At 58.7% G+C, this 54,673-nt stretch carries 64 protein-coding genes (2 of these 64 only partly in view); 24 read left to right on the top strand and 40 right to left on the bottom strand.

The window, feature by feature from the left end; all coding sequences use genetic code 11:
* Together erpA and argC are read right to left on the bottom strand one after the other, a co-directional pair.
* On the bottom strand, positions 1–112 hold the 5' portion of the coding sequence (gene erpA, locus CKW23_RS21715; protein ID WP_025262070.1) for an iron-sulfur cluster insertion protein ErpA. 239 nt of this gene lie to the left of the window's left edge; only the first 112 of its 351 coding nucleotides appear in the window; the start codon lies at positions 110–112; its stop codon lies beyond the left edge, outside the window.
* A gap of 151 nt (positions 113–263) precedes the next feature.
* Positions 264–1,298, bottom strand: coding sequence for an N-acetyl-gamma-glutamyl-phosphate reductase (gene argC / locus CKW23_RS21710; RefSeq protein ID WP_025262071.1), 1,035 nt, complete (start codon positions 1,296–1,298; stop codon positions 264–266).
* Between the two features lie 133 nt (positions 1,299–1,431).
* On the opposite strand from argC, the gene hemJ reads away from it, so the two are divergent.
* The 5 genes from hemJ to coq7 all read left to right on the top strand — a co-directional run bounded on the left by hemJ (position 1,432) and on the right by coq7 (position 4,900).
* On the top strand, positions 1,432–1,860 hold the full coding sequence (gene hemJ, locus CKW23_RS21705; RefSeq protein ID WP_025262072.1) for a protoporphyrinogen oxidase HemJ: 429 nt from the start codon (positions 1,432–1,434) through the stop codon (positions 1,858–1,860).
* A 76-nt stretch (positions 1,861–1,936) separates the two neighbouring features.
* Complete coding sequence (locus tag CKW23_RS21700) at positions 1,937–2,845, top strand: DUF805 domain-containing protein (protein WP_025262073.1); 909 nt, start codon at positions 1,937–1,939, stop codon at positions 2,843–2,845.
* A 65-nt stretch (positions 2,846–2,910) separates the two neighbouring features.
* A complete protein-coding gene (locus CKW23_RS21695; protein ID WP_025262074.1) occupies positions 2,911–3,687 on the top strand; it encodes an SDR family oxidoreductase in 777 nt (258 codons plus the stop codon).
* Positions 3,688–3,777: 90 nt separating this feature from the next.
* Positions 3,778–4,116: a histidine triad nucleotide-binding protein gene (locus CKW23_RS21690; protein WP_025262075.1), complete on the top strand. Its 339-nt coding sequence runs from the start codon at positions 3,778–3,780 to the stop codon at positions 4,114–4,116.
* A gap of 136 nt (positions 4,117–4,252) precedes the next feature.
* Complete coding sequence (coq7, locus tag CKW23_RS21685) at positions 4,253–4,900, top strand: 2-polyprenyl-3-methyl-6-methoxy-1,4-benzoquinone monooxygenase (RefSeq protein ID WP_025262076.1); 648 nt, start codon at positions 4,253–4,255, stop codon at positions 4,898–4,900.
* A 58-nt stretch (positions 4,901–4,958) separates the two neighbouring features.
* Here coq7 and speD read toward each other — a convergent pair whose 3' ends face one another.
* Both speD and CKW23_RS21675 read right to left on the bottom strand, forming a co-directional pair.
* Entirely contained in the window at positions 4,959–5,753 is a 795-nt protein-coding gene (gene speD / locus CKW23_RS21680; protein ID WP_025262077.1) for an adenosylmethionine decarboxylase, read from the bottom strand.
* A gap of 240 nt (positions 5,754–5,993) precedes the next feature.
* Positions 5,994–6,416: an OsmC family protein gene (locus tag CKW23_RS21675; RefSeq protein ID WP_025262078.1), complete on the bottom strand. Its 423-nt coding sequence runs from the start codon at positions 6,414–6,416 to the stop codon at positions 5,994–5,996.
* Between the two features lie 210 nt (positions 6,417–6,626).
* Here CKW23_RS21675 and crp point away from each other — a divergent pair, with 210 nt between their 5' ends.
* On the top strand, positions 6,627–7,271 hold the full coding sequence (gene crp / locus CKW23_RS21670) for a cAMP-activated global transcriptional regulator CRP (protein ID WP_025262079.1): 645 nt from the start codon (positions 6,627–6,629) through the stop codon (positions 7,269–7,271).
* Between the two features lie 12 nt (positions 7,272–7,283).
* Here crp and CKW23_RS21665 read toward each other — a convergent pair whose 3' ends face one another.
* The 23 genes from CKW23_RS21665 to CKW23_RS21550 form a co-directional block, all read right to left on the bottom strand.
* Positions 7,284–7,979, bottom strand: coding sequence for a lipoate--protein ligase family protein (locus tag CKW23_RS21665; RefSeq protein ID WP_025262080.1), 696 nt, complete (start codon positions 7,977–7,979; stop codon positions 7,284–7,286).
* A 10-nt stretch (positions 7,980–7,989) separates the two neighbouring features.
* Positions 7,990–8,826, bottom strand: coding sequence for an indole-3-glycerol phosphate synthase TrpC (trpC, locus tag CKW23_RS21660; protein WP_025262081.1), 837 nt, complete (start codon positions 8,824–8,826; stop codon positions 7,990–7,992).
* Positions 8,823–9,872, bottom strand: coding sequence for an anthranilate phosphoribosyltransferase (gene trpD, locus CKW23_RS21655; RefSeq protein ID WP_025262082.1), 1,050 nt, complete (start codon positions 9,870–9,872; stop codon positions 8,823–8,825). The genes trpC and trpD overlap by 4 nt, the downstream gene beginning before the upstream one ends.
* An 8-nt stretch (positions 9,873–9,880) precedes the next feature.
* Entirely contained in the window at positions 9,881–10,489 is a 609-nt protein-coding gene (locus CKW23_RS21650; RefSeq protein WP_095068316.1) for an aminodeoxychorismate/anthranilate synthase component II, read from the bottom strand.
* A 430-nt stretch (positions 10,490–10,919) separates the two neighbouring features.
* The gene (locus CKW23_RS21645) at positions 10,920–11,429 is read right to left on the bottom strand and encodes a lysis system i-spanin subunit Rz (protein ID WP_095068315.1); all 510 of its coding nucleotides are present in this window, start codon (positions 11,427–11,429) and stop codon (positions 10,920–10,922) included.
* The gene (locus CKW23_RS21640) at positions 11,426–11,971 is read right to left on the bottom strand and encodes a glycoside hydrolase family 19 protein (RefSeq protein WP_095068314.1); all 546 of its coding nucleotides are present in this window, start codon (positions 11,969–11,971) and stop codon (positions 11,426–11,428) included. Before CKW23_RS21640 ends, CKW23_RS21645 begins: the two co-directional genes overlap by 4 nt.
* A gap of 141 nt (positions 11,972–12,112) precedes the next feature.
* Positions 12,113–12,535: a tail fiber assembly protein gene (locus CKW23_RS21635; RefSeq protein WP_095068313.1), complete on the bottom strand. Its 423-nt coding sequence runs from the start codon at positions 12,533–12,535 to the stop codon at positions 12,113–12,115.
* Positions 12,536–12,537: 2 nt separating this feature from the next.
* The gene (locus tag CKW23_RS21630; RefSeq protein WP_095068312.1) at positions 12,538–13,794 is read right to left on the bottom strand and encodes a phage tail protein; all 1,257 of its coding nucleotides are present in this window, start codon (positions 13,792–13,794) and stop codon (positions 12,538–12,540) included.
* A gap of 11 nt (positions 13,795–13,805) precedes the next feature.
* Positions 13,806–14,405, bottom strand: a complete 600-nt coding sequence (locus CKW23_RS21625; RefSeq protein WP_095068311.1) for a YmfQ family protein — start codon at positions 14,403–14,405, stop codon at positions 13,806–13,808.
* Positions 14,393–15,433, bottom strand: coding sequence for a baseplate J/gp47 family protein (locus CKW23_RS21620; protein WP_095068310.1), 1,041 nt, complete (start codon positions 15,431–15,433; stop codon positions 14,393–14,395). The genes CKW23_RS21625 and CKW23_RS21620 overlap by 13 nt, the downstream gene beginning before the upstream one ends.
* Positions 15,423–15,821: a phage GP46 family protein gene (locus CKW23_RS21615; RefSeq protein WP_095068309.1), complete on the bottom strand. Its 399-nt coding sequence runs from the start codon at positions 15,819–15,821 to the stop codon at positions 15,423–15,425. The genes CKW23_RS21620 and CKW23_RS21615 overlap by 11 nt, the downstream gene beginning before the upstream one ends.
* The gene (locus CKW23_RS21610; RefSeq protein WP_095068308.1) at positions 15,821–16,330 is read right to left on the bottom strand and encodes a phage baseplate assembly protein V; all 510 of its coding nucleotides are present in this window, start codon (positions 16,328–16,330) and stop codon (positions 15,821–15,823) included. Before CKW23_RS21610 ends, CKW23_RS21615 begins: the two co-directional genes overlap by 1 nt.
* 46 nt (positions 16,331–16,376) lie before the next feature.
* Positions 16,377–17,426: a phage baseplate assembly protein gene (locus CKW23_RS21605; protein WP_025262092.1), complete on the bottom strand. Its 1,050-nt coding sequence runs from the start codon at positions 17,424–17,426 to the stop codon at positions 16,377–16,379.
* A gap of 4 nt (positions 17,427–17,430) precedes the next feature.
* Complete coding sequence (locus CKW23_RS21600; RefSeq protein ID WP_025262093.1) at positions 17,431–18,789, bottom strand: DNA circularization protein; 1,359 nt, start codon at positions 18,787–18,789, stop codon at positions 17,431–17,433.
* Entirely contained in the window at positions 18,773–20,938 is a 2,166-nt protein-coding gene (locus tag CKW23_RS21595) for a phage tail tape measure protein (protein ID WP_025262094.1), read from the bottom strand. Before CKW23_RS21595 ends, CKW23_RS21600 begins: the two co-directional genes overlap by 17 nt.
* Positions 20,939–21,068: 130 nt before the next feature.
* Positions 21,069–21,365: a phage tail assembly protein gene (locus CKW23_RS21590; RefSeq protein ID WP_025262095.1), complete on the bottom strand. Its 297-nt coding sequence runs from the start codon at positions 21,363–21,365 to the stop codon at positions 21,069–21,071.
* Positions 21,362–21,709: a phage tail tube protein gene (locus CKW23_RS21585; protein WP_025262096.1), complete on the bottom strand. Its 348-nt coding sequence runs from the start codon at positions 21,707–21,709 to the stop codon at positions 21,362–21,364. The genes CKW23_RS21590 and CKW23_RS21585 overlap by 4 nt, the downstream gene beginning before the upstream one ends.
* Before the next feature lie 60 nt (positions 21,710–21,769).
* The gene (locus CKW23_RS21580) at positions 21,770–23,266 is read right to left on the bottom strand and encodes a phage tail sheath subtilisin-like domain-containing protein (RefSeq protein ID WP_025262097.1); all 1,497 of its coding nucleotides are present in this window, start codon (positions 23,264–23,266) and stop codon (positions 21,770–21,772) included.
* An 18-nt stretch (positions 23,267–23,284) separates the two neighbouring features.
* Entirely contained in the window at positions 23,285–23,470 is a 186-nt protein-coding gene (locus tag CKW23_RS21575; protein ID WP_095068307.1) for a DUF2635 domain-containing protein, read from the bottom strand.
* Complete coding sequence (locus CKW23_RS21570; protein ID WP_095068306.1) at positions 23,467–24,057, bottom strand: hypothetical protein; 591 nt, start codon at positions 24,055–24,057, stop codon at positions 23,467–23,469. Before CKW23_RS21570 ends, CKW23_RS21575 begins: the two co-directional genes overlap by 4 nt.
* Positions 24,058–24,090: 33 nt before the next feature.
* On the bottom strand, positions 24,091–24,429 hold the full coding sequence (locus CKW23_RS21565; RefSeq protein WP_025262100.1) for a hypothetical protein: 339 nt from the start codon (positions 24,427–24,429) through the stop codon (positions 24,091–24,093).
* The gene (locus CKW23_RS21560) at positions 24,410–24,799 is read right to left on the bottom strand and encodes a hypothetical protein (protein ID WP_025262101.1); all 390 of its coding nucleotides are present in this window, start codon (positions 24,797–24,799) and stop codon (positions 24,410–24,412) included. The genes CKW23_RS21565 and CKW23_RS21560 overlap by 20 nt, the downstream gene beginning before the upstream one ends.
* Before the next feature lie 426 nt (positions 24,800–25,225).
* Positions 25,226–25,684, bottom strand: coding sequence for a hypothetical protein (locus CKW23_RS21550; protein ID WP_025262102.1), 459 nt, complete (start codon positions 25,682–25,684; stop codon positions 25,226–25,228).
* Between the two features lie 169 nt (positions 25,685–25,853).
* Between CKW23_RS21550 and CKW23_RS21545 the strand changes: the two genes are divergently transcribed.
* The 4 genes from CKW23_RS21545 (at position 25,854) to estP (ending at position 29,709) form a co-directional block, all read left to right on the top strand.
* Positions 25,854–26,465 (top strand): LexA family transcriptional regulator, encoded by a 612-nt coding sequence (locus tag CKW23_RS21545; RefSeq protein WP_025262103.1) that lies wholly within the window; start codon positions 25,854–25,856, stop codon positions 26,463–26,465.
* Between the two features lie 155 nt (positions 26,466–26,620).
* On the top strand, positions 26,621–26,890 hold the full coding sequence (locus CKW23_RS21540; protein WP_025262104.1) for a DUF1654 domain-containing protein: 270 nt from the start codon (positions 26,621–26,623) through the stop codon (positions 26,888–26,890).
* 166 nt (positions 26,891–27,056) lie between these two features.
* Entirely contained in the window at positions 27,057–27,299 is a 243-nt protein-coding gene (locus tag CKW23_RS21535; RefSeq protein WP_025262105.1) for a pyocin activator PrtN family protein, read from the top strand.
* 481 nt (positions 27,300–27,780) lie between these two features.
* Complete coding sequence (estP, locus tag CKW23_RS21530) at positions 27,781–29,709, top strand: esterase EstP (RefSeq protein ID WP_025262106.1); 1,929 nt, start codon at positions 27,781–27,783, stop codon at positions 29,707–29,709.
* Between the two features lie 43 nt (positions 29,710–29,752).
* Here estP and CKW23_RS21525 read toward each other — a convergent pair whose 3' ends face one another.
* Positions 29,753–31,030 (bottom strand): acetyl-CoA C-acetyltransferase, encoded by a 1,278-nt coding sequence (locus tag CKW23_RS21525; protein WP_025262107.1) that lies wholly within the window; start codon positions 31,028–31,030, stop codon positions 29,753–29,755.
* A gap of 120 nt (positions 31,031–31,150) precedes the next feature.
* Between CKW23_RS21525 and CKW23_RS21520 the strand changes: the two genes are divergently transcribed.
* The 7 genes from CKW23_RS21520 (at position 31,151) to CKW23_RS21490 (ending at position 37,892) form a co-directional block, all read left to right on the top strand.
* On the top strand, positions 31,151–32,506 hold the full coding sequence (locus tag CKW23_RS21520) for a 3-oxoacyl-ACP reductase (RefSeq protein WP_025262108.1): 1,356 nt from the start codon (positions 31,151–31,153) through the stop codon (positions 32,504–32,506).
* 28 nt (positions 32,507–32,534) lie between these two features.
* The gene (locus CKW23_RS21515; protein WP_025262109.1) at positions 32,535–33,386 is read left to right on the top strand and encodes a MaoC family dehydratase; all 852 of its coding nucleotides are present in this window, start codon (positions 32,535–32,537) and stop codon (positions 33,384–33,386) included.
* 71 nt (positions 33,387–33,457) lie between these two features.
* On the top strand, positions 33,458–33,763 hold the full coding sequence (locus tag CKW23_RS21510) for a MazG-like family protein (protein ID WP_025262110.1): 306 nt from the start codon (positions 33,458–33,460) through the stop codon (positions 33,761–33,763).
* Positions 33,760–34,509: a methyltransferase domain-containing protein gene (locus CKW23_RS21505; RefSeq protein WP_095068305.1), complete on the top strand. Its 750-nt coding sequence runs from the start codon at positions 33,760–33,762 to the stop codon at positions 34,507–34,509. The genes CKW23_RS21510 and CKW23_RS21505 overlap by 4 nt, the downstream gene beginning before the upstream one ends.
* An 18-nt stretch (positions 34,510–34,527) precedes the next feature.
* Positions 34,528–35,154: a DUF4136 domain-containing protein gene (locus CKW23_RS21500; RefSeq protein ID WP_025262112.1), complete on the top strand. Its 627-nt coding sequence runs from the start codon at positions 34,528–34,530 to the stop codon at positions 35,152–35,154.
* An 18-nt stretch (positions 35,155–35,172) separates the two neighbouring features.
* A complete protein-coding gene (locus tag CKW23_RS21495) occupies positions 35,173–35,736 on the top strand; it encodes a DUF4136 domain-containing protein (RefSeq protein WP_025262113.1) in 564 nt (187 codons plus the stop codon).
* Between the two features lie 110 nt (positions 35,737–35,846).
* Positions 35,847–37,892: a TadG family pilus assembly protein gene (locus CKW23_RS21490; protein ID WP_025262114.1), complete on the top strand. Its 2,046-nt coding sequence runs from the start codon at positions 35,847–35,849 to the stop codon at positions 37,890–37,892.
* On the opposite strand, the gene CKW23_RS21485 is transcribed toward CKW23_RS21490, so the two are convergent.
* Together CKW23_RS21485 and CKW23_RS21480 are read right to left on the bottom strand one after the other, a co-directional pair.
* On the bottom strand, positions 37,889–40,657 hold the full coding sequence (locus tag CKW23_RS21485) for an ATP-binding protein (protein ID WP_025262115.1): 2,769 nt from the start codon (positions 40,655–40,657) through the stop codon (positions 37,889–37,891). The genes CKW23_RS21490 and CKW23_RS21485 overlap by 4 nt on opposite strands.
* A complete protein-coding gene (locus tag CKW23_RS21480; RefSeq protein ID WP_025262116.1) occupies positions 40,647–41,102 on the bottom strand; it encodes a TadE/TadG family type IV pilus assembly protein in 456 nt (151 codons plus the stop codon). The genes CKW23_RS21485 and CKW23_RS21480 overlap by 11 nt, the downstream gene beginning before the upstream one ends.
* A 75-nt stretch (positions 41,103–41,177) precedes the next feature.
* On the opposite strand from CKW23_RS21480, the gene CKW23_RS21475 reads away from it, so the two are divergent.
* Positions 41,178–41,648 carry a prepilin peptidase gene (locus CKW23_RS21475; RefSeq protein WP_025262117.1) on the top strand — a complete coding sequence of 157 codons (471 nt, stop codon included), beginning with the start codon at positions 41,178–41,180 and terminating at the stop codon, positions 41,646–41,648.
* 126 nt (positions 41,649–41,774) lie between these two features.
* The gene (locus CKW23_RS21470; RefSeq protein ID WP_025262118.1) at positions 41,775–42,515 is read left to right on the top strand and encodes a response regulator transcription factor; all 741 of its coding nucleotides are present in this window, start codon (positions 41,775–41,777) and stop codon (positions 42,513–42,515) included.
* A gap of 58 nt (positions 42,516–42,573) precedes the next feature.
* Here the strand turns inward: CKW23_RS21470 and CKW23_RS21465 are convergent, their stop codons facing one another.
* From CKW23_RS21465 to cpaB, 8 genes are read right to left on the bottom strand one after another with little or no spacing between them, the layout of a single operon-like run.
* The gene (locus tag CKW23_RS21465; protein WP_025262119.1) at positions 42,574–42,846 is read right to left on the bottom strand and encodes a DUF3613 domain-containing protein; all 273 of its coding nucleotides are present in this window, start codon (positions 42,844–42,846) and stop codon (positions 42,574–42,576) included.
* Complete coding sequence (locus tag CKW23_RS21460) at positions 42,843–43,556, bottom strand: tetratricopeptide repeat protein (protein ID WP_025262120.1); 714 nt, start codon at positions 43,554–43,556, stop codon at positions 42,843–42,845. Before CKW23_RS21460 ends, CKW23_RS21465 begins: the two co-directional genes overlap by 4 nt.
* Positions 43,557–43,584: 28 nt before the next feature.
* On the bottom strand, positions 43,585–44,472 hold the full coding sequence (locus CKW23_RS21455; RefSeq protein ID WP_025262121.1) for a type II secretion system F family protein: 888 nt from the start codon (positions 44,470–44,472) through the stop codon (positions 43,585–43,587).
* 1 nt (position 44,473) lies between these two features.
* Positions 44,474–45,358, bottom strand: a complete 885-nt coding sequence (locus tag CKW23_RS21450; protein WP_095068304.1) for a type II secretion system F family protein — start codon at positions 45,356–45,358, stop codon at positions 44,474–44,476.
* 21 nt (positions 45,359–45,379) lie between these two features.
* Positions 45,380–46,636: a CpaF family protein gene (locus CKW23_RS21445; protein WP_025262123.1), complete on the bottom strand. Its 1,257-nt coding sequence runs from the start codon at positions 46,634–46,636 to the stop codon at positions 45,380–45,382.
* A complete protein-coding gene (locus CKW23_RS21440) occupies positions 46,636–47,826 on the bottom strand; it encodes a pilus assembly protein (protein ID WP_025262124.1) in 1,191 nt (396 codons plus the stop codon). Before CKW23_RS21440 ends, CKW23_RS21445 begins: the two co-directional genes overlap by 1 nt.
* Positions 47,823–49,094 carry a type II and III secretion system protein family protein gene (locus tag CKW23_RS21435; RefSeq protein WP_025262125.1) on the bottom strand — a complete coding sequence of 424 codons (1,272 nt, stop codon included), beginning with the start codon at positions 49,092–49,094 and terminating at the stop codon, positions 47,823–47,825. The genes CKW23_RS21440 and CKW23_RS21435 overlap by 4 nt, the downstream gene beginning before the upstream one ends.
* Positions 49,095–49,113: 19 nt before the next feature.
* On the bottom strand, positions 49,114–50,070 hold the full coding sequence (gene cpaB, locus CKW23_RS21430; protein WP_025262126.1) for a Flp pilus assembly protein CpaB: 957 nt from the start codon (positions 50,068–50,070) through the stop codon (positions 49,114–49,116).
* Between cpaB and CKW23_RS26350 the strand changes: the two genes are divergently transcribed.
* The 5 genes from CKW23_RS26350 to CKW23_RS21410 all read left to right on the top strand — a co-directional run bounded on the left by CKW23_RS26350 (position 50,069) and on the right by CKW23_RS21410 (position 52,831).
* On the top strand, positions 50,069–50,299 hold the full coding sequence (locus CKW23_RS26350; RefSeq protein ID WP_143008733.1) for a hypothetical protein: 231 nt from the start codon (positions 50,069–50,071) through the stop codon (positions 50,297–50,299). The genes cpaB and CKW23_RS26350 overlap by 2 nt on opposite strands.
* Before the next feature lie 63 nt (positions 50,300–50,362).
* A complete protein-coding gene (locus tag CKW23_RS21425) occupies positions 50,363–50,566 on the top strand; it encodes a Flp family type IVb pilin (RefSeq protein WP_025262127.1) in 204 nt (67 codons plus the stop codon).
* A gap of 69 nt (positions 50,567–50,635) precedes the next feature.
* Positions 50,636–51,043 (top strand): response regulator, encoded by a 408-nt coding sequence (locus CKW23_RS21420; RefSeq protein WP_025262128.1) that lies wholly within the window; start codon positions 50,636–50,638, stop codon positions 51,041–51,043.
* An 83-nt stretch (positions 51,044–51,126) separates the two neighbouring features.
* The gene (locus CKW23_RS21415) at positions 51,127–51,420 is read left to right on the top strand and encodes a hypothetical protein (RefSeq protein WP_025262129.1); all 294 of its coding nucleotides are present in this window, start codon (positions 51,127–51,129) and stop codon (positions 51,418–51,420) included.
* 70 nt (positions 51,421–51,490) lie between these two features.
* On the top strand, positions 51,491–52,831 hold the full coding sequence (locus tag CKW23_RS21410; RefSeq protein WP_095068303.1) for an MATE family efflux transporter: 1,341 nt from the start codon (positions 51,491–51,493) through the stop codon (positions 52,829–52,831).
* Here the strand turns inward: CKW23_RS21410 and CKW23_RS21405 are convergent.
* Together CKW23_RS21405 and speA are read right to left on the bottom strand one after the other, a co-directional pair.
* Positions 52,825–54,225: a contractile injection system protein, VgrG/Pvc8 family gene (locus CKW23_RS21405; protein ID WP_025262131.1), complete on the bottom strand. Its 1,401-nt coding sequence runs from the start codon at positions 54,223–54,225 to the stop codon at positions 52,825–52,827. The two genes, CKW23_RS21410 and CKW23_RS21405, sit on opposite strands and share 7 nt — an antisense overlap.
* Before the next feature lie 177 nt (positions 54,226–54,402).
* Positions 54,403–54,673, bottom strand: the 3' end of a protein-coding gene (gene speA / locus CKW23_RS21400) for an arginine decarboxylase (RefSeq protein ID WP_025262132.1). Its footprint extends 1,643 nt past the window's final position; the window shows 271 of its 1,914 coding nt (coding positions 1,644–1,914); the start codon falls outside the window, past its right edge; it ends in the stop codon at positions 54,403–54,405.

Genomic DNA, 54,673 nt, shown 5'->3' with positions numbered 1-54,673 from the left:
AAACCCGCAGTTTCAGGCGATCATTGCCCTCTTCATCGACCAGGGTTTTCACCTTGTGCGCGGCTCCTGGGGTGAACTCCAGAGCTGTAGGAGTAAAGGATTCGACGCTCATGTCAGATATCTCCCGGCGTTAAGCCGTCATAATGCGTAATGACGGGCATTATCCGCTTCTCCTAGAAAACTGGTCAACTATTGAAGTGAAGAGCAGTAGCAAGCGGGCAAGCTACAAGCGGCAAGTGGGGTGCCGCTTGTAGCCTCCAGACTTAAGGCATCATGCCAGCGTGTGACAGGCCGGCACGTTCGTCCAGGCCGAACATGATGTTCAGGTTCTGTACGGCCTGACCCGAAGCGCCCTTGACCAGATTGTCGATAACCGACAGCACGACGACAAGGTCGCCGCCCTGCGGACGATGCACGGCAATACGGCAGACGTTTGCGCCGCGCACACTGCGGGTTTCGGGATGGCTGCCGGCAGGCATGACATCGACAAACGGCTCATCGGCGTAACGCTTCTCGAACAGAGCCTGCAAATCCACCGACTTGTCGGCAACGGTTGCATACAGCGTGGAGTGAATGCCGCGAATCATCGGCGTCAGGTGCGGCACGAATGTCAGGCCGACATCGCCGCCCGCTGCACGACGCAGCCCCTGGCTGATTTCCGGCAGGTGACGATGCCCTTTGACTGCATAAGCCTTGAAGCTTTCGTTGGCCTCAGAGTACAGCGAACCCAGGCTCAGACCACGACCGGCACCACTGACACCTGATTTGCAGTCGGCAATCAGGCGGGAGTTATCCGCAAGGCCCGCTTCCAGCAAAGGCAGGAAGCCCAGCTGGGTTGCGGTTGGGTAGCAACCCGGCACGGCGATCAAGCGTGCATTCTTGATCTGCTCGCGATTGACCTCAGGCAAACCGTATACGGCATCCTTCAACAACTCAGGCGCGCCGTGTGGCTGGCCGTACCACTTGGCCCACTCAACCGGATCCTGGAGACGGAAGTCCGCGGAGAGGTCAATAACCCGGGTGCCGGCTGCCAGCAGTTCGCCAGCCAGCGCATGGGCAACACCGTGAGGCGTAGCGAAGAACACGACATCGCATGCGGCCAGGGTCTTGACGTCCGGCACGCTGAAAGCCAGACCATCGTAATGGCCTCGCAGGTTGGGGTACATGTCGGCTACTGCAAGACCGGCCTCCGAGCGAGAGGTAATAACGACCACTTCTGCTTGCGGATGCTGTGCCAACAGACGCAGCAGCTCGACCCCGGTGTAACCCGTGCCGCCGACGATACCGACCTTGACCATAACCTGCCCTCAACGAAACAACTGGAAAGCCGTCGATGATATGAGCCTATGGCCTCTGCGACAACCGACAACGTGACGTATGGCCGCACAACCCACTACTATTTGTCCACCGTGAACCTGGGGATAACTGAAAATGCTCTTTTTATGGGTCAAAGCGCTTCACATCGTTTCGATGGTCTGCTGGTTTGCAGGCCTGTTCTATCTGCCAAGGCTGTTCGTCTACCACTCACTGAGCGAAGACACTGTCAGCAAGGAACGCTTCAGCGTGATGGAGCGCAAGCTGTACCGGGGCATCATGGGGCCTGCCATGATTGCCACGCTGATTTTCGGTGGCTGGCTGATCAGCTTCAGTCCGTCAGGCTATTTCAGCCAGGGCTGGATGCATGCGAAGTTGACGCTGGTTTTCCTGCTGATCGGTTACCACCACATGTGCGGCGCACAGGTAAAGCGCTTCGCCCGTGGCGAGAAAGGCCGCAGCCATGTGTTTTATCGCTGGTTCAATGAAGTCCCTGTAGTGATACTGCTGGCTATTGTGATTCTGGTAGTCGTCAAACCGTTCTGATCCCTATCGGGCAGCCACGCCATGCTTCTGGTGGCTGCCCGCGCTGCACCCTTATACCGAGACAAGGAAGCCCTTGATGGCCGATACCCACTTCAAGATCATGTTTGAAGGGCAATTGCGTAATGGCGTTGAGCTGGAAACTGCAAAGCTCAACCTGGCCCGGTTGTTCAAGAGTGAAACCTCGGCAGTCGAGAGACTGTTCAACGGCAATCCTGTATCCCTCAAGCGCGGTTTGTCTCAGGCGGATGCCCAGAGATATATCCAGGCACTCAACGACGCTGGCGTCGAAGCACGTATAGAACCCGACCCTGCAATCAGCCTGAGCCTGGACGAAATCGATGAACCGAAACCCTATCGCGCTCCTGTAGAACCCGCACAAGCGCCCTCGCCCTACGCGCCACCCAAGTCATCAACCGTCGCGCCCGACCTGCCTGCACACTCGTCGCTCAAGGTGTTCAGCGTGGAAGGCCGTATCGGTCGCTTGCGTTATCTGGCCTGGAGCCTGGTATTGGTACTCGCAGGCCTCGCAACAATGGGTGTCTGTATTACGGTCATGAGCGTTTCGCTGGTGGGCGGCGGCCTGTTGAGCACGGTGGCCGTTGCTGCATTCTTTATTCTGAGCGTGCAGATGGGCGTCCAACGCCTGCACGATGCAGGTTGGAGCGGCTGGCTTCTGCTGCTTAACCTGGCGCCCTTCGTAGGCGGTATCTTTCCATTCCTGATGATGGTCATACCAGGCACCAAAGGCCCCAACAAATATGGTCCACCTGCGCCACCCAACTCGAAGGCCGTGAAAATCCTGGCCTGTCTATGGATTGTCTTTCTCAGTCTCGTCTTCACGATCGTGCTGAGCACGGGCCTTGATGCCGTGAAGAACGAACTAGAAACCACGGCCAGCGAATACGAACAGTCCCTGCCCTATGATGACGACTCAGACAGCGATCAGGCTCAACCCGCCCAATCGGTGTCCGGACAAAGGCTTTAAGCAAATACGTTGCTGATGAGCCGGCACCCGAAATGCCGGTTGCAATACGTTCAATGGAGAACTGCATGACCCGTTACGCCCTGATCACAGGCGCTTCCAGCGGTATCGGCCTGGCCATGGCCGAAGCCCTGGCTCGTCGCGGGCACAATCTGCTGCTGGTTGCCCGCCATCGCGACCGCCTGGAAAGCATCGCCATCGAGCTGACCCAACGCTTTGGCGTGGAAGTGCTGTTTCGTGCGTGCGATCTGGGTGAGCCGCTGCGTCTTTCGGGCTTCCTGCTGGAACTGGAAGATGGTGCCCATCAGATTGATCTGCTGGTCAACTGCGCAGGCATCGGAACATGCGGCCCGTTTCTGGCCCAGGAATGGGCTGCCGAGCAGGACCTGATCGATCTGAATATCCTCGCCCTCACTCGCCTGTGCCATACCGTTGGCAACCTGATGGCGCTGCAGGGCGGCGGGCAGATTCTCAACGTGGCCTCGGTGGCAGCTTTCCAGCCCGGGCCATGGATGAGCACTTATTACGCAAGCAAGGCTTACGTGCTGCACTTTTCCGAAGGCTTGCGCGAAGAGGTCAAGAAAAACGGAGTAAACGTGTCGGTCCTTTGCCCTGGCCCGACCCGCACGCCTTTCTTTCGTACGGCTCAGCTCAACGTGAACGACGAGAAGATGATGACCCCTGAAGAGGTGGCACTGTATACCGTACGCGCGCTGGCAAAAAACAAGGCTGTTATCATTCCCAGGCTGCGCAACCGGTTATGGGCCTTCAGCCCGCGACTGGGGTCGCGCTGGCTGGTTCGTCAAATCAGCGGCTATATCAACAAGGCCTGCTGCCCGCGCTGAGTGACAAATAATTATCGCTCGGTAAACTCGAACTCATTGGTATCGGCCTGTCGACCGGCATGCCCATCCACCCAAAAGGAGCAAACGGCTGTGGATACTTTGTTTACCAGAATCATCAACCGGGAAATCCCGGCCAATATCATCTACGAAGACGATCAGGTACTGGCCTTCCACGACATCGCCCCTCAGGCGCCCGTACATTTTCTGGTCATCCCGAAAAAGCCCATTCGCACCCTCAATGACCTGACCGAAGAAGATAAGGGTCTGGCTGGCCACATCCTTTTCACGGCCCAACGCCTGGCAAGGGAACAGGGCTGCGAAGAGGGTTTCCGCGTCGTCATGAACTGTAATGAGCTGGGTGGACAGACCGTTTATCACATTCACATGCATGTTCTGGGCAAACGCCAGATGAACTGGCCGCCGGGCTGAGTCTGTTTTTTCAATGGTTTGCATCCTGTCGAGGCCGCCGAGTGCTCTATTCAAGGGTTCGACAGGATGATCCAGCTCAAGCCTGGCCGCTCCGATTGGGGTAAACTGGCCAGCATGGACCTACCCGGAGGTGCCCATGGCTACCGAACGTCACTACTCTCCCCTTGATCGTCTTCTGCTACAGGCCGACAGTGCAATGCGCACGTTGCTGCCTTCCAGCGGACATTCTCATCGGCCTTCGCCTGCCATCCTGCGCCCCGAACACAAGATGAACGATGCGGACACCCGCCATGTAGCGGGCCTGATGCGCATCAACCACACTGGCGAAGTCTGCGCACAGGCGCTGTATCAGGGTCAGGCCCTGACCGCCAGGCTGCCCAAGGTGCGCAAGGCTATGGAGCATGCCGCCGAAGAGGAAATCGACCATCTGGTCTGGTGCGAACAGCGCATTCATCAGCTGGGCAGCCACACCAGCGTACTCAATCCGCTGTTCTATGGCTTGTCCTTCGGCATTGGCGCTGCGGCTGGTCTGATCAGCGACAAGGTCAGCCTGGGCTTCGTGGCCGCAACTGAAGATCAGGTCTGCAAACACCTGAACGAACACCTGCATCAGATACCCGCCGAGGATGAAAAGTCCCGGGCAATTCTGGAGCAGATGCGCGTGGACGAAGAACAGCACGCCGAAACCGCGCTGGACGCCGGCGGCTTCCGCTTCCCTGCTCCGGTCAAGTTCGGCATGAGTATCCTGGCCAAGGTCATGACCAAGAGCACTTACCGGATCTGACTTTCAGCCACACACAAAAAAGGCGCCTTGATCGGCGCCTTTCTTGTTTGCACTGAAATCAGACAGCCACGTTGCGGCCGTAGAAGATTTCCAGCATTTCGTGCTTCACCTTGGCGGTGACCTGTGCACGCTGTTCAGCGGACAGGTTGCTGGTCGCGTCGCCGAACAGGTAGTTGTCCAGTTCAAACTCCTTGAGCAGCATTTTGGTGTGGAACAGGTTTTCCTGATACACGTTGACGTCGGTCATCTGGTAACCGTTGCGAGTGTCTTCGGAAAGGTAGTTCTGGATCGAGTTGATCTCGTGATCGATGAAGTGCTTCTTGCCTTCTACATCGCGGGTGAAACCACGCACGCGATAGTCAACCGTCACGATATCGGACTCGAACTTGTGAATCAGGTAGTTCAGCGCTTTGAGCGGTGAAATCACGCCACAGGTCGACACATCGATGTCCACGCGGAAAGTCGCGATCCCGTCGACCGGGTGAATTTCCGGATAGGTGTGAACCGTGATGTGGCTCTTGTCCAGGTGGGCCAGAATGGTTTCCGGCAATGGGCCTGGCGACTCTTCGATCTGGCTTTCGGTAGGCGTTACCGGTTGCTCGGAGATCAGAATGGTCACACTGGCACCCTGGGGATCGTAATCCTGACGGGCAATGTTCAGGATATTGGCACCAATGATATCGACAACATCGGTCAGAATCCGCGTCAGGCGTTCAGCGTCGTACACACTGTTGATGTACTCGACGTAGGCCTGCTGGTCTTGCGGGGTTTCCGCATAGCAGATGTCATAGATATTGAAGCTCAAGGTCTTTGTCAGGTTATTGAACCCGTGGAGCTTGAGTTTGCTTTTCACCGTTAAAAACTCTCTATATGTGTGCGGCGCCAGCCGCGTGATCAAGCATGCCCGTCAGATGAGCGGCGCTCAGCTGCGTAGGACGGTTAACACCTCTTCGCGTTGGCGATTTTGGTTGTCTGTTCTGGCGCAGCAGCAGAAAACCAATGCATGCTGCGCCTGAAAAAGTCGCGCATTATGCAGACGTCGGAAGCCGTCTGCCAGAGTGTGCGCCGTTTTTATGATCGTTGGATGTCTGGATCAGCCCAGTTCGACAATTTCATAGTCGTGGGTGATCTCTACACCGGCATTACCCAGCATGATCGACGCTGAACAATACTTCTCGGCCGAAAGCTCGATGGCACGCTTGACCTGTGCTTCTTTGAGGCCGCGGCCCTTGACGACAAAGTGCAGGTGGATCTTGGTGAAAACCTTGGGATCTTCGCTTGCACGCTCGGCTTCAAGAAAGGCTTCGCAGCTTTCGACTGGCTGACGGGACTTCTTGAGAATGCTGACAACGTCGAAGTTGCTGCAACCGCCCAGACCGATCAGCACCATCTCCATCGGGCGTACGCCCAGATTGCGACCGCCGCTTTCAGGCGGGCCGTCCATTACCACTACATGACCGCTACCGGACTCGCCGAGGAACATGGCTTCGCCAGCCCATTGGATGCGTGCCTTCATCGCCAGACTCCACTGCTAAAAAAAGGGGGGCCAGCTTAGCACAGGCCCGGGAATCCACTGGAGCAGCCTCTGAAAATGCTTTTTGCGGCCAATATGTAGGAAAGCTCCCAAATGGTTTCAAACCCTCGTCGAAAAGCTGGCGAGAATGCCAGTGCAGCCGATACCTATGAGAGTGCCATTTGGCGAAGAATCTTTTTTCGGAATACACGCATGGTCGCAATCTCAGTGGTACCCAAAATAAAGAGTCTCGAAAAGCTTCTCCCCCATGCCCAACGTCGTCGCTGCGCCGCCAAGAGCAATATCATCTGCGCTGGCGAGAAGTCCGAGTCGTTGTTCATCATTCTCAAGGGCTCGGTAACGATCCTGATCGAGGACGACGAAGGTCGGGAGATGATCGTCGCGTATCTCAACAGCGGGGATTTCTTCGGTGAACTGGGCTTGTTCGAGCAGACCGGCCATGAAACCGTGCGCAGTGCGTGGGTTCGCGCCAAGACTGAATGCGAAGTGGCCGAGATCTCTTATTGCAAGTTCCGCGAGCTGACGCACCAGGAACCGGAAATTCTCTATGCTCTGGGCGCCCAGATGGCTGATCGCCTGCGCAATACGACGCGCAAGGTCGGTGATCTGGCTTTCCTCGACGTGACCGGACGAGTGGCCCGCACGCTGCTGGACCTGTGTCGGCAACCGGATGCCATGACTCATCCCGACGGCATGCAGATCAAGGTGACCCGCCAGGAGATCGGACGTATCGTGGGTTGCTCGAGGGAAATGGTCGGGCGCGTGCTCAAGGCCCTGGAAGAACAGCAACTGGTCGACGTCAAAGGCAAGACCATGGTGGTGTTCGGAACCCGTTGAGGCCTGTATCGCTCAGAGCCCGGCCAGCATCTGCCGATAAGACTGGATGAGGCGTTCGAGCACACTGAAGCGGCTCTCGGGAAAGGCTTCATACAGTGCAATATGGCTTTGGGCTCGCACGCGCGCTTCCAGCTCGCACAATTCGTTGAAGCGATTGACTGCAGCCACCATCTGCTGGCGCTCGTTATCCAGCAACAAGGCGCCATGAGCCAGTACCACAGGACGTGTTCCACCCTGGCTTTGACGCCAGCGCTGGGCGGTACCGACCATCTTGCGGCCATCGAGGTTGACGTTGAAACGGCCGTCGCAGAATGCACCGTCCACTTCCCCCAACGAAGCCTGGCCACCCAATTCAGTCAACAGATCCAGAATCGGCTGACACAAGCGTCGGTAGGCGATTTCTATTCTGTCCCGATCGGCGTCCGTACCGGGTTGCGCATAAACCAGAGCAATGTTCACGGTGGCAGAAGACTGCGGCACCGGTTCACCACCCGTTTCACGCAGCAGGACAGGCCAGCCGCTGTCTGCAAGGGTTTCACTGGCTTCGGTAAAGCCCGGCAGGCGACTCATCCGGCGTGGCATGACCAGCGCCTGATCGTTGGGACGCCAGAACAGCAGCCCATGATCCGCATCACCGGCACACACCGAAGCCAGCAGGTCCTGTTCGGCCTGCAGGCCTTTCTCGATGCAGATGTCGACTACCGGCATGATCTAAGGCTCAATCGAGAGCCGACCCACTGACCGGCACGCCACGCTCCGGGAAAAACAGCCGCTGCAACTCCGCTCCCGGCTGCTCGGCGCGCATGAAGGCCTCGCCCACCAGGAACGAGTACACATCGCTGATTTCCATCAGCTCGACGTCGGCCCGGTTGAGGATGCCGCTCTCGGTAATGACCAGACGATCACGAGGAATGCGCGGCAGCAGATCCAGCGTGGTTTCCAGGCTCACCTCGAAGGTATGCAGGTTGCGGTTATTGACACCGACCAGCGGGGTATCGAGGGTTTTCAGGGCGCGCTCCAGCTCATCGCCATCATGAACTTCAACCAGAACGTCCAGACCCACACCTTTGGCAACCGCGGCCAATTCGGCCATTTTCACGTCATCCAGCGCCGCCACGATCAAGAGGATGCAATCGGCACCCAGAGCACGGGCTTCGATGACCTGATACGGATCGATCATGAAGTCCTTGCGGATCACCGGCAGCTTGCAGGCCGCACGGGCTTCCTGCAGATAGGCGTCGGCGCCCTGGAAGAAATCGATATCGGTCAGGACCGACAGGCAGGTCGCACCGCCGGCCTGATAGCTTCTGGCGATCTCGGCAGGCTGAAAGTCTTCCCGGATCACGCCCTTGCTCGGCGAGGCCTTCTTGATCTCGGCAATTACTGCCGGATGCTTGCTTCTGGCCTGCTCGATCAAGGCATTGGCAAAGCCGCGAGGCGCGTCGGCCACCGCAGCCTGTCGCTCCAGCTCTGCCAGGGTCACAATGGCACGACGAGCAGCCACTTCCTCAGCTTTACGGGCGAGAATTTTTTCCAGTACGGTTGGCACACTCATCCTTCATTCTCCTGCTTGAATACCGCCGTGAAAGCACCCAATTCGTCCAGCTTCTCCCGGGCCAGGCCGGTATGCAGAGAATCGTGTGCCAGTTCTACGCCTTCTTTGAGGCTGGTGGCATGATCAGCAGCGTAGAGCGCCGCACCGGCATTGAGCACGATCATTTCCGCGGCCTTCTGGCCATTTTCAGTCTTGCGACGCCCAAGGGCGTCCCGAATCAGCTCAAGAGAGGCTGCCGGGCTTTCGACCGCCAGACCATACAGGCTCTGGCTTTTCATGCCCAGGTCTTCGGGTTGTACCGAGTATTCGGTGATTTCGCCGTTCTTCAGCTCAGCGACAAAAGTCGGTGCCGCAAGGCTGAACTCGTCCAGGCCATCCTGGGAATGCACCACCAGCACATGCTTGCTGCCCAGGCGAGACAGGACTTCCGCCAGCGGGCGACACAGCGCCTGATTGAACACGCCCACCACTTGATGACGAACGCCAGCCGGATTCGTAAGCGGGCCGAGCATATTGAACAGGGTGCGCAGCCCCAGGTCACGCCGAGGGCCGGCGGCATGTTTCATAGCACTGTGATGAGACTGGGCGAACATGAAGCCGATACCCACGCTGTCGATGCAACGTGCAACCTGGACCGGATCGAGGTTCAGGTAAACACCCGCAGCTTCCAGCAGGTCGGCACTGCCGCTCTTGCCTGAAACGGCACGGTTACCGTGTTTGGCCACCGTACACCCCGCCGCCGAAACCACGAACGCCGAAGCCGTGGAGACGTTGAAGATGTTGGCGCCATCACCACCGGTGCCGACGATATCCACAACCTTGTCCAGAGACTGCAGTTCGACCTTGTTTGCCAGCTCGCGCATGACCGAGACAGCACCGACGATTTCATCGATGCTCTCGCTTTTCATGCGCATCCCCATCAGAAAGGCGCCGATCTGCGCTTCGCTGCATTGGCCTGTCATGATTTCACGCATGACATCGCGCATCTCGTCTGTGCTCAGATCCAGATGATTGACGACGCGGTTGAGCGCCGTCTTGATATTCATGGGTGAACTCACGATAGGTTCTCCTGACGAATGCCGCCGGTCTGCTTGAGGAAGTTGGCGAACAGCTCGTGTCCCTGCTCTGTCAGGATCGATTCGGGGTGAAATTGCACCCCTTCGATATTCAGCGTCTTGTGGCGAAGCCCCATGATCTCGTCCACCGAACCATCTTCCAGCGCGGTCCAGGCGGTGACCTCAAGGCAATCAGGCAGAGTGTCGAGCTTGACCACCAGCGAATGGTAACGGGTCACGACCAGCGGGTGGTTCAAGCCATTGAACACGCCCTTGTCCTCATGGACGACAGGACTGGTCTTGCCGTGCATGACCTGACGGGCGCGCACCACGTCACCACCGAACGCCTGACCAATGGACTGATGCCCCAGGCAGACACCCAGAATCGGCAGTTTGCCCGCGAAGTGAGTGATCACCTCAAGCGAGACACCGGCTTCGTTAGGCGTGCAAGGGCCGGGGGAAACGACAATGCGCTCCGGGTTCAAGGCTTCGATCTGAGCAATGGTCAACTCATCGTTACGAATCACTTTAACGTCGGCACCCAGTTCACCGAGGTACTGCACGACGTTATAGGTAAAGGAGTCGTAGTTATCGATCATCAGCAGCATGTTGCTATCAACCTTTTGAATTTACTGACTTTATTCAGCCTTCCGAATTCTGGCCCGCTTGCGTATGCACCCAAGGTCCGGCACGTGACCTGGCGCAATACATCAGGGGGATCGAAGGCATACAGGTAAAGGTCCGGGCAGGCCGGAAAAGAAATAGTCAGGCGCGCCAACGCCAACGGGCGTGGGCCTTGATAACGCGCATCAAGAGTTTGCTGACAATCGTCACGGGAGGCGTCTCATCTAAACGTTTCGGGACATTAACTTACCGAATCACACGGCGCAATATGATTGTGCCGGGTAAATCAGGCCATGTATCCGATCAGATGACTTTTGGAGGGGCAGATCAGTGTCTGCGGGTACGGAAGGGGGAATGTGGAAGTGGGAGGCGGCTTGCCGACTCCCACAGTGACTGAACACTCACATCGGGAAATCAACGGGCTATCTCGCGCACATAGGCCTGACAAGCCTTGAGCGCAATCAGTCCCTGATCTCCGTCGTCGGTGATGGCGACAACTCGTTGAGCAGCCGTCGGGTCAAGTTCGGCTCGCGTGGCTCCATGAACCAGGCTGCCGGAGGAGGCAACGGCTGACTTTCCAGCGCCACCGGCTGGAGCGGCGAGGAGGACTGACAACCGCAAATCAGAGGTAGCCAGGCGACTACGCAACTGAGCCTGAAGTTTCTGTGCATCGCTCAATTCCTTGTAGTGAGTTGCATCGTTGGTTTGCAGGCGGGCCTCCATGTCCCGCCGCAGTTTCTGCTGAGCTTCCTGCCAGGCGATGACCGCCCTGGAAGCAAGCTCGCGTTCACGCAGATGAATCCCGGCCTGTTCGGCCAATTGCCGACCATAACTGTGCGCCTGCCATTGCCACGCAGTCCAAAAGCCAAGCCCCAGGCCACACAACATCGCCAGGACCACAGAGCGCAGATCCAGAGTCGTCATGACAACACCTTCAAAGCGCGTTGATACAAGGCTTCGCGATCCGCAAGACCATGGGTGCCGCCATTGATGCGCCTGGTGATCAACAGGAAATCCCCCTTGTCAGCCAAAGCATTCAGCCTTGCCCGATCCCAGAACCAGGCAGCGGACATGGCGGCATGCTCCGGTTGCTCGAGCAACTCGGGGCGATTGAGCAGATCCAGCCCCAGCGCCTCACCACAGGCGACATAGTTCGCCCGGCCCGTCACCTGAATAAGCCCCCGTCCACGATAGAACTGACCATCATCATCGTCTTCAGGCGTATTACCCAGGCGCAACGCCAGTTGCCCCGTGTCGTACCGCTTCAGGTAATCGTCACTTCCCAGCTCACGGACATACCGCAACTGGCCGGATTCGTGACCGATCTGTGCGATGAAAGCCGATACCTGCAACCGGGTGAGGATGCTGTATCGGGTCATTGCGGCATTGAGCGCGGAAATGAAAACGCCGGCTTTAGAGCCGGCGTTGGGGAGGATTTGCAGGAGCTGTTGTTGTGTTATGGGCATGTAACCTCCATCAACCATCCTTTGATGGCATAGCAAGACGCCCCTCACAACCAAGCGCATATGGAAACTGCGCAGAAGTTTGACCATGAGGGATAGCCATGCCAGAGACACTAAAGAAAACGCCCCGTCAGTGCGGGGCGTTCAGTTGGTTTCGAGCCAGGTCGGGGCGGTTGGGCGGAATAGAATATCGGGAAACTCCTGAGTCTGCGGCCAATCGCGCAAGGACTGGATATAAACCAGAAGCGCGGTGAATTGCTCCGCCTCCAGAGTCGTCGACAGATTCAACTCCAGTTGATCCCTGTGACGATCTCTTACACCAGATGCAGCCGAAAGCACCTGATCCCGCCACGCACGCTCTTTGTTCGCCAGTTGTTCGGCAGTCAAACCAGGGGGATTAACTGCCACAGGAAATCCGTCGGCATCAGCAGCAATAATCTTTCCAGCCGCATTCGCTGCCCGGAGCTCAACATGCTGCGCATCAGTAATTTCTTTGCAGTCCTTACCGACTGGCTGCATGCCTGACAGATAGAACCCGCCAGTTTCAGCGCAATAAAAAATAGCCATGATTATTTTCCTATACCTATAACGAAGACGTCCCGAAGAGTTGTAAAAACCAAACCATTATCTTGTCGATCAAGAATAACGCTGGTTTTAGTGAGGTTCCGATATTGCGGGGTAATGTCATCATCAACGCGCTCAAGAGATGAATGCACAGCACCGGCAATGCCATAACATGCATCCGGCCAGGCCAGAGGCCAAGTCAGCGTAGAAAAGGTATCGGGAGCCAAAGTCGCCCGGCCATACTGGATCAGCAAACCGCCCAGCCAAGTCGGAAACAAGACATAACCACTTGCAGGTGTGAAGCTCATTGCGAAGCCGAAACGCAGCTTTTTTGGAGTTACAACTGGGGCGTCATCCACACCGGCATTCACCTCGGCCTGAGTCGCGATCCTGCCCAATCCCCAATTGATTTCCGTGGCCTGTACCGCAAGCGCCTTTAGTGCAGCGATATCGATATTTCCCTGATTGGTCGGCGCATTCCAGGCTTTGATGCACCACATGACTGCCAGGTTGCGTGGACGTGTTTCAGTAGATGTCCTTGCTACCGTTGAAGCGTCAAAGAAAATAGTGTCGCTTCGAGCTGAAGTATTAGCATCACGAGTGATCGTATTAGCCTCTCCCCCCCAACCGAATGAGACAGACATCGCTCCGCTAGCTCCCCCCAGAGCCCCAGTACCTGCTGAGGTACCGCCACGAAGACCAAGAACGGCAGTGATATTCTGTAAGGCGTCAAGCTGAGAACTGCCTAAGGCCCGATTTGCATCCACACCCCGCCCATGATCCCACCCTCGCAGAAACTCACCACGCGATTCAGGAAGACGGAAGTAACCCGCAGGATCACCTGCCTTGTTGTAGCTAGTGCCCAGATAAGCAGCCAGATCAGGATAAGCAGCAATACTCTGCAGGCTACCATCGACTTCAAGATACCCAGGCGGAATAGCTGCCTTTGGAAACGGCACCATCATTCCGACAGGAACCACGTTGTTACTTTTCAACAAGGCATCCATTTCTTCCTTGCTGTAAACGCGATTCTTGGTATACGCATCGTTCTGAACGATATAACGAATAGCCTCCAGCAACTGATCCACATCCTCCTCTTTCGGATCGATCTGGGCAGCCCGGATAACAGCTAGCAATTCATCGGTTACTGCGTTCCCCCAACTGGCGGAAATCAGAGATCCCGGCGCGCCGGAAACAGTATTTTCATCAACAAACTTTCCATTCACCAGCCCGACGCTGGGGACACTTTTTGGATAGTCCACGTTATTACTCCTCAGTTGAAATTAATGAATACTGCGGTGTGTGCAGGTGCCGCCCGACGGATCAAACATTCGATAGCCGTCCCCGGATTCACGCCGAAGCGTTCGCCCCAATAGCTCGCACCAAAGCGGCGACCCAGTCGCTTGCGGCCACCTGTGTTCAACACCCACATGAACTGCGCATTCCAGGTCCCGAAATGCGCCTTGCCGAAACAAGAACGCCCCATACGGGGCGCTCGATATTCAGTGACGGTGGCGTTGGGATAGCCCTGGCTGATGGCAATGTCGACGTAGAACGCGGGGTTCTGCCCTCCTACGGCTACCAGCCGTTGTCGCACCGACAGGCGCCGGTCCTCGAACAAGGGGCTCAGGCCCAGACATGGATCGGGCAGGTTCATGACCCGCTCCCAGTCTGGAACCAGTTCACTGATACCCGTGGGGTCCATCTCGTTGAGCAGATCAAAGGCCCGGCCATCGATACGGGCAAACTCCCGGGATAACCCCGTGATCACCTGTTGCAACTCGGGAACCCGCTCAGGGTCCCAGGCCGGCCCTGATGGCAGCAGAGCCTGAAGTTGCTCGGCATACTGGCTGGCAGTTCTCAGGACGCCCATAGAATCCCCCCGAATGTCAGCAGCTCATTGGAAGCGGCTTCCACATTGGCGACAGGGGACGTCAATACATGATCCGTTTCCCCCGTCGCGCCGCTTATAGACTCGGCGATATGGGTCAACAGCAGCGTCTCGCCAAGCCCGGCCTCACGGTTATGAAGATCCATCAGTTGCGCCTGAACAGCGGCACGTACGGCAGAAGTATCCGGCGTGAGCCTGATCGTGTAGACGACCGGTTTCTGTACCGGTGCCAGCACATACAGCTCAGCCGTGACCGGACGTAGCGGTTCGATGTAAGCCGCTACCTGCGCAAGCTGTTCGTCGTCGGGAACCGGGGTGGCGTCATTGTCGCGCATGATGAAAACCGCCACAGTGCCAGGCCCCATATAACGGCGCACACACCAGGCACGGGTCACGCCCGCCACTTCCAGCGCCCAGGTGACGTAGTCATCCTGATTGCCTCCGTGGGGAATCACTCGATATGAGCGAACCACACGAGCACGCAATGACTCGATACTTTCCTGGGCAACACCGCCGGTCAGGCCGTCCGCCAGCACAGTGAAGCTACTGTCGATCCCTTCAATGGGCTGCACGGCGGTCATGACCAGCCCGGCATCGGCGTTCCCCAGAATGCCTGCATCCACGGCTTCGACCGTGGTCACGTTATTGCCCGCCACGGTGGTTACACCTTGGGTAACCCGATAGGTTCGACCATCGCTGAACTGCAGCACAGTGTCGGCATCCAGCACTGCACCCGCAGCAGCCATGAAGCGCACCGAGCCGCTGGCCGGTTGCGCAGCATTACGGGGTTGTCGGAGCCTGAGGATGGCTTGACGCTCCAGGGTTTCGTCATCGGCCGTGTCAGGCAGGATCTGGTCGGCGATCCAGCGCTGATAGCCATAGAGCCCATAGGCAGCACCGCTGTGAGCGCGAGACAACACTCGGGCATCGGATTGCCGGAGCGCTTCATCAGCCAGGTCAACCTGTGTACGGCTGATCAGCGCAGGCAATGTAGGAGTTTCAAACGGCATAGATCACCTGCCACTGTTCGGATGGGTTGAAGCGCACGCTCTGGCCGTTTGAGACGACCAGCACGACGCCGAGATTCAAGCGATTGTTCTGCACCCGCTCGGTGAGGATTTCGATGTCCTGCACATGGCCGTCTTCGATCAGCCAGAGAAGCGCTTCGCGAGCGTAGAACTCGGCATCCCGTTGCGTCTGTGCGGTGAGTTTCACTCGCCGCAACAACCACAGGCGCGAGCCGATACGATCATCCGTCACTGCCGGATAGGTATCGCCCCACCAGCCATAACGCTCGTCATCACCGATCTGGTCATCCGGCCCGGCTCGACGCCAGGTGAACAGGCTGATGATGACCGAGCGCAACAACGAAGCTTCAAGAGAGCCTGCGATAATCATCAGGCACCTCCCACGGGTGGCCCGCTCTGGCCGTTGCCGCCTTGAACGCCGCTGTGCGTATGGCTGATCTGGCTGATGCCACCCGCGACCTGATCGCCTTGGGAAACGATCTTTCCGGTCTGGGTGATCTGGGGCGTTTCAAAGTTCACCGCCACGGTGGCCTTGACGTTCAACGTGTTGGTTTCGATGTCGATGACCTTGCCGCGCTTGAGGTGAATCTTGTCCCCCTCGTCGGTGTAGATCGCCACCTCACCCGACTCCAGAGCCTTGAGGCGATAGCGACGATCCGCGACAACCAGCAGCAGCCCGTGGGACCGGTCACCGCCGATAAACGCTGCAATGCCTTCGGCGCCAGGCAAAGGGTTGCAGGTGAAACCGTAGGGCTCGAAGTGCTCCATATCGTCCTTGATTTCACCTGCGGTCAGGTGCATTTGCAGCGCCTGCATCTTGCTGGTCGCCCTGGCGAGCACAACCGTGCCCCGCGCCAGCATGCGATTGAGTATGCTCATTAGGGTTTTTCCTTTTCGGGGGAGGACAACGTAGCGTTGCCGCTCTCTACTTTTTGCCAGTCTTGTGCGGGTCGTCGGGTTCGGCGTCGAACATTTCAGGAGGGCCGACCACAAGGGTCGTCAGCGTTCCTTTCTCGTCGAGGCTGTACGTGATTTGCGAGATCAACATGTCCTGATCGAACCCGATCACCCGATCCACGACTCGCACCAGCGTGTTGTGACGCCAGAGATCGCCATTGGTCTGCCGCCATCCTTGCACCTTGTAGGTCGTGACCTGCGCCTTGCCCATGCGATTGCTGCGCTCCCAGTTCGCGCGGCTCTGGGCAAGCTCGGGAGTCACAGGTGACGACTCATGGATGACCAGGACGCGCTTGCGATTGGCCCTGTCATCGAGAGCCTGCGCCGACACTTCGCTGGCTTGCTTGCCATACGTCTTGTCATTGCCTGCCCGTTGTCCGATCACCCGGTACTCGGAAAAAGTGCCGGAGAAATCGAGAGGCGCCGACGCAGAAAGGATGTTCTGCCCCAGCTCCAGCCGATCCACTGCCCGTCCCTTACTGCCAGGCCTGGCCAGCACCAGACGCCCCTGCTCATCGTCGGTAGAGAAAATGCGAAACTTCGTCAGGATCCGGTCAATGGACTTGAACACCGTTTCAGCAGGTTCAATGGTGTGGTCGGAAATCTTGCCGGTTTCAGCGATTTCACTCACCACGCCCACCTCGTAAGGAGCAACAAGCGCCTGAATGATGCTGAGCGCCCCTTGGCCCTTCCACTGACCGGGTTTGTTGATCACCGTGCAATCGACAAGATCGGCCGTCAGAGAGCGCCCGGAAATACTCAGGGTGATCGTCTTGTCGTCATAGCTGATGGGTGTCGCAAAAACCCAGCCCGTCAGGATCAGATCCCCCCCGATACGAACCTCGCATTTGTCGCCTTGCCCGATAGGCCGGGTGATGTTCTGTCCAGGCCACTGCCAGGTAATGCCCATCGTGAAACTGCGGGCCTGACGCTCGATGCCGGCAGAGATCGAAATGGTTTTCCAGCCACCGTAATCCATACCACCCACCGACAAGGTGACCGTATTTTCCTTCTCCATGGGGTTACTCCTGCGCGACTTTCAGAGTGCCTGGCGGCAGGAAGCCTGGATGCTGGACACGGTTACGCTGCACAACCTCGGTCAGGCGGGTAGCATCGCCGAAGCGGCGATAAGCCAGCACCAGCGCAGGCAGCGGCTCGGCCACCTTGATGTCGACCAGTCGTACCCCGGAAGCAGCCACCGCGTTCAGATGACGGATCAAGGCCTGGCGCAATGTGTTGAGCGCCAGGTAATGCTCAGGGTCCGCTTTCAGCGAGGCTTCCCAGATGGCCGAACTGAGGGTGTCCCGCAACTCGATCACATCATCGGCAACAGGCACCTGCGCACGATCGACCGGCATTACCACTTGATGCTCCAGTGACGGCGTGGCAATGATCGGTACCGCAGCAGTGGCAACCGGCATGCTCGCCACAACCCTGGCAACCTTGACCAGCAAAGCATCCTGAACCAGATTGGCAGTTGCCTGGGCCGTGGAGCCGGTATCAAGACCGCCGCCCTGATTGACCAGATTGATACTGGCAATGGACTCGGCCTGCTGCGTGGCATCGGAAATCGTCGCCCTGTAATTGACGGACGAACCGTTGCTGCTCGCGCTCCCGCTGGTAGCTGTTCCGGCATTTGTGCCAGTGCCTGAACCTGACCCTGTGCTCGCATTGAAGCTTGCACTTGAGCCGGCACGGCTACTGTTGCCGCTACTGCTGTCCCCATCAAAGCTGGCAAAGAAACTGGAGAACATTGTGCTCAACGTCAGGGGCGCATTGACCAGCGAATGAACCAGGCTGGTCACATCCGAGTAGATCGTCATGAAGGGGGTAAACTGCCGCTGAATCACGGCAAAGATTCCCGACAACGTACTGCGCAGCGCCTGGATATTGATGCGCACTGCGTCCACCACAGACATGACCGCCTTGTAACGCTTGAGCGCCGAAGCCAGCAACCCGTCTGATGCCTGCACGAGCTGTCGCCGGGTATTGACCGTTGAAGTCGGAAAGCGCAGCGGCTGATCCGGATAAAACTTCAACGACAGTCTGACGACGCCGCCTTCAGTCCGGTTGTGCTTCAGGATGCAACCGCCAACCTGCACCTGCATGCGTCCAAGCCACGGGTGGACAAGCTCACCCGCCCCATTGACTTCAAGAGCTTCCAGCAATCTGTCACGACGCTCGAAACAGTCATCGCCAACCAGGAAGGCCTCCATCGTATAGATTTGGGATTCCTTGCCCAGCGACTCGAAATAAGGCTCGTCGCGTTGTGGAAACTCGTGAAGCTGACCTTTACGACCGACCGGAACAGAATCCGTATCGACAAAGAAACCAATACCCCGGAAAGAAGCGGGCATCAGCCTGTCACGCCATGTAGTCATATCCTGCGCCTCCGATTGTTCGGTAGCCAACGCTTGGCGAGATCGTCAAGCCTGGCTGATTGGTCCTCACCTCTTCCGGGCGCATGCCCGCCGGTGCATTGTCAAAACGGATGTTGAGCTCACCTTCAAGACGCCGATTAGCAGCTGCTCCTTGCAGAAGCAGGCTGCCGGGTTCAGGCAGCCCTGGAGGAGCCAGCAGTTGGCTGGTCGATGGCACGCCCGTCGCAGCGTTGAGACGTTGTTGATTCAGCTGACTGGTGTCGACGGCATCTGCCATCAGCAACGCGCCAGTACCGCCACCAGGCCCGGCATTGCGAAGCCTTTGTGCTTCGGCAAACTCATTGAGTTTTTTGCTAGTGCCTTTGAGAATCCCTTCCTCCCCAAAGCCGAAAAAGCTCAATACCGAGTCGATGCCCGACCGCACATCCGTCCACAGATCCGTGAACCAGCTTCTGATCGGCTCCCAATGCTTGATGATGATCCCCAGGGGTGACCACTCGAACATGGTTTTCAGCACATCGCCGATGACAAGCGCTGCGGCCTTGATCCCATCCCACAGGCCGCCGTAAAACTCGCTGACCGGTTGCCAGTTCACTGCAATCAACCTCAACGGCGACCAGTCGAACAGGGTTTTCAGAAAATCCAGAACCGGCGTGGATAACGCCACAATCACGCCCCAGAGCGCTGAAAAAACATCGGCCAATGGCTGCCAGTTGGCCACGATCATGCCCAGTGGCGTCCAGTCGAACGCAGCCTTGAGCCAGTCCCAGGCCACACTGGCCGCTCCTTTGATCGACTCCCAGACGGCCGCAAAAAACGGTGCGACGGAAGACCAGTTGGCAATAAGCGCGCCCGCAGCCAGAGCAATAGCGCGCACAGCGATTCCCACCGGCGACAAGCCGATCACCATGCTGAACAGTCGAGCTGCATTGGTCGCGGCCAGCACGGCCACTTGCAACACGCCAAAGCCAATCGCAGCGCCTACAACGCCTTTGATGACCTCAGGGTGTTCGGCCGCCAATGCAGCGACCATGGAAATCATGGGACCGATGACGGCGATTGCATCGTTTATCGCAGGCAGGAAAATGCCGCCGATATTGGTGCCAAGCCGGTCCATACGGTTTTGCATCTGCTGAATGGCAACCGCCGTGGTGCGCGAGTTGTCGGCGAATTCCTGCTCGATCGAGCCCGCGGATTTAGCGCCCTCTGCAACCTTGCCAAAGTTGGCCTTCAGATCATCGAGGTTCTTCAACAACGGCGTTATGGCGCCCAGTGATTCGGCACCGAACAACTGCGAAACCACATCGTTCTGCTTGGCTGGATCCACCTGGGACAAGGTGCTCAAAACCTTCTCGATAGTCCCGGAAGGGTCCGTCTGCATGCCCTTGCTCAGTTGATCGAGATCAAGCTGCAAGTCCTTGAAAGCACCGGCTTTCGCTGGCCCGCCTTCGGTCAGGGTTTTCATGAGGCTCTTGACGCCCTTGGTCGCCACATCAGCCGGCACATCCATGCCCGCCAACGTGGCACCCATGGCCGCGACTTCACCACTGGCCTTCCCTGCCACAGCACCCAACGGCGCCATCGCAGTGACCATGGTTGCAATCTCTTTCTCCAGATCATTACCGCCCAGGGTATTGATCTGCTCGGCAAGCTTTTGGACTTCAGGCTGCGAGAGGCTAAGCGAAGATCGCCACTTGCCCATCATCTCGCCCGACTCAGCACCCGTCTGGCCAAAGGCAACGCCCATCTTCACGGCGTCTTCGGCAAAGCCTTTCAACTCGGCACGCGGCACGCTGGCCTTGGCGCCTGTTGCCACGATTGCCGCAATTCCATTGGCGGTTTCCGGGAGCCGTTCGCTCATGTCCAGAATATCGGTGCCCATTTGCTGGAATTGCTGCGGTGTCTCGAAAGCCACGACCTTTTTCACATTGGCCATGGATGTTTCAAAACCGATTGCTGCCTTTACTCCGGCAATCAAGGGGCCCGTCAGGGCATTCCCCTCGATCACGCCTGCAATGTTGATGTTCCCCAAACCGGACCCTTCGAGCCCGGTTTTGAAAGCGTCAACATTCTTGCGCATGTTAGCCAGAGTAGGAGACAGCTCATCGACGCCTTTAAAAAGCGCTTCAAGCCTGGATGGATTTGCCATCACTCCCCCTGCAGGATCTGATTGATACGCTGCGACTGCAAAATCGACTCGGTGATGATGTCCAGTTCCCTGGACATCATCAGTTCGGGATCAACTTTCCAGAAGTACGCGAGGTCGTAGACGACGGCTATCAGGCCTTGGAGGTCCCTGATGCCGCTGCCATGAAAAAACTCGCGACCTTCCAGCTCAGCTTGTTGATATCGGAAAGGTCCAGTTGATCGACCGAGGACGGAGGAATGCCTGCGCAGACCGCGATGTACTTCGCAGCAACGTCAAGGTCGAGCGACACGTCTTCGTGCTTGTCGATCTTGTAAGGCAGCGCCTTGATCGCTCGTGCTTCCTGCGCCGTAGGACGACGGAAAGTCAGTTGCGAAAGGGATTCCCCGTGAGCCTCGACCGGGCTCGCCAGTACGATGACTTCACTCATTGCCAGCTCCCCTGGTTACCGTCGAACTTCAGCTCGATGGTGCCTTCCTCGCCCTTGCTGCCCGGCTCATCGACCAGGTACGCACCCGACAGGACGTAGACCTTGCCGTTCTTGAATTCACAGGTGATGGTCATGTCCACACCGGTGGTGAGCGCTTTCAAGGGAAAGTCCGGGGTGTGCAGCGCAGTGAGTTTCAACCACGGCGCCTTGTCGGTTTCCTTGAAATAACCCGGCAAGACGGTCTCGCGCTTGATGTTCATCAGCGGGGCTTCAACACCGCCGCTGATGGTCAATTGAGTGCCGTCGACCTTGATGTAGCAAGTACCAGCTACTTTCTGACCCATGTTTTATATCTCCAGAATGAAAAAACCCGCACAAGGCGGGTTTGAATGTTGAGGTTGAATTTAAGCCGCAGCGTCGTACTGCAGGCGGAACTGATTGAGCAGGGCGAACACACGCAGACCGTTGATGTAGTCCGGTGGGAACATCACGTTGATACGGCTCGGGTCCTGGCTGTCGCGTTCGACGATCAGATACTCTGCGAACAGTTCTGCGTTTTCCACATGGCCTTCTTCTTCAAGCCTGGCGTACTGAGCGATCAGCTCACCACGAATGGTGACTGGCGTGACGATCGGCTGGCCGGCACCGAAACGGGTACCGTCGTTGGCCAGTTTGTGGCGGCCATACTTGCTGGTGATCACGCTTTGCAGACGGCGAATGATGAACGCCGACTGGTGCAGGGTTTCGCTGTCCAGGTACGAGTTGTCCGCCTGACCGTAGGCGTTCTTCTGGTACGTGGTGATCGAACGCTGAATGCGCACGTAACCGCCTTCGTAGTAAGCGGTAGCGATACCGTAACGCAGCAGCGACTCGCGCTCAGTGAGCGTGAAGCGGGCACTGGCAGGCGCCGGGTCCAGGCCAGGCAGGGTGCCGGTCTGGGTCGGACGACTGGCGTCGGCCGAGATGAACACGGCAGTACGCGCAGCCAGCGCTGCAGCCTGCACCCACACCGGCTGTGGCACACCGATTTCGACACCCTGGATCGTGACATGCTGATCGTTACGCAGCTGACCTGCGGCGACCAGCGTACCGACCGTACCGCGCTTGGCGCTGTAGACGTGGCCATAGAGTTGCTTGGCCCAGCTCCAGCGACCGGTGCTGTCATCCATTGCTGCCTTCCAGGCATCCAGCGTGTTGGTATCGGTCCATGGCACGCACAGGAACTCGAAAGGCTCATCGCCCAGCGCGGCCAGTGCAGCCACCTGATCGGGAGTGCCGACACCGCCGGTCAGGGCAGTGGCAACAACGGCCAGACCGGCTGGAGTCACCTCGCCATTGGTTTTACCCAGGCGATTGAATTCCAGCTGGATGTCGTTACCGCTCTCACCTGTCCATTTGACGGACAGGGTCACAACACCCGCCTCGACCTCGGCCTTGATCGGCAGGTCCGGCGTAGCATTGATCTTTACCGACAACGCCGTGGCCGCCTGGGCAGCGGTCGCGCCATTGACGACGCTAGCCTGCACCCGTACGCCACCGACGTACAGGTTCAGCAGACCGGATTCGGTGACAGTGCCTGTAAACGTGAGGGTGGCGCTGGCCTTGGAGCCGACCGTGTTGAGCAGCGGCAGGCACCAGACTTCACCGGTCGGATCGGCCTTGCGCCAGGTTTCGTACATCGAGGCCAGCATGGAACCCTGGCCGCCGATGTTCTTGGCCAGCGATACACTGGGCACCAGTACCAGCGAACCGATTTCAGGACCGGTTGCATCGTCGTTGACCTGGGCAACGATCAGACGGCGCATGCTGGCCGATGCGCTGTTGGCGGCAGAATTGTCCATTTCCGCATAGAACAGCGGAACACGAACATCGGATGGAATGTTATTGAAACTGATAGCCATTGTTTGGCTTCCTCTTGATTACGCCGTGACGGCCTTGATGGTTGGGGATTGCTCGGTTGCAGTGGTGACATCGCCGTCGTTGTAGCGGCGCTGCCACCATGCGTTGAATCGGACTTCACGACCTTCGGCCGGCAACAGGTCGCCAGCCTCCGGATCAGGTACAACCCGGCCAGCGACCGGGATCACAGTGATGCGTTGAGTCATGGTGTTACGTCTCCTGAGAACTTCATTTCGATACGTCCATCGGGGCCGGGAGATTTCAGATTCGGATCTGCCGGATCGATACAGTCCATGTCGAAAGTCGCGCCGGTGAAACCCGGCAGACCATCCAGAAAAGCCTCGTGCCAGGTTTCGGCAGGCTGATCGGATGTATTGCGGCCCAGTTGAAACTGCGCCGAGAAACCAAAGCGCCACGCCACTTGCGAGGCATTGACCTGCAACAGCCCGCCGCCCGTGTACTCCAGCGGCTCGTAGTCGCTGCCGGCGCTCCAGCCCACCAGCGCACGCCATATCTCGGCGCGAATGGCATGCAGTTGCTCGCTTGCGTCCTGGCCGCGTTCATCACTGCCAGAGAGCACGACCACCACATCAATCCGGTCGGTGATGTTCTGGCGGATCGCGTTATTCAGGTCGTTGGCCGTCGCCGCATCGCCCGTGGCAATCACGTAGGCCGAGGGGGAAGCGAGCGCAGTGCTGTTCATGACAGCGTTCCAGTAAATGCCGGCGCTGATTCGTCCGGCAAAGGTCGGGCATGTCGCCTGCAGATGAGCAACAATCGGGGTTATCTTCATGAGTGAATCCAGAGGTGTCGGAGATCGATAGGGTTACTGTCTGGCCTTGCTCAGGGCAGCATCGGCCTTGTCAGCCGCACGGCTTGCTGTGTTCGCCGCCTCGGTCGCCGCTGAGGCGGCGCTTTCGGCCTTGTCTACCGCCTGAGTTGCGCTCTCTGCCAGCCTGACAAGACTGATATCGCGCTTACCCATGGCAGCGTCGTATGCCTGGCGTATCTCGGCCAGTTGCTTGGTGTGCTCGAAACTGGCCGACCATTGCCCGGCCTGAAAGCCCAGTGTCAGGCTCCCAGCCGCCAGCAGAGCAGCGATCACCCAGATCTCCACCCGACGCCACCAGTGGCGGGCGATAAAGTTAATTGCGCATCTGTCCATCCGTGGAGCCTCCTAATTGAGAACGCAGCCGGGCAATTTCGGCACTTTGCGTTGTCACCTTGTCAGTGAGCTGGGCAATCTGGCTGGTAAGGACTTCAACCTTGCCCTCCATCCGGCCCACCGCAGCGGCCAGCTCGTTACGCTCCCTGGCAAACTGGTCAGCTCGGGCTTCAGCTTCCTTGCGAGCCTCACGCTCGGAATCGAGCAATTCATTCAGACGCCGGACGGTGCCGATATCGGCGTTGTCCATTGCCCGGTCGGCGGCGTCTCTGGAAAGAAACTTGCGCAGCCATAAAAAACCACCAAGCAGGATGGTGCCGGTCCCGCCCAGCCAGGTAGCTGTGCCTGGGCCTAGGTCAGTAGGGTCCATCGGTACTCCGGGAATAAAAAAGGCCGCACGAGGCGGCCAGAAGGAACAAGAAAAGAAGCTGGCGGTATGTTGATTTGAAGTGTGTCCCGAGTCGTTGTCCCCAGACGCAAATCGCATATCGTGGTGCCTTTGTACCCCCCTTCGGAAAGGCTGGAAAGGGCCTTTTCGGGGGTGGGTCGAGTTCGACCAGACTTCAACCGGAGTTCAACCACGCTTCGACAATTGGCCCGGATAAACGGTATTTCTTCGCGAAAAAATCCAGGCAGATGAATGGAGGCAATTTCAGGGAAGCGATGGCGAGGGGGGAATTGAAAGAAGCAAGGGAGCAGCGTCCCTCTATAAAAAACGGCCCAGGAAGGGCCGTGAAGAGTTTGTTCGTTCGCCAGTACACGAAACGGCTCTGGCGGACATGATCAAAGCAAAAACTCAACCCGCCTTGCGGCCTGCCCCCTCGGATGCCTGAGCTTTATCTCTTGAGCCACGATTTGCGCTACGGGTCGCCAGGATCAACAAAACCTGCCGGTGCAGTTTTTCCACCCAGTTTCGATAGGTCCTGTCAGCACCTTCATTGATACCAAGCAAACGCATCTGCTCACGGGCAGGCAGCAGATCGACGTAACGGTATTGCGCCAGTTTCGCCAACTCGGGACCTCTGCCTTTGGCCGAACCACGGGACAGTTCCGCCACAGCGGCCTCGACTTCACTGCCGATGTAATCCATGCCGCTGCCATTACCGATCAAGGCTCTGGAGCCCGGCGTACGCCTGGGGATATAAGCGCCCCACTCCATGATGCCGGCCATCGGGCTGCTCAACCCGCCGCCCAGGCCCAGACGCATCCGTTGCTCTCCCCAATTGGCCATCACGGCCTCGACTTCATCAATCATTCTCTTTCCTCGCTGAAAGCAACTCATTAAGCGAATTGTTTATTTTGCGAGTAAAATACATTTTGTATTGAAAATCCAGAAAAACCACTACAATGTGTCGATTGTCGAACCCCATACAGGCTGTAGTATTTCGCGCATGAATAAATGGTATGAAATCGCCAGAAAGGCCATGGAGAACCTGAACATCAGCCAGGAAGACATGGCTGAGCGAATGGGTGTGACTCCAGGTGCCGTAGGGCATTGGCTGAACGGAAAGCGTGAACCGAAGATAGATGTGATCAACCGGTTTTTGAGCGAGCTGGGGCTACCCATTCTTGCAACGTCGCTCCCTTCCCATGAGCAGGGGCAACAGAACGTTGCGCCTACCGTTCAACCCTCGCGCTTTTATCGGTACCCGGTGATCAGTTGGGTAGAGGCCGGCGGCTGGAACGAAGCTGTCGAGCCCTACCCGGCCGGCTATTCGGATACCTTTGAACTCACCGACTATAAGGCCAAAGGCCAGGCCTTCTGGCTGATGGTGCGCGGCGATTCCATGACCGCTACGGCAGGTCAGAGCATTCCGGAAGGCATGCTGATCCTGGTCGACACCGGGCTCGAGCCAACCCCCGGAAAGCTGGTGATTGCCAAGCTGCCCGAGAGTAACGAGGCCACATTCAAGAAGCTGGTCGAGGATGCCGGTCGCTATTTCCTCAAACCCCTCAACCCAGCCTATCCAACGATCCCCATCACGGAAGACTGCAAGTTGATCGGCGTCATCAGACAGATGACGATGCGGCTCTAGCTCAAGCCTTCCAGATCAAAGCCCCGAATTTTCGGGGCTTTTTTATTTCCGCCATTCGAGCCCTTCCTTCTTATTGCAAGCCGGACACATTTCACTGTTGCGTAGGAAAAAGACCTGAATTACTGTATGCACATACAGTAAAAAGGAATTAAAGCATGCCTGCCTGGACACCTGATATGTCGCAACACGATGCTTATCTGGCGTTGGTCCAACGTATTCAAGCACTCATCAGCAGCCCCCAGGCTCAGATCGAGCACCAGATTCGCCTGCACAGGGAACCCGGTGAGTCGCGCCTGCACTGGGAGCAGATCGCCGAGCAACTCATGGAAGCCGAAGGCGTCACCGTCACCCGCGACAGTGCAAACGACACCCTCCATCTCGCCTGGTATGTGGAATACGAAGACGATAGCCAATACAGATCGTAGATTAAAAATACAAAACGTATTGCTCAAACACAATACATATCGTATTGTTGCCTCACGTCTCTCATCGCAGATGACCGAGCCATCCAGGCAACACTTGAAGACCCGATGGCCCGTGGGAAAGAGACGAAACATGACTCAGACTTTTACCCACAGGGAGTAATCGACCATGACCAACACACTGGATCTGCTTCGCAAAGAATTTGCCACCCCATGCCCAACCTTGAGCGCAGTCAGGGAGCGGTATTTCTCGCACATCTCGAACGACCGCAATCTGCTGCGCAAGATCAACGCCGGGCGTATCGCCTTGAAAGTCAACCGCACCGGCGGCACACGTCAGGGCCATCCCTTCGTGTACCTGCACGAGCTGGCCGCCTATCTGGATGCAATCGCACACGAACAGGCAGCGTGATGCGAATGGAAATGCCAGCAAGCCGGGTTTGGTGATAAAGCCAAACCCGCTGCGATTTGGAGTGACGGTGCATCTGTATATACAGATATCAGGCAGCTCTATAGTCATGTCACACCTTCGCAATTCATGCTTTCAATATCCGCTTTCCCACACCAGAGTCGTGGAAGCGTGGGAGTACTGAACAGCACTTCCAAACCTCCAAGGTGTTGCAGGGTTATGGATAATTTCTCGGAAAAATCTGTACGTACGCCACCAGCCTTCCCTGTACATAAAGCATCACCGGGCCGCTCACAGACGCGGCCTCAAGCACATCATCTGCGTGAGCCGCAGCGATGTGATTTCTGTAAACCTTCGGAAACACCCCCTTCAAGATTTTCAATCCGTTCCAGCACCACTGGGCGGTAAGTCCTTTCAGTTCTGGAAGTGGCGAGGATGCTTGCTAGGGTCCCTACAGTGACAAAACAATAAAAAGGGCTTTTCCATGACCGGAATATCACTGCGCATGCCCCTGGCGGCATGTTTATTCACCCTGGCCTGCACTTCGACATTTGCAGCCCCCATGCCTTACTCCACAATGGTCGTGTTTGGCGACAGCCTGGCCGATGCCGGACAGTTTCCGGATGTGGATGGGCCACCCGGCGCAACGTTGCGTTTCACCAACCGGGTCGGGCCGACCTATCAGGATGGCAGCGGTGAGATCATCGGGCTGAACTCCTCGACGATACTGGGTACGCTGCTCAACATCCCTGGCCGTGACCTGAATGCCTCCACGTCTGCAGTAAATGCTGCACTGGGTATACCGGACGGCAATAACTGGGCGGTGGGCGGCGACCGGACGGACCAGATCTTCGACGCCATCACTTCCGAGTCCAGTGTGGTCGATCCCGATAGCGGCACCGTGCTGCGAACCCGGACCGGCTATCTGCCGGGCATCAATTTTCAAGCGGACCCGAATGCGCTGTATTACCTGACGGGTGGCGGCAATGACTTCCTGCAAGGCCGGGTGCTGAGCAGCAGTGATGCAGCGGATGCCGCCGACAATCTGGCCGACAGCGTCCAGGCCCTGCAACAGGCAGGAGCACGCTACATCATGGTCTGGCTGCTGCCCGACATCGGCCAGACGCCCGCCCTGAGTGGCACCATCCTGCAACCGATCACCTCGGCCCTCAGCGCCGACTTCAACGAACAACTGATCAGTCGCCTGCAGCAGATCGATGCCCAGATCATCCCGCTCAACGTACCGCTGTTTATCAGTGAAACTCTGGCCAACCCGGCACGCTTCGGCTTCGCAGCGGATCAGGATCTGGTGGGCACCTGCTTCAACGGCGCAGGCTGCGATGAAAACAGCACTTACGGGCTGGACAGCGCCACGCCTGACCCGGACCGGCTGTTCTTCAATGATCGCGTGCATCCCACCACCGCAGCCCAGCGCCTGCTGGCCGACTATGCCTACTCGCTGCTGGCCGCTCCATGGGAAATCACGCTGCTGCCGGAAATGGCCCTCGGCACCTTGCGCACCCAGCAGGATGAACTTCGTTCCCAGTGGCTCGGCGATCTGGGCAATTGGCAGGGCGTTGGCCAGTGGCGCAGCATCCTTGCCGCAGGCGGGCAGAAGATCGACTTCGATGCTCAAGACACATCAGCCCAGGCGGATGGCCGTGGCTATAACCTGACGGTCGGCGGCAGCTACCGGTTCGCTGAAAACTGGCGGGCCGGGGTGGTTGGCGGGGCGTATCGGCAAAGTCTGGAAGCTGGCGCGCAAGACTCGCAATACCGGCTCAACAGCTACATTGCTACAGCCTTTGTGCAGTATCAGGCCAACCACTGGTGGGGCGATCTGTCCGCATCCGGCGGGCATCTGGATTACGACAAGGCCGAGCGCAAGTTCGCGCTGGGCGCTGGTGAGGGGCAGGAAAAGGGTGATACCGATGGCAAGCTATGGGCCGCAAGCGCACGACTCGGTTTTGATATTGCGGGATCGGCGAGCCGCTGGCACCTGTCACCTTTTGTCAGCGCTGATTATGCGCACATCGACGTAGATGGCTACTCGGAGCAGAGCAGCCGTTCGACAGCACTGACCTTCAGCGATCAGACCCGCAAATCCCGGCGCGCGGGCGTGGGGTTGCAGACCGCGTTCGAGCTGACTTCCTCGACCCGGATATGGGGCGAGATCGCTCATGAACGGGAATTTGAAAAAGACCGGCAGAACGTGACCATGGCACTCAACAGCGTGCCCGGTCTTGATTTCACCCTTGAAGGCTACACGCCACAACGCAACCTGAACCGCGCCACCCTTGGCGTGAGCCAGCAACTGAGTCGCGACCTGAGCCTACGCGCAGGCTACAACTGGCGCAAGAATGATGACACGACTCAACAAGGCGTCAGCGTGGCACTGAGCCTCGACTTCTGAGACGTGCCCCATCGCGAGCAGAACGCTCGCGATGGGGCCTGTGTCAGCGCTCCAGTATCGCGGTAACGCCCTGCCCGCCTGCGGCGCAGATCGAGATCAGGCCACGGCCTTGCCCGGCAACCGCCAGCAACTTGGCCAGGTTGGCAACGATCCGGCCGCCCGTTGCCGCAAAGGGGTGACCGGCCGCCAGTGAACTGCCCTTGATATTGAGCTTGTTACGATCAATGGAACCCAGAGGTGCCTCAAGCCCCAGACGAGTCTTGCAGTATTCGGAGTCTTCCCAGGCCTTGAGCGTACACAGCACCTGGGCCGCGAAAGCTTCGTGGATCTCGTAATAGTCGAAATCCTGCAACGTCAAACCGTTGCGCGCCAGCAGGCGCGGCACGGCATAGGCCGGGGCCATCAGCAGACCTTCTTCGCCATTGACGAAGTTGACGGCGGCCGTCTCACCGTCACGCAAGTACGCCAGCACGGGCAAGCCGCTCTCCCTGGCCCATTCCTCACTGGCCAGCAGCACCAGCGAAGCGCCATCGGTCAGCGGCGTAGAGTTACCGGCTGTCAAAGTGCCCTTGGCACTGCGCTCGAATGCAGATTTGAGACTCGCCAGTTTTTCCAGAGTCAGATCAGGGCGAAGATTGTTGTCGCGGGTCAGGCCCAGATAAGGCGTCACCAGATCGTTCTGCCAGCCCTCTGCATAAGCGGCTGCCATTTTAAGATGACTCTCCAGCGCCAGTTGATCCTGAGCCTCGCGCTCGATCCCCCAGTGCTGCGCCATCAGTTCGCAATGCTGGCCCATGGACAAACCTGTGCGCGGTTCACCGTTACGAGGCAGCTCCGGCTTGAGATGTTGGGGCCTCAATTTCAGGAGGGCCTTGAGCTTGTCGGCGCCGGTCTTGCTGCGATTGATCTGCAACAGAATATTGCGTAATTCTTCATTGACGCCAATTGGCGCATCGGAGGTCGTATCTACACCGCCCGCAATGCCGCACTCGATCTGCCCCAGGGCAATCTTGTTGGCCACTAGCAGGGTCGCCTCAAGGCCGGTGCCGCAGGCCTGCTGCAAATCGTAAGCAGGTGTTTGCGCCGACAGGCGCGAGCCCAGCACGCATTCACGGGTCAGGTTGAAATCTCGGGAGTGCTTGAGCACTGCACCGGCAACCACTTCGCCCAGACGCAGGCCATGCAGGTTGAAGCGCTCGATCAAGCCCTCCAGCGCGGCCGTCAGCATGTCCTGGTTACTCGCAGTGGCATAAGCGCCACTGGAACGGGCAAATGGAATCCGGTTGCCACCGATGATGGCGACACGACGTAGCTGCGTCATGAAAAACTCCCTTTTCTTCAAGCGTTGTCTGGGCAGGTGATGAACAGCGTGCTGAAACAAGAACAAATCTCGCTTCAGTGTGGTCCATGTCTTTGAACCCCGATTCAAGGAGAGTGTTCCATGTCGTCAGATCGCTACATCAATTTCGCCAATTCCGACGTGGGTCGGCGCTTGGTGAAAGCCGTAGGTCTTCCGAACCCGACGCACCTGGAGCGCTGGCAAGCCGGACGCTTGCGGCCTGTAGAGGGAACGCTGCTGATCAGCGCCGGGCCACTGGCGGATCACATCAGACTGTTCGCACAACGCCTGACCGACTCGCTCTACAGCTTTGGCAGCGATATCCCCGGCGCAACAGCCTGGGCCGCCGAACAAGGCCCGAAACTCAAGGCCGTGGTATTTGACGCCAGCGTGCTCGTACACGCCGAACAGCTCAAACAGTTACGGGATTTCTTTCAGCCGCTGCTGCGCAATCTGGATCAATGCGCCCATGTGGTGATCCTCGGGCGTGCCCCCGCGACACGTGAAGACCCTCTGGCAGCCAGCACCCAGCAGGCCGTTGAAGGCTTCAGCCGTTCGCTGGCCAAGGAAATGCGCAACGGCAGCACCGTTCAACTGTTACAGGTCGACGAAGGGGCTGAAGACCAACTGGAAGGCGCGCTGCGCTTTTTCCTGTCCCCCAAGAGCGCATTCATCTCGGGACAGGTCATCCATCTGAGCCCGAACACCGCACAAGTTCAGGACTGGAGCCGCCCCTTGGCCGGGCGCAGGGCGGTAGTCACGGGTGCCGCACGCGGAATAGGCGCCGCGATTGCCGAAGCCCTTACCCGCGATGGCGCCGATGTCGTGCTGCTGGATGTGCCGCAAGCTCGGGCAGACCTGGAAGCCCTGGCTGCAAGGCTCGGCGGGCAAGCGCTGGCGCTGGATATCTGCAGCCCGGATGCCGCCGCCCAGTTGCAGGAACACCTGCAAGGTGGCCTCGACATTCTGGTGCATAACGCCGGTATCACCCGCGACAAGACCCTGGCCAACATGTCGGCGGATTTCTGGGACTCGGTAGTGGCGGTCAACCTCGAAGCCCCGCAGGTACTGACTCAGGCATTGCTGGATAACGGCACCCTGAACGACAACGCACGGGTGGTATTGATGTCCTCTACCAGCGGACTGGCCGGCAATCGCGGACAAACCAATTACAGCGCCAGCAAGGCTGGCCTGATCGGTTTTGCCCGGGCCATGGCTCCGTCGCTCAGGCAGCGCGGTATCAGCATCAATGCCGTAGCACCCGGTTTTATCGAAACACGTATGACCGCTGAAATGCCTTTCACCTTGCGTGAAGCAGGTCGACGCATGAGTTCTCTTGGCCAGGGCGGCTTGCCGCAGGACGTCGCCGAAGCCGTTGCCTGGCTGAGCCAGCCGGGTAGCGGCGCTGTGACCGGCCAGGTCTTGCGTGTCTGCGGCCAAAGTGTGATCGGGGCCTGAGCCCGCATTCGTTAAAAGGAGATGGATAATGACTGCTCACTGGCGCTACCTGGACTCCCTGCAAACTCTGCCCAACCTGTTCATGCAGGCAGCACTGAAACGCAAGGTAACCGGGACCCAACTGCCTGATCTTGGCCTGCGCAGCTGGATGTCGGTGGACGCCGACAAGCTGGCAGCCTATCGAAGTGTCTGCGGCTTCAAGGATGACAGCCTCCTGCCACCCACTTACCCGCATATCCTCGCCTTTCCGTTACAGATGCAGTTGATGACCTCCCGGGAGTTCCCGTTCCCGTTACTGGGCCTGATTCACATTGCCAACCGCATCCGGATTCATCGCCCTCTGGGCGGTATCAGCCAGCTATATATCAGCGTCCAGGCCAACAACCTGCAACCTCACGCCAAAGGCGCGACATTCAGCCTGCTCACTCAGGTCGAAGACGGCCTGGGACTGCTCTGGGAAGAAGAAAGCACCATGCTCTGCAAGGGCGTGAAACTGGAAGGCGAGATCAGCGGCGATTTCGAGCCTGCTCCCATGGCAATGAGCGAACTGGCACGCTGGCACGCTTCATCACTTATCGGCAGGCAATACGCCAAGGTGTCCGGCGATTACAACCCGATTCACCTGAGTGCGCCCAGCGCCAGGCTGTTCGGTTTCCCCAGAGCCATCGCCCATGGCATGTGGCTCAAAGCCCAGACACTGGCAACCCTGGACGACCATTTGCCCGCGTCGAACGTTGAGGTTAGCGTGCAGTTCCAGAAACCGGTCCGCCTGCCCAGCAATGTAGTACTGTCAGCCAGCGCAGCCGGTTCCCATGGTCAACTTCAGGTCGAGGGCGAACAAGGCATCGTACACATGATCGGAAGCTGGCAACCGCTGTAGGTGAATTCATTCGCGAATGACTTGCCTGAAGCCCGGTTCCCCCTGAAGCTATGCGCCTTCAGGAGAACACCATGAACATCGACGAGTTGACCCGGCGTCTGCACCGCATTCGCGATCAGAACGACTGGAAACAGTTTCACAGCCCCAAGAACCTGGCCATGGCCGCCAGCGTGGAGATGGCCGAGCTGGTGGAAATCTTCCAGTGGCTGCGCGAAGACCAGTCTCGCGAACTGCCACCGGAGCAACTGGCCCATGCTGGTCAGGAAGTCGGCGATATCGTGCTGTATCTGCTGCTTCTGTGCAGCGAGCTCGGGCTGGACATGGAAGAAGTCGTGCGCAGCAAGCTGGCCGACAGCGAGCGGAGATTCGCCAAGTGAGTGATCGTCATTTTGACCAGTTGGCCACCCGTTTTGCGGAAAAGATCTACGGTGGTGCCAAGGGCGCCATTCGCCTGGTCGTGCTGCAGGCGGACCTTGCAGAGGCGCTGCCTGAGCGTCCGTTGCGCGTGCTGGATATCGGCGCGGGGCTTGGGCACATGTCGCTATGGCTTGCAGAACGCGGTCATGAAGTCACCCTGGCCGAACCGGCAGAACCGATGCTCGAAGGCGCACGCCAACGCTTTGCCGAAGCCGGACAGAACGCAACCTTCATTCAGGCTCCCTGGCAGGAACTGCCCGGACAACTGACCGAACCTTATGACCTGGTTTTGTGCCATGCCGTGCTGGAATGGCTGGCCGAACCCCACGCCATCCTGCCGGTGCTGCATCGCTTGACCAAGGCCGATGGCTGGTTGTCGCTGGCGTTCTATAACCGGGACGCGCTGATTTATCGCAACTTGCTCAAGGGCCACTTCCGCAAGATGCGCAAAAATGACATGGCAGGCGAAAAACAGAGCCTGACGCCACAACAGCCCCTCGACCCTCGGGAACTGGCAACGCAACTTGAAGGCCTGTGGCAGGTCGAAACCCGCAGTGGCGTGCGAGTGTTCCACGATTACATGCCGGTCGAGTTCCAGGCGCGGGCCGAACTGCAGGACCTGCTGGAGATGGAGCTGGCCCATCGACGCCATCCGGGCTTTGCAGGTCTGGGTCGTTACCTGCACTGGATATGCCGTCCGGTCTGAAACCACGCGGAGATCATCATGAAACGCCGCCTCGCCCTGATCGCCATCTGCCTGAGCGTGAGTGCCTGCCAAAGCGACAACCCCTATGTCGCCAGCTCCACGCCTCTGCCGCCTGCCCCGCCGCAAGCGGCAAACACTGTGGACATGAGCGCCTACCCGGCAGCGCCGCGAGATTACGCCCGCTATCGAAACTGGGCCTGGCTGGACGGTCATCTGCCAGCGGGAACGGCGTGGATGGATTCGGCACAGATCGCGGATGCGGTCAGCAATGGCCTGGATCAGCGCGGGCTGCGCCCCAACCGCAATGGCCAGCCGGCAGACGTCTACGTCAGCGCCTCGATTCGCCAGGAAACCCGGTTGCGGCAGGTGCGTGAAGACTATTCCGACCCATACTATGGCGGCGGTATGGGTTATGGCCGCTACAACGGTTATCGTAATGGCTATGGCGGTTACGCCAGCGTCCCGGTGGTGCGCACCTATCAGGTAAAAGTGATGGTGGTGCAGATCAACATGCTCGATGCCCGCACCGGCCAGCCGGTATGGAGCGCCAGCGCAGACACCGGCAGCGGTAACGATGAAGCGTCGCGCAGCAAAGCCTTGCGTCAGGCGGTGCAACAAGCCTTGACGGCGTATCCCCCTTCGTAACCTTTTCGGAGAACTGCCATGTTTCGCCGCCTAGCCTTGCTGTCACTGGCCTTGTTGCTCACCGCCTGCCAGACCAGTCAGATCAACCGTGACTTCGATGCCCAGCGGGATTTCGGCGGCTATCGCAGCTGGAGCTGGAAAGAGCCCGGCGTTCAATATCAGCCCGAAGACCCGCGCATCAAGAGCGACCTGACCGAACAGCGCATTCGCCAGTCGATTGGCGATCAACTGGACCAGCGCGGCCTGCGCCTGGCACCCAATGGAACCCGGGGCGACCTGCTTGTGCAGACCTGGCTGATTGTCGAAAACCGCCAGCAACTGGTCAGCACCAACAACAATGCCGGCTGGGGACCCTGGGGCAGCTATGGCTATTGGGGCGGTCCGTTCCCGACTGAAACCCGCAGCGTGGATTACAAGGTCACGACCTTGCAGATCGACCTGTTCGACGGCAAGGACGGCAAACTGGTCTGGCGCGGCAGCACCGAACGCATCCTGAGCGACAACGCAGCAAATCCGGCGGCCAGGGACACTGCCGTGCGCAATACAGTGGCCAGAATTCTGGAGCAGTATCCGCCTCGCTGAGCCGTTTTCGCGGATGAATCCGCTCCCACGCATCGGGCAGCCTGACCAGGCCTTGTCTACACTCCTTTGCACACAGGCGAGTAAGCGACGGCTTGGCCGAAGGAGTGCTGATGTCTCCCCTGAATCGTTATGCCGGGTTACCGGCACGGCAACGTGGTGCCATCAGCTTGCTTGCAGGGCTGACTCTGGCTTTTGCCCTGCTGTGCACGTTGCTGGTCATCGACAGTGGCAGGCTGTATCTGGAAAAGCGCTCGCTGCAACGTATAGCGGACATGGCCGCACTGGAAGCGGCAGGCCGTAAAGGCACCTGCAGCCCAGGAAGCAGTGCCTCCACATTCGCCAACCAGAGCGCAACCCGGAACAGTTTCGTGGCTGGCAACGGCAACCGCACGCTGACAATCAACTGCGGCACCCTGGCGCTTGATCTCGACAGCAAACGCACCTTTACTGCCGACGCCACCAAATCCGAGGCCATCAGGGTCGTCGCCACTCATGCCGTCCCCAGAAGCATCGCGGCGGGCATTGCTGCGATTTTCGACAAGACGCCGACTCCGCCGAACATTCAGCTCAGTGCCATAGCGGTCGCGGCAGGTACACCGCCACTGGCAGCCTTGACCATCCGCAGCGCCGCGATGACCATCGACAGCACCAAGGCCGCACTTCTCAACCCCGTGATCGGCAGCCTGCTGGGCGGAACCCTGAACCTCAGTGTCGCCAACTGGCAAGGCATCGCGAATACCGACCTGAGCATGCTCAGCTACCTGAACCGGCTCAAGACCGACCTGAACATCAATGCCATCGGCTACACCGACGTACTGAACAGCAATGTCGCGGTCAGCCAGTTGATCCAGACCGCGATCAATGTGCTGGACCCTGCCGGGACATTGAGCGCCACCGCCACCATCGCCGGGCTGAAAGCCTTGAAGGTCGCCGCTGGTGCGACCACTGTGTTGCTGGGGGATCTGCTGTCGGTACAAGGCAGTTCGGATATCGCGGCGCTCAATACCAACCTGCGTCTGCTCGACCTGGTGCAAGGCATTGCACAACTGGCCAATGACAAGAACGGTATTTCGTCTGCCGCACAGATCAACCTGGCCGGGCTGGCGCAAGTCACCACCAAGGTTCAGGTCATCGAGCCACCGCAACTTTCTGCGGTGGGCGACCCCAGCAAGATCGACCCGCTCAACCCCAAGACCGGCGCCAACAGACTTTATGTACGCACCGCGCAAATGCGCGCGCTGGTGTCGATCAACTTGCCGGTGCTCGGGGCAATTACCCCATTGGTCAACACGGCAACCTCGCTGGTCAGCAGCCTCACGCCGGTGCTCAACAGCGCCCTGAGCCTGAACCTCGCCGGGTTGCTGGGCTCGACCACCTGCGCCCTCGGCCTGACCAGTTGCATGGTCTCGGACATCAAGCTGCTGACTTCGAGCTCATCCTCAAGCGCCGGCCCCAGAATCGACCTGAGCATTTCACTGGCAAGCGCTGACACTTACGTCACCGGCTACACCTGCACAAGCAACACCAACAAGGCCCTGAACATTCATACCGATACGGCACTGATCAGCACCAAAATAGGCCTGATCGACACCGCAAGCGCCTTTCCAGCAAGCACCGACCCTTCCGCCATTACCGCACTTCCCATACCGGTAATCGATATCGGTACCCAGACCTGCCAGAAAATCCTGGGCTTGCTGGGTAGCTGCACCACACGGGTGCCCTTTGGCGGTGGAGGCGTAGGGATCAGTTTTGATCCGGTCAATCAGTCGCCACTGGGAGGAAGCTCGTCCTCCACCAACAGCACCTTCAGCTCACCCAACCTTCCAGAGGTCAGCAGCGCCCCCCACTTCCCCACGGACCCCGCCGCCGTGATTCTTCCCAGTACATTGCTCGATGGCGTCATTGCGGGCGCCAAAGTCAGCGTCTACAGGCCGTCGACCACCAGCCCCAATGGCCTGGGCAATGTGATCACCGGTGCTGCATCCCTGCTGGGAGCAATCACCACCAGCCTGGATGGAATTGTCGCCAGCACCCTCAGGCCATTGCTGACATCGGTGGTAGACCCGCTGATTGACGCGCTGGGCCTGACCCTGTCGCCCGCCGAGGTGGGCGGTAACCTCAGTTGTAATTTCGGTCAGGCCACGCTGGTCATTTAGGTGTGTTTGAAAATCGGCAATTCGATCTGGAACCTTGCCCCCTCATCGACATTGCTGACACTCAGTTGCCCGCCCATCTGATCGACAATGCCGTAGCTGACGGATAACCCCAGACCGGTGCCGACGCCCACCGGCTTGGTGGTGAAGAACGGCTCGAAAATACGCTCCAGCAAACGTGGATCGATACCGCCGCCGTTGTCCTGAACCGAGAGGCGAATGATGTTTTCGTCCTCTTCCACGCCAAGACCGATCCAGGGCTCGAAGTCGCGGTCCTTTTCCCGACGCGAGAGCAAGGCGTCCCGGGCGTTGACCATCAGGTTGATCAGCACTTGCTCCAGTTGGTCCACATGCCCGCGCACCTGCACGGTGGCGCACATTTCTCCGATGCGGATCTGCACGCCCTTGCCCTTCATGCCCTCAGAGAGCATCGAGATCGTGCCTTCCACGGCCTGAATCGGATTGAACAGTTGCTCTTCGATCTCGGAACGGCGTCCAAATACCCGCATATGATCCACCACACGGGCTGCGCGCTGAACCTGGGTGTCAATACGATTGAGCTTTTCGGTGAGGTAGTCGATATCGATATCGCCCTTGCCCAGACGCTTGAGCACGTTGACCACCGCCATGCGCATGACATTGAGCGGCTGGTTGATCTCGTGGGCCAGACCGGTCGCCATCTCGCCCAGTGTCGCCATTTTCGCGCTCTGGTTCAGTTGCATCCGCGAGCGGCGCACATCGGTGTTATCGCGCCCGACCGCCTGAATCTCGATCAGCTTGCCGTCCTCGTCGAACACGCCCCGGTCGGCCCATACCCACCAGGCATATTCACGGCCGGGCAGCTCGATGCAGATTTCCTCTGTGCTCATGGGCGCTTCAGGCGTCAGCAGGCCAATACGCTTCTTGAACGCCTCGCGCTGCTCGTCTGAAAGCCAGTCGCCCAGATTGATACCCGTCAATTGCTCCGGCGTGCACTCCATATAATTGGCCAGTGGACGGTTGCCGAAACTGAGCACCAGATCCGGTGTGTAACGGCAGATCATCGCGGGCGAGTCTTCCACCAGAATCCGGTAGCGCTCTTCGCTCTTGCGAACCTGTTCGGCCGCCAGAGTGGCGTCGGTCACGTCCAGCCACAGCCCGACGGCTTCCACCGGTATTCCGAGGTCATCACGCAGCAACCGCGCCTCATCCAGCAGCCAGTGATAATCGCCCTTCTTGTCCCGCAGCCGGTAACGACGGCTGACAAAGCCTTCGCGCAGCAACTGCCGGCTGCGATCGAACCAGATGTCCTGATCGTCGTGATGGATATACCCGGCCAGTTGCCCGTCGACGCAATCGGCCAGCGTCCAGCCCAGCAAAGGCGTGAGGCTGTCGCTGAAGAAACTCGGTTCCAGGTTGCCCTGATCATAGCGCTGGACGTAGATCACCGCTGGCGAACTGGCAATCAGGTTACCCAGCCGCGCATGGGCTGCAGCCGCTTCGGTTTCCTGGTTCTTGATATCGCTCACGTCGAGCATGAAACCCAGTACCCGCTGCACCTGACCGCTGATCAAGGCCTGGCCCTGAATGCGGAACCAGATATTTTCCTGTGCGGGATCCGCTTGCAGCAGGCGCACACACAGCAGCATAGGCGTGCCTTTGTCACGCAACAGGACAAGGCGCGTGGACAGCTCCTGCCGGTCGGCCGGGTGAATCATCGCCAGCCAGTCCTGGCGTGGCAAACGATCGACCCTGTCGCTCAGGCGCAGGCTGCGCGCCAGTTGCGGGGCCAGCAGGATCTCGTCGCTGTCGGGCAACAACTCCCACCAGCCGGTGCCCAGCAAATCCTGAAGCACCGCCAGCCGCTCGACATGATGGCGGTTATGCTGCTCCGACAAGCGGAACAGCACCGGGCCGGCCAGCGCCGAGCACAGGTTCAGCCACTCCCGCTCGCCCAGGTCCGGCGCCTGCTGCTGTGCATTGTAGAAACCGAACATCAGCCAGGCCTTGGCCACCCGATCACGGCTGTGAGGCATGACAAAACCGTCGGCATTGCCGAAGGCGCTTTGCAGTTGCGCAAACCCCGTACCGGGTCCAAACGCCAGTTGATGGCTGATGTTGGCATCCAGCCTGTCCAGCTCTACTCCCAGCCGCTGACCGACCTGCCACAACTCCGGCGCGGTATGGGCGTGGTACTGGGCATAGACTCGCCAGCCGACGCCATTGATCTCCGGCAGCGCCAAAGCCACGCAGGGGATGTGCCAGAGCTGAGCCAGTTCCTCCAGTTGCTCGGTCACCACCGCGGCCAGTCGCTCCAGGGTGCAGACCCGTATCTTTTCGGCGATCTGCCCGGCCAGGCGCAGGCATTGCTGACGAATGCGGGCGGCGCTGGCCTCCTCCATCAGGTCGCTGATATCCAGCAACTGCAATAACCAGCCCTTGCCATGAGCCTGAACCCAGCCACGGGCATGCAGGGTATGGGCATCGGCACTCTTGAAATCCAGATCCAGCATGTGCCCTACCCATTCGGACGGCACACCTTCGATCACCAGGGCGCTGTTGGGCAGCAGCAGATTCATCAAGCGCTGCATCACCACATGCTGGGCCGAGACTCCCAGACGCGAGAGCAGGTGCTGGCTGACGCTCTGCACACGCCCTTCGTCATCAAGCAGCAGATAGAGGTCGGCGCCAATCGGTTCGGGTTCGACTGTCGCTGGCACAGGTTGCGGGGCCGTCGGCGCATCGGAACGCCCCAACCAACGACTCAAACGGGTTTTATCAAGGGACAAGTTGCAGACTCGCTCGAGCAGAAAGGTTGGTCGGCAGGTTCGGTACTTCGCCGATTCCTGGCAGGGTCAACACCGGAAGAATTCTGGTCAGTTTGCTCTTGGGATAGTGAATACTCACCGTCAGGACGCCCGCTGTGTAACTCACCGTCATGTCGGAGGCAGTGAAGTTCAGCCCGGCAGGCATCCAGGCCAGTTGGCTGGTCAGGACGGTACGAGCCTGGGTAACCAGCAAGGTGTCGTAATTGGCAATGGTCGGGCTCAACGCCACACTGCGGCGCACCGCTTCACTGGCAGCAGCATTGAAAGACTGCACCATCAGCAAGGGCAGGCTATAGCTCACCACGCCATAGAACACAGCGAAGAACACAACGAACACCACCGCGAACTCGATTGCAGCGGCGCCCTTCTGTTTTCGCCGGGAGAATTTACGAAAGGCTGTTGGCATGTCGACGTCCATTCTGACCTTTACTACCTTTAGACAGCATAGGTTCTTTCAGAAAAACAGGATGTTTTTTATACAATGGAATTACTTTTCCTACTCATATGGTTCGCCATATGCGCAGAACAGGACGCCCGCCAACGGCAGATATCCAACTGGCTGACCCTGGGTGGCTTTGCCCTGGCGCTGGGTTATCTGCTGTATAGCGGCCATACATGGCTGGGATATGAATCAACAGACGCGGGCTGGGCATTTTTCTTGGCGGTGGCGCTGACGCTGCCCGGCTATGCCATGGACAGACTGGGCGCAGGCGATGTGAAGCTGCTGTCAGCGCTGGCTCTGGCAAGCGGCAGCCTGTATCTGCTGGGTACTTTCATCGGTGCAGGACTGGCCATGCTTACATGGATGGCTATACGTCAAAAAGTCTGGCCCCTTATGGGACAACGGTTTGCGCAGCGCTATCTCTATATGAATGCCGAAGCGACAAATAAACATCCCTTCTCGCCCTTCTTACTTGTCGGCTTCCTGTTGGCAGCACTCTGCATCCACTAGTCGAATGACAGACATAACGCTATGTACATAGTCGGAAAGTACGACTACGGTAAATTGTAAACCGTGTTTTGCTGATAGGGACCGGCCTCAGTGCAATAGTTGTGGCCCACCGGCATGGAGTAGCGCGTGAACAAGTATTCAGCCGTCAAAGTTCTGGTAGTCGATGACCAGCCTCTTATCGTTGAAGAACTGAGCGACTTCCTCGAAAACAACAGCTATCACTGCATCCCTTGCCACTCGGGGGCCGAAGCCGTCGAACAGTTTCGCAATGACGACAGCATCGGCATCGTGCTGTGCGATCTGGATATGCCGGACATGAACGGCATCGAGATGGTCGAAGCCATGAAGCGGGCCGGCGGCAAGCAGCACCTGTTCGAGGCCATCATGCTGACCGGGTTTGCGGAGAAAAAAGACGTCATCAAGGCGCTGCGCGCCGGTATCGCCGACTACTACCAGAAACCCGTCGACCTGAACGAACTGCTCCAGGGTATCCAGACCCAGGAGCTCGCGCTGCTGGAGCGGCAAAAAAACCTGCAACAGTTGGGGCTGCTCAATGAAAAGCTCCAGTACCTGGCGGCATCCATCGACGACCTGTACAAGAACCTGGATAAAAAACAGGACGCCCCGGAGCAGGACAGCATTGAGGTCGAGAGCAAGCTTTTCGCCCAACTGTCGCCCAGACAACTTGCCGTCGCCCGTCTGGTGAGCAAGGGCCAGACCAACTACCAGATCGCCTGCGAACTGGGTATCACGGAAAACACCGTCAAACTGTATGTTTCGCAGGTACTGCGCCTGACCCACATGCACAACCGCACCCAATTGGCGCTGGCCCTGTCACCCAATCGACAACGCATATCAGCCCTGTAGCAAAGTCAGCTCGATGGCTGTGGAAGGCAGCTTGCTGGCGAAAAGGCCGTGAAACCGATTATTTCCCGCCCGAGGAGACGCTCCCTCCTTCCTTCTGCTCGTAAAATTCCGGGATCTCATGCTTGTAGGTTTCGAGCCAGCGCTGCAGGCTCAGATCACGCTCGGCAGGCGTGACGGTCTGCGGAGTGGGCGAAGCCGCATTGCCGTGAACCTGCAATTGCAGCCAGGCCTCGGTCTGCTTCTGCGCCTTCGATGAAGGCCCTTCGTCGATGGCCCATGCATCGCCGCACAGACCAAAAACCAGAATGCCGCTGAAGATGATGCGCTTCATGGGTGTGCTCCCTCGGATAGACGACTGGACGCAACCTGGTCTTTCGGGATTGCCTGCCTGACGACAGGGGTTTTCAGTTTTTCGGCCCTGACCTGAGCGTCGCTGACCTGCTGTGCCGTCAGCCCGGCACGGGAAGCCAGTTCTGCGGCCTGGGTCCAGTTGTCCTGATAGATCAGCAGCGTGACCAGATTGGCCGCCGCCAAAGTGTCGGACTGCCGAAGCTCGATGGCGGTCAGGAACTCGAAGCGGGCCTGTTCAAGCTTCAGTTGATTGAGATAAACCACCCCCAGATCATTGCGAATCTTTTCATCGGTGGGCGCCAGCTTGCTGGCTCGCATCAAGTGCTGCTGGGCCTGGACATTGTCGCCACGGGACGCCGCCAGTTGCCCCAGGCCATGTTCGCCCTGAGCCGCCCGACAAGTGCCCAGCAGGCTGCGATACAGAGGCTCGGCTTCGCGACTGCCCAGCAGACGCAATACCCGCGCCTTGCGCAGTCTCACTTCCTCGATGGTGTCAGGCAGTGTTTCGAGATTGGCCAGGCTGGCGTGCAAACGCCCTTCATCGGCCATGTTCTGAGCCATATTCAGCGTGAACTCCTGATCCGATGTCGGCTTGGGACAACTCGCCGCCGATTGCATCCAGGGCGTGGCACCGTGACTGGCGCACCCACCCAGCATCAAGAGTCCCAAGAGGATCATCGCTGCTTTCATTGCACACTTTCCTTCATCCATGCACGTTTCACCGGCTGCTCAAGGCATGACCGATGGCGGTAAATCCTGGCCCGGCCAGCACGATCAATAGCGCGGGGAACAGAAACACCATCATCACCACCGACATTTTGGCCGACAGTTTGGAAATGTATTCCTGCAAGCGCGTCAGACGACGGTCGTCGAGCAATTGCTTGAGGGCCAGCAAGGAGCGCATGGCTCCGCCGCCCTGATGGATCAATTGATTGAGGATCACGCAGGTATCGCTGAACTCATCCACGGCCAGCAGGGCTGCGGTCTTTCTCAACTCTTCGCCCAGCTCCAGCCCGGAATCGACTCGCACCAGAATCACCCGGATTTCCTCGGACAGCACCGGCAGCAAGTCCTTGCCCTCGTTGCTCAGCACCCGCAGCGCCTGCTCCACAGCCATGCCGGACTCGAAGAGAATGCGCAGCAGCGGAATGAAGGTAGAGATCTCTATCACCACTTGCTTCTGACGATACTTGGCGTAGGCAGCCAGCGCCCTTTTAGGGATCAGATAACCCACACCGAATGCAAAGACCGGCGCCATAATCGGCTGCTCGATGGCATTGAAAAACACTATCTGAAGCAGGATCACCAGCGTGCAAAGCCCGAAGGGCACTCCGATCTGGCAAGCCGCATACAGCGAGCGCTTGCTGGCCCGGCGCCAACCGATACGGTTGAGCAGTATCTGGGTTTCGGTATCCAGGCTGATCGAGCGCTGTCCGAGACGCGTATCGCCCAGCAGTCGAAGCCAACTGCCAATTCGGCTTTCACGCACTATCTGCCCTTTGAGCCGCAAGGCGACCTGGCGCTCGTTGCGACGCTGGCGAGCCAGATTGGACAACAGCAACAAGGCTGCTGCTACAAACATCACTGCACTGATAGTCAGGCCCATCTCATACACTCCGCAGCATGCGCCACAACGTCAGGCAACCCATCACCTGGAAGGCAAACGCGACGATCAGCATTCTCTGCCCGCCGCTGTCTTGCCACATGTGCATCAGGTAATCGGGATTGGTCAGCATGAAATAACCGACCATCGCGATGGGCAACAGCGCCAGCACGATGGCGGTCATCCGGGTTTCACCGGTCATGGCACGCAACTGCCGGCTTGCCTGCTCACGCTCGCGGATCAGCTTGATCAGGTTCTCCATGAGTTCGCTGGCGTTACCGCCATAGCGGTGATTGACCTTGAGCCCAAGAGCGAACAGGTGAAATTCATCTCGTTCATACAGCTCGGCAAAATCCCGTGCAGCATCCGGCAGGCTGACGCCCATTTGCACGTTGCGCTCGATCCGCAGCATGCCGTCGTGCAACGGCTGGTCTGCGGCCTCTATACCGTGCAACACCGCATCGGCCAGTGTCCGCCCGGATTTGAGGCTGCGCACCGTGTGATCGAGCATCTGCGGCAACTGCTCGATCATGCGCCGTACCCGCTTGCGATAGCGCCAGGAAATGAACATGCGCAGCATCAATGGAGCTGCGACCAGACCGACTCCGAAACCGAACCAGTCGCCCATGAGGTAGCCCAGTAGCATCGAGACGGCCCACAAGGTAATCGCCAGACCGATTCGCTCGGTGGGCCTGCCCAGCCCGGCGCGCAGGAAGGCACGTTCCAGCCACTCGATACCGGGCTTTTCTTTCACCGCGATCGTCTGCCCGACCTGCAGGCGCTTCATCACTCGCTCGCTGGCGCCACGATTCAGCGCCAGATAGAACATGTAGAACGCAGCGCCCAGCAGCAGTACAAAAATGATCGCCAGCACCAGTGATGCTTTCATGGGGCAGCCTCCCTGCTCGCGTCAGTAAGAAGGTCGCAATTTGTCACCCGCGGCGTGCACGGCCTCACGCAGGAAGCCGATGCCGGTGCGCCGGTCCAGACGGAACAGGGTGTTGGTGACATAAATGTCGTCGCGAATGCCCACCACCTCGACCACTTCGCTGACGCAACGACGCCCGTCGGGCAGGCGGGCCAGCTGGATGATGACGTCCAGTGCCGCGCAGATCATTTGCCGCAGGGTCCGCTCGGGAATCTGCCGGCCGGTCAGGCCGACCAGGGTTTCCAGACGCAACAAGGCATCCTGAGCGTTGTTGGCGTGCACAGTACTCATGGAACCATCGTGGCCAGTGTTCATGGCAGTCAGTACATCCAGCACTTCCACACCACGAATCTCCCCAAGGATGATGCGGTCCGGGCGCATCCGCAGGGAGTTGCGGATCAGGTCGCTGGCGCGCACCTCACCATGGCCTTCGGCGTTGGGTGGCCGGGTTTCCAGGCGCACCACATGGGGGTGAATCAGCTGCAGTTCGGCAACGTCTTCGATGGTCACCAGCCGCTGTTGCGTGTCGATCATCTGACTGAGCACGTTGAGCATGGTGGTCTTGCCGGTGCCGGTACCGCCGCTGACCAACACATTGCAACGCTTGCCCACCGCCTCGTGGAAGAAATCGAAGATCGATTGATCGATGGTCTGCATCGCCACCAGATCGGTGCTCTTGAGCATGTCCTTGCGGAATTTCCGGATCGACAGGCAAGGCCCGTCCAGAGCAATCGGCGGGATGATTGCGTTGACCCGGCTGCCGTCGGGCAGTCGCGCATCCACCATGGGCGAGGACTCATCCAGCCGACGGCCAAGGGGCGCCAGAATGCGCTGCATGACGCGCTCGACGTGGTGCGAGTCGATAAAACGCAAGTCGGTGTGGTGCAAGATACCGTCACGTTCCACAAAGACCTTGCCCGGCCCGTTGACCAGAATTTCCGTCACTGCGGTATCGCGCAGCAACACTTCCAGCGGGCCGAAGCCGGTCAGTTCGTCGACCAGTTCCTCGGCAAGACGCTCCATTTCATAACGCGAAATGGCCAGCCGCAACCGGGCGACATATTCAGCCACCTTGTCGAACACAAACTGCGCCAGGACCGGCCGCGAGCCTTCGAGCAGGTTCTTGCCGCTCTCCTCGATGCCATCGATGATGTAGCGATGCAACACCAGCTTGAGCCCTTGCCCGTCATCCGTGCTGCCCTGGGTACGCGAAGCAACGCCAAACAATTTCTCCGCCATTATTTATTCCCCCATAGTCGAGCGAAGAAACCTTCACTGGGTTTTTCATAAGCATCGGAATGACGGACCAGGTGATCCCCAAGTCGACGTAACCCCGCGCACAGCGCTTCCCTGGGCGCCAGATCGAACAGCGAAACACCCTGATTCTTCGCGTTGAGTCGCAATTCAGGGCTCAGCGGCAAGACCGAAATCACCGGCAGGCCGAAGGTTTTCCCCACGGTTTCCGAATTGGGCGCTACCGAACGCAGATAGCCGTCGATCAACAACCCGGCGTGCTGCATCCGCATGCCCTTTTCCCGCCACAGATTGAGCACCGCCAGATTGCGTCGGCACTCGATCACGCTCTGGTCGGCGTACCACAGCAACTGGTCACAGTGGCTTACAAAGGTGCGCAGGGCTTCGCTGTCCGGCTGGCCCACCAGATTCACGATGACATGCTGGAAATGCTGGCGCAGGGCACTGAGCAGCATGTAAAGCTCGGCCGCACTGGACTGCTCCAGATGATCGTCGGCCTCGGTGTAGGCAAGAATGCGCAAGCCGTTCTCGGCGGTGGTGAAAGCACTGTCGATAAGGGTCGCGTCCAGCCTGCGCAAATGGCGCAGTGCGTCGCCAAAACTGAACGTCGATTCAAGACCGAGCATCGACAGGCTGTCGCCACGGGGCAAGCCCAGATCCAGCAGCAAGGTGCGCTGTCCGGCCTTCTGTACCACCATCGCCAGGTGAGAGGCGATCAGAGCCCCGTCACCATCGCATTGAGCCCCATACAACACCGACAGACCGCTCATGTTGGGGTTCGGTGTCACCGCTGGCAGGCGTTTGCTCAAGCGCCGCACCAGACCGGCAACCTCACTGGAGCGCGAGCCATAGGCCACGAAATCCCTGGCTCCGGCGCGCATGGCATTGAGCACCAACTGGTTATCCATGCCATCGCCCAGCGCAACAATCGCCAGCATCGGCTTGGCTTCCAGTGCGCCCTCGATCAAAGCGCTCTGGTTCATCAGGTGCTCACGATCGAGCCCCACGAACACCACGCTGGCGAAGGTCACGTCCACCAGCGCCAGCAAATCGTCCAGGCTGCCGCTGCCAGCACTCACCACCTGACCCAGCGATCCCAGAGCGCCCTGCAACCATTCAAGATCAGTGGGGTTTCGGGTAATCGCCAGGAATGTCTGACTCAGGCTCTGACTCATTGAGATAACCCGCTACGGCGCTCGAAATCACCGTTCTCGAGGAAATACATACGGAAGAAATTCGGATCGTAATTGCGCAGGCCTTCGCCTGGCAGCGTAGGCAACTGGGCGTTGACCGCCAGAGGCTGCACCAGATGCGGCGTGACGATCATCAGCAGCTCACGCTCATCGCGCTGAATCTGCGAGTTACGGAAAAAAGCGCCCAGAATGGGGATATCGCCAAGTCCCGGAAACTTGTCCACCGAGGCGATATTGCTGGAGCTGATCAGGCCGCTGACCACAAAACTTTCCCCGTCGGCCAGGGAAATACTGGTGTCGGTACGTCGCACATTGAGTGCCGGCACAGTGGTTCCGGAAATGGTGATGCCTGCCGAGAAGTCCAGCTCGCTGACCTCGGGCGCGACCTTGAGCAGAATACGGTCACGTCCGACCACGGTAGGCGTCAACGTCAGGCGTACGCCGTACTCCTTGTACTCGATGGAAATGCCATTGCCGTCTCCGCTGGGCACCGGCACCGGAAACTCGCCGCCCGCCAGAAAGCTCGCACTCTGCCCGTTCAACGCCACAAGACTCGGGCGCGCCAGGGTGTAGGCAAAGCCGCTGCCTTCCATGGCGTTGATCATGCCCAGCACCTTGCTGCTGCCACCGCCCCAGACGATATTGAAGTTGTTGTTATTCAGGCCGATGGCTGGCCGCGTGGAGCCGACCGTGCCTGGCGAGACTGTGACATCGGTTACCGTGCCGGGAGCGCCGAACAGAAAGTTGTTCGAGCCGGTCCCGAAGATCGAGGTACTGGCCTCCTTGAGCTTGGTACGACTGACTTCAATGAAGCGAATGTCGGTCTGCACCTGACTTGGCAACTGGGGGTCGAGAGAAGGCACCGGCGCAGGATCGACCAGCGCGGCTGTGCCGCTGCCCCGAACAAACACCATGCTCTGGCGCGGCGAGGTGGAACAGGCCGTCCAGACCATCAGGCTGGTGGCCCCCGTAGAGACGCCCGTCAGCAGAAAGCCCTGGTTGCCATTGACCAGCACATCGGCCACCTTCGGATTACCCACGGCAATCCGGGTGATGGCCACCGGCGAACGAACATCCTGCTGCATGCCTTGCGTGACTTCCAGCACGGTCGGCATGGCCGCCAGACTTGCACAGCCATTGCCGGCATTACTGGCAGTGCTCGAAGCTGCCCAGCTTGAATCAACGCCCAGTCCAGCGAACAGCAAAAACAGCGCGTGACGTTTTAAGACCGGTACGAAACAACGGCTCATCAAATGCTTCCTTGCTCGATCAGGGAGTTTGTTGCGTTACCTGGTTGCCGCGTATCACCTCGACACCACGAGATCCACGAGACGCACCGCCATGCTGGTTGCCTCCACCACTGAGGGCCAACTGGCTGAACTGCACCAGGTCGCGTCTGGCCGTATCCAGGCGTACGGCAACATCGGGGCGGCCGGGGTCACCGGTCCAGTAATCCTGCAGATTGCCTTCATCGGCACTGCGCACGGCCAGACGCAACACGCCAGTCTGGGTGGCCAGCAGCAAGCGGCTCAGCAAGGCTTCGGGCACCGCCACCACTACGCTCCTGGCATTTATGCGTTGCTGCTCCAGTTGGAAGCGCTCGTCGGCACTGATGTTGTGGGCAGGCTTGCCGTCGCGAGTCAGCCCGAGCAGCCCACCTACACTCAGGATTCTCAAGGCGGGCACCACCACCTGACTGGAGCGAACAGGGTTGGCAGTGTCTTCGGGGAGATAAAGCAGAACGTCGACATAATCGCCGGGGCTGAGCAGCCCGCCAGCACCAATCACCTCATCGACGGACAAGGCCAGTGCCCGTTCGTCGGGACGAATCATCCGCGCCAGGGTGCCACCCGCCTCGAAACTGCTTTCACTCAGCCAGGTCCCTGCCGCCAGTGGACGCCAGGTGCGGCGTTCGAGCACGTCTTCGATCTTGCTGAAACTGCCGACAGGCGCGACCTTGAGACGCTCGATCAGCAGATCGTCTTCCTTGAGAGAAGTGTAGGGAGGCACATCGCGCGCCAGCACCACGACACTCTGGCGCAGCGCTTCTTCGACGGGCGGCGCAGGCGGCGCGACCTCCACGGGAGGCGGTGCCTGTACGACGGGGGCCTCCACAGGAGGGGGCGGCGGCGCTGGCTCTTTACTGACCACTATTCCCAGATACCCGGCAACCAGTGCACCGAGTAAAAAAACGATAGCGAGCACCATGGTGATACGACTGCTCATGGCAACGCTTCCTTTGTCATCGCATGACCACCTCAATCCAACGCATCAACTTCGCAATAGCAATGAAGAACAATCACATGCCGCTCTTTTGAAGGTAGCCCACACCACCCAAAACGCCATCAAGGTCGGTGAAATATCCCTCTCTGGATGGTCTGGAAAGGCGATTTATAACTTTGTGATTAATGCTTTATTACGGTTGTGGGTTCGCGAGTTGGAGGCAATGCTGTAAGTGCAAAGGTTGTACGAAATTGCGGGTATGAGCCGCGCCATGAAGGGTGCAAGGAGAATCGAGATGTTCCTTACCAATCTGTACATACGCGTCTATACGCACATTCAGGCCTTCCTGAAAAACCGGGAAGCCGCTTCGGCTATCGAGTACGTACTTCTGGCTGCCATGGTGGCCGTGGCCATTGTTGCCTTCGTGCCAGCCATCAGTGCTCAAGTGCGAGTCATCTTCAACCAGGTTCTGGTCGCATTGGGCGGTACGGCAGTCTGACGCTTGATTGAACGAGGATAAAGTGTTGTAAGATCCGAGGCCGTTACCAACGTTTTCAAGGGTATCTATATGGCCGTCCACCCCACACGCCAACAGCTGCTTCTGGTTGATGACGAAGAGGACGCCAATGAAGAGTTGGCAGAACTGCTCGAAGGCGAGGGGTTCTGCTGCTTCACTGCTTCCTCCGTCAAGATGGCTCTGCAGCAGTTGACACGCCATCCGGACATTGCGCTTGTCATCACCGACCTGCGCATGCCGGAAGAGAGCGGTATTCAGTTGATCAAACGCCTGCGTGAACACACTTCGCGCCAGCACCTGCCTGTGATCGTCACTTCGGGGCATGCCGATATGGAGGACGTCAGCGACTTGCTGCGCCTGCAGGTACTGGATCTGTTCCGCAAGCCGATTTACCACGTCCGCCTGCTGGAAACCCTCAACAACCTCTTTCCCGAGCCGAAAATCTTTCAGGTGCAATGACACGAACCTTCATGATCCACGGAACTAGCCATACTGCTCCATAGCCAAAGCGAGCAGACCTATAACGTGATCAGGATGCACAAATGAAGGTAGAAAGCTTTTTTGAATGGCTGGGCCAGGCAATCGGGTCCGTGATCCGCTTCGTGGTGGATACTCTTGCCTGGCTGTTCAACGGTTTCACCCATGCCGGCGGCAACTTCGTGGACGGTTTGTCCCGCACCCTGGGCATGGACGCTTCACTGATCAGCATCGTTGCACTGGTCATCGGCCTGATGCTTCTGTACTCCGCCATCCGTGCCTTCATGCGCGCCTCCATCATCATGGGCATCATCTGGCTGGCGCTGGGACTGTGGCTGCTGAGCTGGATCATTCACTGACCGTCACACACCCCGTGCGCTTCAACTGACCGGCATTACGGCTACAATGCCCGCCTTGCCGGGAGTCCTCATGTCCAAGTTGTCCAGCGATTGGCGCCATCGCCCCACTCATCATCGAGTCTGGGGCATGGCGCTACCGATGATTCTGTCGAATATCTCAGTACCGCTGGTGGCGCTGGTGGACACCGCCGTGATCGGCCACCTGCCCCACGCCCATCAACTGGGCGCAGTCGCGGTGGGGGCCACGCTCTATACCTTCCTGGCCTGGGCCATGGGTTTTCTGCGCATGGGCACCACCGGCTTCGCTGCCCAGGCTGCCGGGCGTAGCGACGGCGCGGCGTTGCGCCAGATTCTGCTGCAAGGCCTGCTGCTGGCGATGGGGCTGGCCTGCCTGCTGGGACTGATTGCCCTGCCCTTCAGTCATCTGGCCCTGTCGTTGATGCAGCCCTCGGCCGACCTGCAACAGATGACCCTGGATTTCTTCCACGCCCGGCTTTTCGGCCTGCCTGCGGCACTGGCCACGTATGCGCTGGTGGGCTGGTTTCTCGGCACCCAGAACGCCAGGGCGTCGCTGGCCATTCTGTTGATCACCAATGCGGTGAACATCCTTCTCAACCTGTGGTTCGTTCTGGGCCTGGACTGGGGAGTGGTCGGCTCGGCGCGGGCTTCGGTGCTGGCAGAGTGGACCGGTGCATTGATCGGTCTGTTCATGGCTCGCAACGCTCTGCGGGCCTGGCCGGGCAGGATCGTCTGGGCAGCCTTGAAACTCTGGAGCAACTGGCGCCCGCTGCTGGCGGTCAACCGCGACATCTTCATTCGTACCCTGGCGCTGCAGTCGATCATGTTCCTGATCACCGCCCAGGGCGCTCGACTGGGAGATGCCACCGTCGCCGCCAATGCATTGCTGCTCAACGGCCTGCTGCTGACGTCCCACGCACTGGACGGGCTGGCCCATGCCGTGGAAGCCTTGTGCGGGCATGCCATCGGAGCGAGTGACCGCACGGCATTACGTCGCTCTCTGGTGGTCGCCGGTGGCTGGTCCCTGATTGCCAGCCTGGCCTTTGCGCTGTTGTTCCTGACGGGCGGGCATCTCTTCGTGCAGATGCAGACCAACATCCCCGAAGTGCGTGAAACCGCCCTTGTCTATTTGCCCTATCTGGCTGCCATGCCCCTGCTCGCGGTCTGGAGTTATTTGCTGGACGGCCTGTTCATCGGCGCCACACGCGCCCGTGAAATGCGCAATGCGATGCTGATCAGCGTTGCCCTGATCGCTCCCGTCGCCTTTTTCGCCGTCGACCAGGGCAACCATGGACTCTGGCTGACGTTCATGACCTTCACCCTGGTGCGTGGCTTGAGCCTTGGGACCATCGCCTGGCGCCTGAACCGCAAGGACGGCTGGTTCGCCTATTGATCGCTCTCGGCCATCCTGCCGGCAAAGGTGATTCTCGGGCTGGTCAGGGTCAGACCGCTTGAATCAAGCCGCACCCGACTGGAACCGATGCTTAACGACAGCTCGCTGCCCTCTTCAAACGACACGGTCGGCCCGTTATCCAGACGAAAGCGGCGCTTCTCGCCCAAGATCATCTGCCAGTCCAGTTGCGCCTGCACGCTGTCGGCGGGCAAGGCTCTTTCGCACGGGCTGAAAGCTGGCTTACAGGCACGAGAATGCAGGCAGGCAGTAATCACAGGGCGATCCATATCGTCATCGAGCAAACTCACCAGCACTTCCATCCCGCCGGTAAACACCCATTCAAGCCCCTGCATCACCGGTAGCCAGCAATCGTTGTAACGCGCACCACATCCCTGCAACCCCCACTCGAACTGCACCTTCAGACGCCCCACCGAATCGCGCTCGACCTCCTGCCCCGGCGGACCGACGACCCAGGCCCGCTGCAACTGCGGCACCTTCGCACGTGGCTGCGGCTCAGGCACGCTGAAGCCCACTTCCCAGGGAACAGCCTGAAAACGATTGGTATAACCCTCACCGTCTTCAGCTTCCGACCCCGGTTCAACGCAGTGATGCTCGACCTGGTTGACCAGCCACATGTGGTTCCACTCGGTTTCCGGGTGACCGGTCAGCGGCAGCAGATACCCCGAGACCACAAATGGCAGGCTGCTTTCGCCTTCGGCCCGCTGCCGGGAGCGACTGCCTGGCAAGTCCTGGCCCTGGGTGGTGACAGCAAAACGGGTGACGCCCTGTCGGTGTGGCAATTGCTGCCAGGGCGCCGCAGGCGCAGGACGAAAACCGCGCAGGCTATCGCCAAAGACCAGTTCATGGCGCTGGCGAGAATGAATGAAGTGATAGTGAATGCCCTCTTCGGCACACAGACGCGCCAACAGTTGCAGGTCAGACTCCTGATATTGCGCGCAATACTCACGCTCGCGGCATTGGGTTTTCAGCTCGAAGCGATAGCTGCCCTTGCGCAGCCCATGCTCTTCCAGAACCCTGGCAATAATCTGCGGGGCGGTCATGTGTTGAAAGATGCGCTGGTTGTAACGCTGCCCGAGACAGGCCAGCCGAGGGCCGACCTTCAATCGATAACAAGCAGGCCCGGGCCGGAAATGACTGCGCACCGCACTGTGGATCTGGCCATGAAAGCCATGACTACCATCTTTGAAACTCAGGAATACCGGCTTGTACATCAGGCTTGCCAGATCCACATCGAGGCTTTCGTTGACGACTTCCAGCTCGAAGGCAAACGGCTGACTGATCGCTTCCGTACCCCGTAACCAGAGGACGGTAAAACAATGACGCAGACGGGCGATCTCCAGACGAAAAAGCGGCGCGCTGGCGGGATCGGGCATGAGGGTGTTCTCTACAGAGGAATCCGAGCGGCGATTCTGGCCGAGAAGCGGGATCGAGTAGAGGGCAAAAGGCAGAACAGGAAGCTGCCTACATGTGAAGAGGTTTTGGACTACACAATGATTGATCGCGAATGAATTCGCTCCCACAGGTGCAGGAGCGAATTCATTCGCGAAAAGTCAGGAAGACAAGTAAGAGGAACGAGTCAGGCCAAGGCGCAACGCATCCAGGTACTGAGTGCGCTCACGCGGGCTGATCCTGGCGCTGGCAACCTTGTCCCGGTAATGGGTCATCAGTTCTTCCGGCGACAAGTGCACGTAACGCAGCATGTCTTCGATGGTGTCGTGGGTTTCGATACCGGCGTGGTAAACGCTACCATCCTGGTTCTGGTAGATGTTCACCGAGTCGGTATCACCGAACAGGTTGTGCATGTCACCCAGAATCTCCTGA

The organism is Pseudomonas sp. Irchel 3A18, from assembly GCF_900187465.1.
Classification (GTDB): domain Bacteria; phylum Pseudomonadota; class Gammaproteobacteria; order Pseudomonadales; family Pseudomonadaceae; genus Aquipseudomonas; species Aquipseudomonas cichorii.
This window is presented reverse-complemented; position numbering and strand designations above follow the sequence as displayed.

Excerpts from the sequence above, each read along its gene's own strand:
- CKW23_RS21510 (WP_025262110.1), top strand. The coding sequence starts at position 33,458 with ATGAACATCGACGAGTTGACCCGGCGTCTGCACCGCATTCGCGATCAG.
- CKW23_RS21560 (WP_025262101.1), bottom strand. The coding sequence starts at position 24,799 with ATGGACCCTACTGACCTAGGCCCAGGCACAGCTACCTGGCTGGGCGGG.
- CKW23_RS21405 (WP_025262131.1), bottom strand. The coding sequence starts at position 54,225 with ATGCCCGATCCCGCCAGCGCGCCGCTTTTTCGTCTGGAGATCGCCCGT.
- CKW23_RS21590 (WP_025262095.1), bottom strand. The coding sequence starts at position 21,365 with ATGAGTGAAGTCATCGTACTGGCGAGCCCGGTCGAGGCTCACGGGGAA.
- CKW23_RS21700 (WP_025262073.1), top strand. The coding sequence starts at position 1,937 with ATGGCCGATACCCACTTCAAGATCATGTTTGAAGGGCAATTGCGTAAT.
- CKW23_RS21580 (WP_025262097.1), bottom strand. The coding sequence starts at position 23,266 with ATGGCTATCAGTTTCAATAACATTCCATCCGATGTTCGTGTTCCGCTG.
- CKW23_RS21480 (WP_025262116.1), bottom strand. The coding sequence starts at position 41,102 with ATGCCAACAGCCTTTCGTAAATTCTCCCGGCGAAAACAGAAGGGCGCC.
- cpaB (WP_025262126.1), bottom strand. The coding sequence starts at position 50,070 with ATGAGCAGTCGTATCACCATGGTGCTCGCTATCGTTTTTTTACTCGGT.
- hemJ (WP_025262072.1), top strand. The coding sequence starts at position 1,432 with ATGCTCTTTTTATGGGTCAAAGCGCTTCACATCGTTTCGATGGTCTGC.
- CKW23_RS21650 (WP_095068316.1), bottom strand. The coding sequence starts at position 10,489 with ATGCTGCTGATGATCGATAACTACGACTCCTTTACCTATAACGTCGTG.
- CKW23_RS21515 (WP_025262109.1), top strand. The coding sequence starts at position 32,535 with ATGACTGCTCACTGGCGCTACCTGGACTCCCTGCAAACTCTGCCCAAC.
- CKW23_RS21600 (WP_025262093.1), bottom strand. The coding sequence starts at position 18,789 with ATGACTACATGGCGTGACAGGCTGATGCCCGCTTCTTTCCGGGGTATT.
- coq7 (WP_025262076.1), top strand. The coding sequence starts at position 4,253 with ATGGCTACCGAACGTCACTACTCTCCCCTTGATCGTCTTCTGCTACAG.
- CKW23_RS21540 (WP_025262104.1), top strand. The coding sequence starts at position 26,621 with ATGCCTGCCTGGACACCTGATATGTCGCAACACGATGCTTATCTGGCG.
- CKW23_RS21570 (WP_095068306.1), bottom strand. The coding sequence starts at position 24,057 with ATGAAGATAACCCCGATTGTTGCTCATCTGCAGGCGACATGCCCGACC.
- CKW23_RS21455 (WP_025262121.1), bottom strand. The coding sequence starts at position 44,472 with ATGGGCCTGACTATCAGTGCAGTGATGTTTGTAGCAGCAGCCTTGTTG.
- CKW23_RS21410 (WP_095068303.1), top strand. The coding sequence starts at position 51,491 with ATGTCCAAGTTGTCCAGCGATTGGCGCCATCGCCCCACTCATCATCGA.
- CKW23_RS21695 (WP_025262074.1), top strand. The coding sequence starts at position 2,911 with ATGACCCGTTACGCCCTGATCACAGGCGCTTCCAGCGGTATCGGCCTG.
- CKW23_RS21425 (WP_025262127.1), top strand. The coding sequence starts at position 50,363 with ATGTTCCTTACCAATCTGTACATACGCGTCTATACGCACATTCAGGCC.
- CKW23_RS21520 (WP_025262108.1), top strand. The coding sequence starts at position 31,151 with ATGTCGTCAGATCGCTACATCAATTTCGCCAATTCCGACGTGGGTCGG.
- CKW23_RS21620 (WP_095068310.1), bottom strand. The coding sequence starts at position 15,433 with ATGCCGTTTGAAACTCCTACATTGCCTGCGCTGATCAGCCGTACACAG.
- CKW23_RS21545 (WP_025262103.1), top strand. The coding sequence starts at position 25,854 with ATGGAGAACCTGAACATCAGCCAGGAAGACATGGCTGAGCGAATGGGT.
- CKW23_RS21450 (WP_095068304.1), bottom strand. The coding sequence starts at position 45,358 with ATGAAAGCATCACTGGTGCTGGCGATCATTTTTGTACTGCTGCTGGGC.
- CKW23_RS21440 (WP_025262124.1), bottom strand. The coding sequence starts at position 47,826 with ATGAGTCAGAGCCTGAGTCAGACATTCCTGGCGATTACCCGAAACCCC.
- CKW23_RS26350 (WP_143008733.1), top strand. The coding sequence starts at position 50,069 with ATGGCAACGCTTCCTTTGTCATCGCATGACCACCTCAATCCAACGCAT.
- trpC (WP_025262081.1), bottom strand. The coding sequence starts at position 8,826 with ATGAGTGTGCCAACCGTACTGGAAAAAATTCTCGCCCGTAAAGCTGAG.
- CKW23_RS21490 (WP_025262114.1), top strand. The coding sequence starts at position 35,847 with ATGTCTCCCCTGAATCGTTATGCCGGGTTACCGGCACGGCAACGTGGT.
- CKW23_RS21525 (WP_025262107.1), bottom strand. The coding sequence starts at position 31,030 with ATGACGCAGCTACGTCGTGTCGCCATCATCGGTGGCAACCGGATTCCA.
- CKW23_RS21460 (WP_025262120.1), bottom strand. The coding sequence starts at position 43,556 with ATGAAAGCAGCGATGATCCTCTTGGGACTCTTGATGCTGGGTGGGTGC.
- CKW23_RS21565 (WP_025262100.1), bottom strand. The coding sequence starts at position 24,429 with ATGGACAGATGCGCAATTAACTTTATCGCCCGCCACTGGTGGCGTCGG.
- CKW23_RS21625 (WP_095068311.1), bottom strand. The coding sequence starts at position 14,405 with ATGGGCGTCCTGAGAACTGCCAGCCAGTATGCCGAGCAACTTCAGGCT.
- CKW23_RS21615 (WP_095068309.1), bottom strand. The coding sequence starts at position 15,821 with ATGATTATCGCAGGCTCTCTTGAAGCTTCGTTGTTGCGCTCGGTCATC.
- CKW23_RS21595 (WP_025262094.1), bottom strand. The coding sequence starts at position 20,938 with ATGGCAAATCCATCCAGGCTTGAAGCGCTTTTTAAAGGCGTCGATGAG.
- CKW23_RS21550 (WP_025262102.1), bottom strand. The coding sequence starts at position 25,684 with ATGATTGATGAAGTCGAGGCCGTGATGGCCAATTGGGGAGAGCAACGG.
- CKW23_RS21635 (WP_095068313.1), bottom strand. The coding sequence starts at position 12,535 with ATGGCTATTTTTTATTGCGCTGAAACTGGCGGGTTCTATCTGTCAGGC.
- argC (WP_025262071.1), bottom strand. The coding sequence starts at position 1,298 with ATGGTCAAGGTCGGTATCGTCGGCGGCACGGGTTACACCGGGGTCGAG.
- trpD (WP_025262082.1), bottom strand. The coding sequence starts at position 9,872 with ATGAATATCAAGACGGCGCTCAACCGCGTCGTCAATCATCTGGATCTG.
- CKW23_RS21495 (WP_025262113.1), top strand. The coding sequence starts at position 35,173 with ATGTTTCGCCGCCTAGCCTTGCTGTCACTGGCCTTGTTGCTCACCGCC.
- estP (WP_025262106.1), top strand. The coding sequence starts at position 27,781 with ATGACCGGAATATCACTGCGCATGCCCCTGGCGGCATGTTTATTCACC.
- CKW23_RS21535 (WP_025262105.1), top strand. The coding sequence starts at position 27,057 with ATGACCAACACACTGGATCTGCTTCGCAAAGAATTTGCCACCCCATGC.
- CKW23_RS21500 (WP_025262112.1), top strand. The coding sequence starts at position 34,528 with ATGAAACGCCGCCTCGCCCTGATCGCCATCTGCCTGAGCGTGAGTGCC.
- CKW23_RS21585 (WP_025262096.1), bottom strand. The coding sequence starts at position 21,709 with ATGGGTCAGAAAGTAGCTGGTACTTGCTACATCAAGGTCGACGGCACT.
- CKW23_RS21420 (WP_025262128.1), top strand. The coding sequence starts at position 50,636 with ATGGCCGTCCACCCCACACGCCAACAGCTGCTTCTGGTTGATGACGAA.
- CKW23_RS21445 (WP_025262123.1), bottom strand. The coding sequence starts at position 46,636 with ATGGCGGAGAAATTGTTTGGCGTTGCTTCGCGTACCCAGGGCAGCACG.
- CKW23_RS21605 (WP_025262092.1), bottom strand. The coding sequence starts at position 17,426 with ATGGAGAAGGAAAATACGGTCACCTTGTCGGTGGGTGGTATGGATTAC.
- CKW23_RS21645 (WP_095068315.1), bottom strand. The coding sequence starts at position 11,429 with ATGACGACTCTGGATCTGCGCTCTGTGGTCCTGGCGATGTTGTGTGGC.
- CKW23_RS21435 (WP_025262125.1), bottom strand. The coding sequence starts at position 49,094 with ATGAGCCGTTGTTTCGTACCGGTCTTAAAACGTCACGCGCTGTTTTTG.
- CKW23_RS21575 (WP_095068307.1), bottom strand. The coding sequence starts at position 23,470 with ATGACTCAACGCATCACTGTGATCCCGGTCGCTGGCCGGGTTGTACCT.
- CKW23_RS21415 (WP_025262129.1), top strand. The coding sequence starts at position 51,127 with ATGAAGGTAGAAAGCTTTTTTGAATGGCTGGGCCAGGCAATCGGGTCC.
- CKW23_RS21640 (WP_095068314.1), bottom strand. The coding sequence starts at position 11,971 with ATGCCCATAACACAACAACAGCTCCTGCAAATCCTCCCCAACGCCGGC.
- CKW23_RS21665 (WP_025262080.1), bottom strand. The coding sequence starts at position 7,979 with ATGCCGGTAGTCGACATCTGCATCGAGAAAGGCCTGCAGGCCGAACAG.
- CKW23_RS21465 (WP_025262119.1), bottom strand. The coding sequence starts at position 42,846 with ATGAAGCGCATCATCTTCAGCGGCATTCTGGTTTTTGGTCTGTGCGGC.
- CKW23_RS21610 (WP_095068308.1), bottom strand. The coding sequence starts at position 16,330 with ATGAGCATACTCAATCGCATGCTGGCGCGGGGCACGGTTGTGCTCGCC.
- crp (WP_025262079.1), top strand. The coding sequence starts at position 6,627 with ATGGTCGCAATCTCAGTGGTACCCAAAATAAAGAGTCTCGAAAAGCTT.
- CKW23_RS21475 (WP_025262117.1), top strand. The coding sequence starts at position 41,178 with ATGGAATTACTTTTCCTACTCATATGGTTCGCCATATGCGCAGAACAG.
- CKW23_RS21675 (WP_025262078.1), bottom strand. The coding sequence starts at position 6,416 with ATGAAGGCACGCATCCAATGGGCTGGCGAAGCCATGTTCCTCGGCGAG.